Source organism: Ruegeria sp. BC5 (assembly GCF_056539205.1).
The window spans coordinates 1-56,182 of record NZ_JBQFUN010000008.1 but is presented as its reverse complement, the minus strand read 5'-3'; the positions used below and the strand labels follow the sequence as shown (position 1 = coordinate 56,182).

53 protein-coding genes, 1 other RNA gene and 1 riboswitch (1 of these 55 cut by a window edge) are annotated in these 56,182 nt (G+C 57.7%); of the genes, 36 read left to right on the top strand and 18 right to left on the bottom strand.

What is annotated here, in order from left to right; translation table 11 throughout:
- A protein-coding gene (locus ACR0LY_RS16435) for a hypothetical protein (RefSeq protein ID WP_170350999.1) crosses the window boundary here: on the top strand, positions 1-165 show its 3' portion. It extends 426 nt beyond the left edge of the window; the window shows 165 of its 591 coding nt (coding positions 427-591); the start codon falls outside the window, past its left edge; the stop codon is at positions 163-165.
- Here ACR0LY_RS16435 and recR read toward each other — a convergent pair.
- The 3 genes from recR to ACR0LY_RS16420 form a co-directional block, all read right to left on the bottom strand.
- Complete coding sequence (gene recR, locus ACR0LY_RS16430) at positions 131-724, bottom strand: recombination mediator RecR (protein WP_170350998.1); 594 nt, start codon at positions 722-724, stop codon at positions 131-133. The two genes, ACR0LY_RS16435 and recR, sit on opposite strands and share 35 nt — an antisense overlap.
- 64 nt (positions 725-788) lie before the next feature.
- Entirely contained in the window at positions 789-1,133 is a 345-nt protein-coding gene (locus tag ACR0LY_RS16425) for a YbaB/EbfC family nucleoid-associated protein (RefSeq protein WP_170350997.1), read from the bottom strand.
- A gap of 165 nt (positions 1,134-1,298) precedes the next feature.
- Positions 1,299-3,059: a DNA polymerase III subunit gamma/tau gene (locus ACR0LY_RS16420; RefSeq protein ID WP_170350996.1), complete on the bottom strand. Its 1,761-nt coding sequence runs from the start codon at positions 3,057-3,059 to the stop codon at positions 1,299-1,301.
- A gap of 133 nt (positions 3,060-3,192) precedes the next feature.
- Between ACR0LY_RS16420 and ACR0LY_RS16415 the strand changes: the two genes are divergently transcribed.
- Positions 3,193-3,687 carry a protein-tyrosine phosphatase family protein gene (locus tag ACR0LY_RS16415; RefSeq protein ID WP_170350995.1) on the top strand — a complete coding sequence of 165 codons (495 nt, stop codon included), beginning with the start codon at positions 3,193-3,195 and terminating at the stop codon, positions 3,685-3,687.
- Position 3,688: 1 nt separating this feature from the next.
- Here ACR0LY_RS16415 and ACR0LY_RS16410 read toward each other — a convergent pair whose 3' ends face one another.
- Positions 3,689-4,096: a hypothetical protein gene (locus tag ACR0LY_RS16410; protein ID WP_170350994.1), complete on the bottom strand. Its 408-nt coding sequence runs from the start codon at positions 4,094-4,096 to the stop codon at positions 3,689-3,691.
- Between the two features lie 83 nt (positions 4,097-4,179).
- Positions 4,180-4,400, bottom strand: a riboswitch (cobalamin riboswitch).
- 135 nt (positions 4,401-4,535) lie between these two features.
- On the opposite strand from ACR0LY_RS16410, the gene ACR0LY_RS16405 reads away from it, so the two are divergent.
- On the top strand, positions 4,536-5,393 hold the full coding sequence (locus ACR0LY_RS16405) for an alpha/beta hydrolase family protein (RefSeq protein WP_170350993.1): 858 nt from the start codon (positions 4,536-4,538) through the stop codon (positions 5,391-5,393).
- Positions 5,394-5,425: 32 nt separating this feature from the next.
- Here the strand turns inward: ACR0LY_RS16405 and ffs are convergent.
- An RNA gene (gene ffs / locus ACR0LY_RS16400) (signal recognition particle sRNA small type) lies at positions 5,426-5,524 on the bottom strand.
- Positions 5,525-5,563: 39 nt separating this feature from the next.
- Positions 5,564-7,444 (bottom strand): bifunctional 2',3'-cyclic-nucleotide 2'-phosphodiesterase/3'-nucleotidase, encoded by a 1,881-nt coding sequence (locus ACR0LY_RS16395; protein WP_254440250.1) that lies wholly within the window; start codon positions 7,442-7,444, stop codon positions 5,564-5,566.
- Between the two features lie 189 nt (positions 7,445-7,633).
- Here ACR0LY_RS16395 and nudC point away from each other — a divergent pair, with 189 nt between their 5' ends.
- Genes nudC through ACR0LY_RS16380 form a run of 3 tightly spaced genes read left to right on the top strand, consistent with a single transcriptional unit; the run spans position 7,634 to position 9,600 of the window.
- A complete protein-coding gene (gene nudC / locus ACR0LY_RS16390) occupies positions 7,634-8,614 on the top strand; it encodes an NAD(+) diphosphatase (protein WP_170350992.1) in 981 nt (326 codons plus the stop codon).
- Positions 8,615-8,654: 40 nt separating this feature from the next.
- A complete protein-coding gene (locus ACR0LY_RS16385; RefSeq protein WP_170350991.1) occupies positions 8,655-9,122 on the top strand; it encodes an SRPBCC family protein in 468 nt (155 codons plus the stop codon).
- Between the two features lie 10 nt (positions 9,123-9,132).
- Positions 9,133-9,600: a GNAT family N-acetyltransferase gene (locus ACR0LY_RS16380; RefSeq protein ID WP_217360548.1), complete on the top strand. Its 468-nt coding sequence runs from the start codon at positions 9,133-9,135 to the stop codon at positions 9,598-9,600.
- A gap of 10 nt (positions 9,601-9,610) precedes the next feature.
- Here the strand turns inward: ACR0LY_RS16380 and ACR0LY_RS16375 are convergent, their stop codons facing one another.
- Positions 9,611-10,444, bottom strand: coding sequence for a prephenate dehydratase (locus ACR0LY_RS16375; RefSeq protein ID WP_170350990.1), 834 nt, complete (start codon positions 10,442-10,444; stop codon positions 9,611-9,613).
- 119 nt (positions 10,445-10,563) lie between these two features.
- On the opposite strand from ACR0LY_RS16375, the gene ACR0LY_RS16370 reads away from it, so the two are divergent.
- The 5 genes from ACR0LY_RS16370 (at position 10,564) to ACR0LY_RS16350 (ending at position 16,924) form a co-directional block, all read left to right on the top strand.
- A complete protein-coding gene (locus ACR0LY_RS16370) occupies positions 10,564-11,073 on the top strand; it encodes a c-type cytochrome (protein WP_170351131.1) in 510 nt (169 codons plus the stop codon).
- Positions 11,074-11,309: 236 nt separating this feature from the next.
- Entirely contained in the window at positions 11,310-13,148 is a 1,839-nt protein-coding gene (locus ACR0LY_RS16365; protein WP_438826486.1) for an extracellular solute-binding protein, read from the top strand.
- A 9-nt stretch (positions 13,149-13,157) separates the two neighbouring features.
- A complete protein-coding gene (locus ACR0LY_RS16360) occupies positions 13,158-14,243 on the top strand; it encodes a microcin C ABC transporter permease YejB (RefSeq protein WP_170350988.1) in 1,086 nt (361 codons plus the stop codon).
- On the top strand, positions 14,244-15,350 hold the full coding sequence (locus ACR0LY_RS16355; protein ID WP_480567239.1) for an ABC transporter permease: 1,107 nt from the start codon (positions 14,244-14,246) through the stop codon (positions 15,348-15,350). It abuts the gene before it with no gap.
- Positions 15,347-16,924, top strand: a complete 1,578-nt coding sequence (locus ACR0LY_RS16350) for an ABC transporter ATP-binding protein (protein WP_170350986.1) — start codon at positions 15,347-15,349, stop codon at positions 16,922-16,924. The genes ACR0LY_RS16355 and ACR0LY_RS16350 overlap by 4 nt, the downstream gene beginning before the upstream one ends.
- A gap of 28 nt (positions 16,925-16,952) precedes the next feature.
- Here the strand turns inward: ACR0LY_RS16350 and ACR0LY_RS16345 are convergent, their stop codons facing one another.
- The 3 genes from ACR0LY_RS16345 to hemN form a co-directional block, all read right to left on the bottom strand.
- The gene (locus ACR0LY_RS16345; protein ID WP_170350985.1) at positions 16,953-17,432 is read right to left on the bottom strand and encodes a DUF995 domain-containing protein; all 480 of its coding nucleotides are present in this window, start codon (positions 17,430-17,432) and stop codon (positions 16,953-16,955) included.
- Between the two features lie 96 nt (positions 17,433-17,528).
- Positions 17,529-19,460 carry an elongation factor G gene (locus ACR0LY_RS16340; RefSeq protein WP_170350984.1) on the bottom strand — a complete coding sequence of 644 codons (1,932 nt, stop codon included), beginning with the start codon at positions 19,458-19,460 and terminating at the stop codon, positions 17,529-17,531.
- A 175-nt stretch (positions 19,461-19,635) separates the two neighbouring features.
- Positions 19,636-20,991 (bottom strand): oxygen-independent coproporphyrinogen III oxidase, encoded by a 1,356-nt coding sequence (gene hemN / locus ACR0LY_RS16335; RefSeq protein WP_170350983.1) that lies wholly within the window; start codon positions 20,989-20,991, stop codon positions 19,636-19,638.
- Between the two features lie 61 nt (positions 20,992-21,052).
- Between hemN and fnrL the strand changes: the two genes are divergently transcribed.
- Entirely contained in the window at positions 21,053-21,796 is a 744-nt protein-coding gene (gene fnrL, locus ACR0LY_RS16330; RefSeq protein ID WP_170350982.1) for a transcriptional regulator FnrL, read from the top strand.
- A gap of 74 nt (positions 21,797-21,870) precedes the next feature.
- A complete protein-coding gene (locus ACR0LY_RS16325; RefSeq protein WP_170350981.1) occupies positions 21,871-22,122 on the top strand; it encodes a GlsB/YeaQ/YmgE family stress response membrane protein in 252 nt (83 codons plus the stop codon).
- A gap of 38 nt (positions 22,123-22,160) precedes the next feature.
- Here ACR0LY_RS16325 and ACR0LY_RS16320 read toward each other — a convergent pair whose 3' ends face one another.
- Positions 22,161-23,000 (bottom strand): universal stress protein, encoded by an 840-nt coding sequence (locus ACR0LY_RS16320; RefSeq protein ID WP_170350980.1) that lies wholly within the window; start codon positions 22,998-23,000, stop codon positions 22,161-22,163.
- A gap of 195 nt (positions 23,001-23,195) precedes the next feature.
- On the opposite strand from ACR0LY_RS16320, the gene ccoN reads away from it, so the two are divergent.
- From ccoN to ccoP, 4 genes are read left to right on the top strand one after another with little or no spacing between them, the layout of a single operon-like run.
- A complete protein-coding gene (gene ccoN / locus ACR0LY_RS16315; RefSeq protein WP_170350979.1) occupies positions 23,196-24,803 on the top strand; it encodes a cytochrome-c oxidase, cbb3-type subunit I in 1,608 nt (535 codons plus the stop codon).
- A 14-nt stretch (positions 24,804-24,817) separates the two neighbouring features.
- Positions 24,818-25,546 carry a cytochrome-c oxidase, cbb3-type subunit II gene (gene ccoO, locus ACR0LY_RS16310; RefSeq protein ID WP_170350978.1) on the top strand — a complete coding sequence of 243 codons (729 nt, stop codon included), beginning with the start codon at positions 24,818-24,820 and terminating at the stop codon, positions 25,544-25,546.
- Between the two features lie 12 nt (positions 25,547-25,558).
- Positions 25,559-25,744, top strand: coding sequence for a cbb3-type cytochrome c oxidase subunit 3 (locus ACR0LY_RS16305; protein ID WP_170350977.1), 186 nt, complete (start codon positions 25,559-25,561; stop codon positions 25,742-25,744).
- Positions 25,741-26,604, top strand: a complete 864-nt coding sequence (gene ccoP / locus ACR0LY_RS16300; RefSeq protein ID WP_170350976.1) for a cytochrome-c oxidase, cbb3-type subunit III — start codon at positions 25,741-25,743, stop codon at positions 26,602-26,604. Before ACR0LY_RS16305 ends, ccoP begins: the two co-directional genes overlap by 4 nt.
- Positions 26,605-26,740: 136 nt before the next feature.
- Here ccoP and ACR0LY_RS16295 read toward each other — a convergent pair whose 3' ends face one another.
- Positions 26,741-26,878: a hypothetical protein gene (locus ACR0LY_RS16295; RefSeq protein WP_170350975.1), complete on the bottom strand. Its 138-nt coding sequence runs from the start codon at positions 26,876-26,878 to the stop codon at positions 26,741-26,743.
- Between the two features lie 100 nt (positions 26,879-26,978).
- On the opposite strand from ACR0LY_RS16295, the gene ACR0LY_RS16290 reads away from it, so the two are divergent.
- The 7 genes from ACR0LY_RS16290 to nusG all read left to right on the top strand — a co-directional run bounded on the left by ACR0LY_RS16290 (position 26,979) and on the right by nusG (position 33,202).
- Positions 26,979-27,854, top strand: a complete 876-nt coding sequence (locus ACR0LY_RS16290) for a LysR family transcriptional regulator (RefSeq protein ID WP_170350974.1) — start codon at positions 26,979-26,981, stop codon at positions 27,852-27,854.
- A 101-nt stretch (positions 27,855-27,955) separates the two neighbouring features.
- Positions 27,956-29,383: a cytochrome c oxidase accessory protein CcoG gene (ccoG, locus tag ACR0LY_RS16285; RefSeq protein WP_170350973.1), complete on the top strand. Its 1,428-nt coding sequence runs from the start codon at positions 27,956-27,958 to the stop codon at positions 29,381-29,383.
- 1 nt (position 29,384) lies between these two features.
- A complete protein-coding gene (locus tag ACR0LY_RS16280; RefSeq protein WP_170350972.1) occupies positions 29,385-29,843 on the top strand; it encodes a FixH family protein in 459 nt (152 codons plus the stop codon).
- Between the two features lie 4 nt (positions 29,844-29,847).
- On the top strand, positions 29,848-32,025 hold the full coding sequence (locus ACR0LY_RS16275; RefSeq protein ID WP_170350971.1) for a cation-translocating P-type ATPase: 2,178 nt from the start codon (positions 29,848-29,850) through the stop codon (positions 32,023-32,025).
- A gap of 5 nt (positions 32,026-32,030) precedes the next feature.
- Positions 32,031-32,189 carry a cbb3-type cytochrome oxidase assembly protein CcoS gene (gene ccoS, locus ACR0LY_RS16270; RefSeq protein ID WP_170350970.1) on the top strand — a complete coding sequence of 53 codons (159 nt, stop codon included), beginning with the start codon at positions 32,031-32,033 and terminating at the stop codon, positions 32,187-32,189.
- 82 nt (positions 32,190-32,271) lie between these two features.
- Positions 32,272-32,469: a preprotein translocase subunit SecE gene (gene secE / locus ACR0LY_RS16265; RefSeq protein ID WP_170350969.1), complete on the top strand. Its 198-nt coding sequence runs from the start codon at positions 32,272-32,274 to the stop codon at positions 32,467-32,469.
- A gap of 199 nt (positions 32,470-32,668) precedes the next feature.
- Entirely contained in the window at positions 32,669-33,202 is a 534-nt protein-coding gene (gene nusG / locus ACR0LY_RS16260; RefSeq protein ID WP_010440977.1) for a transcription termination/antitermination protein NusG, read from the top strand.
- A 123-nt stretch (positions 33,203-33,325) separates the two neighbouring features.
- On the opposite strand, the gene ACR0LY_RS16255 is transcribed toward nusG, so the two are convergent.
- The 3 genes from ACR0LY_RS16255 to ACR0LY_RS16245 all read right to left on the bottom strand — a co-directional run bounded on the left by ACR0LY_RS16255 (position 33,326) and on the right by ACR0LY_RS16245 (position 36,065).
- Positions 33,326-34,090, bottom strand: a complete 765-nt coding sequence (locus ACR0LY_RS16255) for a hypothetical protein (protein ID WP_170350968.1) — start codon at positions 34,088-34,090, stop codon at positions 33,326-33,328.
- A complete protein-coding gene (locus ACR0LY_RS16250) occupies positions 34,087-34,938 on the bottom strand; it encodes a hypothetical protein (protein ID WP_170350967.1) in 852 nt (283 codons plus the stop codon). The genes ACR0LY_RS16255 and ACR0LY_RS16250 overlap by 4 nt, the downstream gene beginning before the upstream one ends.
- A gap of 230 nt (positions 34,939-35,168) precedes the next feature.
- Entirely contained in the window at positions 35,169-36,065 is an 897-nt protein-coding gene (locus tag ACR0LY_RS16245; protein WP_170350966.1) for a sulfotransferase domain-containing protein, read from the bottom strand.
- Positions 36,066-36,378: 313 nt separating this feature from the next.
- Here ACR0LY_RS16245 and rplK point away from each other — a divergent pair, with 313 nt between their 5' ends.
- Positions 36,379-36,828, top strand: a complete 450-nt coding sequence (rplK, locus tag ACR0LY_RS16240; protein ID WP_037314971.1) for a 50S ribosomal protein L11 — start codon at positions 36,379-36,381, stop codon at positions 36,826-36,828.
- Position 36,829: 1 nt separating this feature from the next.
- Complete coding sequence (gene rplA, locus ACR0LY_RS16235) at positions 36,830-37,528, top strand: 50S ribosomal protein L1 (RefSeq protein ID WP_170350965.1); 699 nt, start codon at positions 36,830-36,832, stop codon at positions 37,526-37,528.
- A 76-nt stretch (positions 37,529-37,604) separates the two neighbouring features.
- Here the strand turns inward: rplA and ACR0LY_RS16230 are convergent, their stop codons facing one another.
- Together ACR0LY_RS16230 and ACR0LY_RS16225 are read right to left on the bottom strand one after the other, a co-directional pair.
- On the bottom strand, positions 37,605-38,645 hold the full coding sequence (locus tag ACR0LY_RS16230) for a Hint domain-containing protein (RefSeq protein WP_170350964.1): 1,041 nt from the start codon (positions 38,643-38,645) through the stop codon (positions 37,605-37,607).
- Between the two features lie 167 nt (positions 38,646-38,812).
- On the bottom strand, positions 38,813-39,775 hold the full coding sequence (locus ACR0LY_RS16225; protein WP_170350963.1) for a phosphotransferase: 963 nt from the start codon (positions 39,773-39,775) through the stop codon (positions 38,813-38,815).
- Between the two features lie 417 nt (positions 39,776-40,192).
- Between ACR0LY_RS16225 and rplJ the strand changes: the two genes are divergently transcribed.
- The 6 genes from rplJ (at position 40,193) to ACR0LY_RS16195 (ending at position 51,850) form a co-directional block, all read left to right on the top strand.
- Positions 40,193-40,711: a 50S ribosomal protein L10 gene (gene rplJ / locus ACR0LY_RS16220; RefSeq protein ID WP_010441181.1), complete on the top strand. Its 519-nt coding sequence runs from the start codon at positions 40,193-40,195 to the stop codon at positions 40,709-40,711.
- A 79-nt stretch (positions 40,712-40,790) separates the two neighbouring features.
- Positions 40,791-41,165, top strand: coding sequence for a 50S ribosomal protein L7/L12 (gene rplL / locus ACR0LY_RS16215; protein WP_170350962.1), 375 nt, complete (start codon positions 40,791-40,793; stop codon positions 41,163-41,165).
- A gap of 250 nt (positions 41,166-41,415) precedes the next feature.
- A complete protein-coding gene (gene rpoB, locus ACR0LY_RS16210) occupies positions 41,416-45,552 on the top strand; it encodes a DNA-directed RNA polymerase subunit beta (protein WP_170350961.1) in 4,137 nt (1,378 codons plus the stop codon).
- A 52-nt stretch (positions 45,553-45,604) separates the two neighbouring features.
- Positions 45,605-49,846, top strand: a complete 4,242-nt coding sequence (gene rpoC, locus ACR0LY_RS16205; RefSeq protein ID WP_170350960.1) for a DNA-directed RNA polymerase subunit beta' — start codon at positions 45,605-45,607, stop codon at positions 49,844-49,846.
- Between the two features lie 230 nt (positions 49,847-50,076).
- Positions 50,077-50,856, top strand: a complete 780-nt coding sequence (locus ACR0LY_RS16200) for a hypothetical protein (RefSeq protein WP_170350959.1) — start codon at positions 50,077-50,079, stop codon at positions 50,854-50,856.
- A 124-nt stretch (positions 50,857-50,980) separates the two neighbouring features.
- The gene (locus tag ACR0LY_RS16195) at positions 50,981-51,850 is read left to right on the top strand and encodes a DMT family transporter (protein ID WP_170350958.1); all 870 of its coding nucleotides are present in this window, start codon (positions 50,981-50,983) and stop codon (positions 51,848-51,850) included.
- Here the strand turns inward: ACR0LY_RS16195 and ACR0LY_RS16190 are convergent.
- Positions 51,829-52,641, bottom strand: coding sequence for a putative rhamnosyl transferase (locus ACR0LY_RS16190; RefSeq protein WP_170350957.1), 813 nt, complete (start codon positions 52,639-52,641; stop codon positions 51,829-51,831). The genes ACR0LY_RS16195 and ACR0LY_RS16190 overlap by 22 nt on opposite strands.
- Positions 52,642-53,037: 396 nt before the next feature.
- Between ACR0LY_RS16190 and rpsL the strand changes: the two genes are divergently transcribed.
- From rpsL to ACR0LY_RS16170, 4 genes are all read left to right on the top strand, one after another.
- Positions 53,038-53,409 (top strand): 30S ribosomal protein S12, encoded by a 372-nt coding sequence (rpsL, locus tag ACR0LY_RS16185; protein WP_005621086.1) that lies wholly within the window; start codon positions 53,038-53,040, stop codon positions 53,407-53,409.
- Positions 53,410-53,424: 15 nt separating this feature from the next.
- Complete coding sequence (rpsG, locus tag ACR0LY_RS16180; RefSeq protein ID WP_058283017.1) at positions 53,425-53,895, top strand: 30S ribosomal protein S7; 471 nt, start codon at positions 53,425-53,427, stop codon at positions 53,893-53,895.
- An 18-nt stretch (positions 53,896-53,913) separates the two neighbouring features.
- The gene (gene fusA, locus ACR0LY_RS16175; protein WP_170350956.1) at positions 53,914-56,031 is read left to right on the top strand and encodes an elongation factor G; all 2,118 of its coding nucleotides are present in this window, start codon (positions 53,914-53,916) and stop codon (positions 56,029-56,031) included.
- A 60-nt stretch (positions 56,032-56,091) separates the two neighbouring features.
- A partial coding sequence (locus ACR0LY_RS16170) for a GTP-binding protein (protein WP_215675807.1) occupies positions 56,092-56,182 on the top strand: 91 nt, incomplete at its 3' end.

The window sequence follows — 56,182 nt, the reverse complement described above, 5'->3', positions numbered from 1 at the left end:
TATCGGAGCATGTCATTTTACCAACTGCCGAACAACGTCGCGGTCAATGTTCTGCCGTATGAATGGTTGGTGCAATGCAATATCACCAGAAATAAGCTTGAGCACTTGTCAAACGGAACACCTGACAAGATCAAAGCTCTTTCCGCGCCCTCAACGCAGCCGTGATCGTCCCGTCATCCAGATAATCCAGCTCTCCGCCAATCGGCACGCCTTGCGCCAGCGAGGTCAGGCGGACCTGTCCTTCCAACTGATCGGCAATATAATGCGCGGTAGTCTGACCGTCGACGGTGGCGTTCAGGGCGAGGATGATCTCGGTGATCCCTTCGGCTGTCACGCGGTCCTTGAGGCGAGGAATGCGAAGTTCGTCCGGGCCGACCCCGTCCAGCGCCGACAATGTGCCGCCCAGAACGTGATAGCGGCCTTTGAAGACCCCGGCGCGTTCCATTGCCCACAGGTCGGCCACGTCTTCGACCACGCATAGCTCTCCGGTCGCGCGGTCCTCGCTGTCGCAGATGTCACAGATATCGGTGGTGCCGACGTTGCCGCAGTTCAGGCATTCGCGGGCGGTGATGGCAACCTGCTGCATGGCGTCCGACAGGGGTGTCAGCAGCAGGGCGCGCTTGCGGATCAGATGCAACACCGCGCGGCGGGCCGAGCGGGGGCCGAGGCCCGGCAGCTTGGCCATCAGATCAATCAGGTTGTCGATATCGCTGTTCGAACTCACCGAGGGTGCTCCTGCAAAGGGGCCGGGCAGGGGCGCCCGGCCGATGATCCGTCAGGAGGGGGTATCAGAACGGCAGCTTGATGTCTGCGGGCAGGCCCATGCTTTCGGTCAGCTTCGCCATTTCGGCCTGTGCGCGTTCAGTCGCTTTGGTTTGTGCGTCCTTGATGGCGGCCAGGATCAGGTCCTCGACCACTTCCTTGTCGTCGCCGTTAAAGATCGATGGGTCGATGTCCAGACCTTTCAGCTCACCTTTTGCGGTGGCGGTGGCCTTCACCAGTCCTGCACCGGATTCGCCAACGACCATCATGTTGTTCAGCTCTTCCTGCATGTCGGTCATCTTGGCCTGCAAGTCCTGCGCGGATTTCATCATCTTGGCCATGTCGCCCAGACCGCCGAGTCCTTTGAGCATCGGTATTCTCCTGTGTATCGCTTTGTCGCCTAAATACGGGCGGTACCCGTGTGGCACAAGGGGGTGGGGTTGCTCCCGCCCGTCGTCAAGGTCTTTGAAAGACCTTTCCTCCCGTTGGGCCCGTGGCGGGTGCGGGAGGATTTCGGGGGTGTGTGTTGAAGTGGCTCAGTCTTCCTCGAACGGGTCCCATTCGTCTTCGACCTCGGGCAGGGCTTCGGTTTCGACCTTGGCTGCGCGTTGCTCTGGCGTTTCGATGCTTTTGATCCGCGCCTTCGGGAACTGGGCCAGAACCGCCTGCACCAGCGGGTGTTCGCGGGCTTCTGCCTTCAATGCTTCCTCAGCCGCGTTTTCCTTTTCATAGATCGTCTCGCCACCGCCTTCGTTGACGACAGTGACGGCCCAGCGGTTACCGGTCCATCGCTGCAGGGCGGTTCCCAGACGTTGCGCCAACTGGGCCGAGGCACGCTGGGTCGGTTGGAATTCGATACGCCCGGGTTGATAGGCTGCAAGCCGCAAAGACCGCTTGACCTCATCCAGAAGCACGCCGTCCCGGTTTGCGCGGATCAGTTCGACCACATGATCGAAGGTCGGATAACGTGCCAGGGCGGCCTGTACATCCTGCGCCAACGCCGCGCTGGGAGCGCCGCTGCCCCCACCATGGGCGGGAGCTGAATAAGAAGATGACACCGGCACTTGCGTCTGAACCGCGGCATGCGATGGCGCCGGTATCCCGCCACCGGGTCCGCCATTTGGCGGTGGGGGCGTGTCTTGCAGACGTTTGATCAACTCTTCCGGGCTGGGCAGGTCTGCCACATGGGTCAGCCGGATCACTGCCATTTCAGCTGCCATCATGGCATTTGGGGCCGCCGAGACCTCTTCGAGCGCTTTAAGCAACATCTGCCACATCCGGGTCAGGACGCGCATCGGCAGGGCCTTGGCCATTTGTTGACCACGCGCGCGCTCGTCCGGCGAAACGGTGGGATCATTGGCTGCGTCTGGCGTGATTTTAACCACAGAGACCCAATGGGTGATCTCGGCCAGATCGCGTAGCACGGCCAGCGGATCGGCTCCTTCGGCATATTGCCCACCCAACTCGGTCAGTGCGCCTGCAGCGTCCCCGCGCAGGATCATGTCCATCAGGTCCAGTACCCGACCGCGATCAGCCAGGCCCAGCATCGCGCGGACCTGATCGGCGCTGGTTTCACCAGCACCGTGCGAGATCGCCTGATCCAGCAGCGAGGTCGCGTCCCGCGCCGAACCCTCGGCTGCACGGGTGATCAGCGCCAGCGCGTCATCCGCGATCTGAGCGTTTTCCGCCGCCGCAATCTTGCCGAGCAGGCTGATCATGTCCTCGGGTTCGATCCGACGCAGGTCGAACCGTTGGCAGCGCGACAGAACCGTCACTGGCACTTTACGAATCTCGGTGGTGGCGAAGATGAACTTCACATGCTCGGGCGGTTCTTCAAGCGTCTTGAGCAGCGCGTTGAACGCGCTGGTCGACAGCATGTGGACCTCGTCGATGATATAGATTTTGTAGCGCGCGCTGGCGGCGCGATAGCGGACACTGTCGATGATCTCGCGGATATCGTTCACACCGGTGCGGCTGGCGGCATCCATCTCCATCACGTCAACGTGGCGGCCTTCCATAATGGCCACGCAATGTTCGCATTGGCCACAGGGCTCGGTCGTTGGTTTGCCGTCACCATCGGGGCCGATGCAGTTCATGCCCTTGGCGATGATCCGTGCCGTGGTGGTTTTGCCGGTGCCGCGAATGCCGGTCATGATGAAAGCCTGCGCGATCCGGTCGGCCTCGAACGCATTTTTCAGCGTACGTACCATTGCATCCTGACCGACGAGATCGGCAAAAGTTTCCGGGCGGTATTTTCGGGCAAGAACCTGATAGGCGGGGCTGGGCGTGTCGTTCATATCTGCTCTGTCGGATTCGGGTTCCGATGCAGCGTAGAGACCCCTGCCGCCCGCGTCCACAGCAGGCTTGGGTGAATTTCGGTTTGCAGCACAATTTGCACGCCTTAGAAGCGAGTATCAGGGAGGGCCCGTAGTGAGCCAGTTCGCACTTCATTCAGTTCAGATTGGAAACGGCACCGTTGCCTTGTCGCCCCTTCCGGGGCGCGGTGGCGGGTATACGCGGGACTTGGGAACGATCCGCGACTGGCAGCCGGATCTTGTGATCTCGATGACCACCGAGGTCGAAATACTGCAAGAGGGCGCAAGTGGGCTTGGCGAAGACCTGCACGCACTCAATATCAAATGGGTGCATCTGCCGGTTGCGGATTTCGGTACGCCGCCTCCTGAGGTTGACGCGGCGTGGGGCAGTGTCAGCCCTGCGGCGACTGATATCCTGTCCCGCGGGGGGCGGGTGCTGGTGCATTGCCGGGGCGGCTGTGGCCGGTCCGGGATGATCGTGCTGCGCCTTATGGTCGAGCATGGCGAAGACCCCGAGACAGCGTTGACCCGTTTGCGTGCGGTGCGGTCCTGCGCCGTCGAGACCGACGGCCAGATGAAATGGGCAGCCCTTGGGCGGACGCGCGACTAGATCAGAGCGCCACCTGTCGTTCTGCCTGTGCCACCGGGTTGGGCGGGATCGCTGTGACCTCAAGCATGGCGCAGGGTGGGGTGGTTAGCATGCCTGCGGGGCGCATGGTCACATCCGGGCCGAACATCATATCTGCGAAAACATCCAGCGACTCGAGGGGCGCATCCTCGCTTGTTCCACAAAAGACCCGGATCAGGTCTTTTTGAGCGCGAAACCGTGCGCTGCATCCTTGCGTGCAATAGGCCAGCTCAGAGCTGCCGTCGAACTCAAAATCAGGCGTCGTCGCCGGAACGGCAGCATCCATCGCCTGCACGATCGCGCGCGCCATCTGTGCCAGCGCCGGACAGGTTTTTCCTGTGCGTTGGCAAACGGTTGCGGTAAATTGGTGTGTCTTTGTCTTCCAGATCATATTGCGCCCTCCGCGCGTGGAACGGGGGTGTGGATCAGGTGTGACAGCGTGCTGACGACCTGCCCGGACACCCCGCCCGAGTTTCGGTTTCTTGTTCGATGGCAGGTCTCCTGACTTGCGGGTCGTTGCGTTGCCGACCTTCCCAGCCTTGCGGCCAGTGGTGTTTCGGCATTGCTCACCGCTTACAGTTGCGGGGGCAGTCGCGGCCTTGGTTCGTTCCGGTATTCCGGGCAGAACCGCACCGTGTTCCCTTTTCATCCCGCCCCGGAGACCGGGGACGAGAACCATCATCCAATCGCTAGCGGGTAGGGGTGACCTGAGTCAAGCCGCCTTTTGGTGGGGCAAAGTGGACGCGTGGTCATGCGGAAACAGGATTGACTTAGGGTGGCAAAAGATGCCGTTTGGGGTGGTGAACTAATCGGTTCAGATTGAGGGCGCCATGCTGGATACCGCACAAGCTGTTTTAACCGAGGATTTTCAGTTTCCTTCTGGTTCGACCCAACTGTCGGCTCGGCTGTACCTGCCGGTAGCCGAACCTGGGATCGCAGTGGTGATCCACAGCGCCACCGGAGTGCCGCGCGACTATTATCAGCACTTCGCACGCTGGTTGGCTGCGGAACATGGCATTGCCTGTCTGACCTATGATTACAGCGATTTCGGTCATTCGCAGAGCAGGCCATTGAAGTCAGCTCAGGCCACGATGGCGGATTGGGCGCTGATCGACATGCCTGCGGCTCGGGCCGAGATGCGCAGGCGATACCCCGACGCGCAGCACTGGAGCATCGGCCATTCCGTCGGCGGTATGCTGGGGCCGATTCAGCCCGATATTGATCAGATCGACCGCATGATCTGCGTCTGCGCCGGGCCGGTGACTGTGTCGGACCATCCCTGGCCTTATCGGGCGTTGGCTTTGCTGTTTTGGTACGGACACGCGCCCCTGGCCGTAAAAGCGCTGGGTTACCTGCCGGGCAAGGCACTGGGATTCGGATCGAACCTGCCTGCCAGCGTCTATTGGCAGTGGCGCCGCTGGTGCACTGGGCCGCGCAACTACCTGCCCGAAATCGGCGTGTCCTTGCCCGAGGCCCGCTGGGCACAGTCAGACACACCAGTGGATCTGTTCAGCTTTGAGGATGACGATCTGGTGCCAAAGAACGCGGTCTGGCGGCTGGCTGATCTGTACGGGCCCAACGCACGCCGCCATTTGTTGTCTCCGGCCGAGTTCGGACTGTCCGAGGTTGGCCATATCGGTGCCTTTGCCCGGCGCAATTCGGCTGTCTGGCCACGGTTGATTGCCTAGGCCTGTTCGCAACAATTCCATGTCGGGAGCTTAAGTGAGAGGTTGGACATCGACCCAAGCGGGGCTCGTTGTGGCTGCTTCCTTCCGGACCTGACCAGGTTGGCGAGGCGCTCGCCCGCGCCAACCTCTCGGGGTCTGATATAGGCAACGGGCGCAGGAAACACAACCCGTCAGAGCGTCAAACGGATCAGCAAAAAGCCCTCATCGTCTTCTCCGACGACGTGAGGGTCATATTCTTCAAGCTCGGCAATGTGGGTTTGTGCCTTCGGACCAGTTCTTAACAGCGCAGTCGCGCCCTGCATCGGGGCAAAGCCAAAAGGATAGGGCGCATATTGCAAGGGATCTTGCGGCAGTGCGCCGGACAGATAGTCCTGCAAGACGCGCTGAACAGGAAGGTTCGGCAGCGCGATGGGCTCGGCCTGATCAACAAAGGGAAAGTGACCCCCGCCATTGGCACGGTAATTGTTCAGTGCGACGACGAACCGTTGATCGGCGGCCATCGGTTGGCCGTCAAAGCGAATGTTGCGAATGCGCCGGTTGACGGGGTCGATCAAGTGACCGCCAGCGTCGAACCGAGCCGGTTGAGAGAGATCAAATTGATAAGTAAGCCCCTGTATAGTATCAAAATTATGCCCCGCCCTGTTGATGTCGACCAATGTGGTCTGATGTCCCGGCGTAATCTGGTTGAACACGCCTGCAGACATCTCAAGCCAGTCGCTGATCTGCTCTCCGGTGACAACTACCGCCTGCAGCTCATTGGGAAACGCATACATGTCGTTGACATGGCGCAGGCATATCTGGCCGGGCGGGACGTCGGTGAAAAACCGGGGGCCGGCACGCCCCCCGAACTTTGAAGGCGCGATTGCGGACAGAACAGGAAAATCCGCAAATGACGTGTCCTGCAGATAGGGCCGCAGGGCTGCTGCCTGGGCCGCGGCGGTCAGAACCAAACCTCTGTCCGGGGCGCAAAAACTGAAATAGCTGTGCAAATGCTGATCGGTCTGGCCAACAGGTTGCGCCGTGCGCCGCCGGGTTTCCGAATGGCCCCGGGCGAAAAGGCGCGCCAAAACAGGGTCTTCCTGGGTAGGCTTGGGTGAGCCGTCGGGTTTGGTTGGGCATATCGAACGCAGACTGACGCGATGATCCTGAACGGTCCAATGGCCATTTCCCGCCCTGTCCAATGTCAGGTCGATCACCCCCAGAAATGACCCGGACGCACCGGGCATGACCACCGGCTTTCCGTGAACCAGACCCCGATTTGCATCGACGTGCTCAATCCCGTCATGTGCGTTTCCGGGCAGTGTCAGATGTGAATGCCCGGCAATCAGCGCATCAATTCCTTCGATGCCGGCCAGCGGGATGACGGCATTTTCCAAACCCGTTTCCGGTTCGGCCGACCCTATCCCTGTATGCGCCAACGCAAGGATCAAATCGCAACCCTGCGCTTTCAGATTCGTCACTTTTTGTGCGGCGCAGGTCAGGATATCTTCGATGACGACCTTGCCTTGTAGCAGGTGTGCTTCCCATTTGGCTGTCTGCGGTGGCAGGACTGAGAACGCACCAATTTTCAGCGTAACATGTTGACCATCAAATTTTATTTCTCGATTCAAAATCGCATGATCTTGCCAGCAGGAGGGGGCGTCTTGTCGGTGTGCATTGCTGCAAATCACCGGGCACGCAGCATCTGCAATCACACGGTCCAGCGTTTCCAGCCCAAAGCCGAAATCATGATTTCCGAGGCCGATTGCGTCATAACCCAGCTCGGAAAATGCTTGCATCAGGATGTGCGGTGCATTTTCGGATTGAACCGCCCATTCCCCCAGTGGCGTGCCTTGCAGTGAATCTCCGTTGTCGCACAGAACCACCAGAGCACCCTGCGCTTCGGCCTCGGACTTGGCTGCGCGGATCAGGCTGGCGGTGCGGGTAAATCCGATTGAGGGGTCGGGGGTGTCCGAATAATAATCGAAGCCGCATAGATTCATATGCAGATCGGATGTTGCCAGAACCCGTATCTTCAGTGGTGCGCGGGACGGGAGAAGGGGATGTGTCAAATTTCTACTTCTGGCGGTTATATGTTAATCATTTTCTCCAAAAAGTATAGTAAATGCAACTTGCATAGCGTGCTTTTCGTCAATTGACGGCTTCAAGTTTTCGGGTGGTGCGAATTGGCATTGCAACATTGGCATTGCAACAAAAGGGCAGCCGTGGCAGCCCTGTGCCGACGACCCAAGGGAAATCCTATGAAACACGCGGAACTGGTGACATTTGGCAGCTCGGGCCTTGATCGCGCGGCGCATATTCGAGGGAATGCAGACCATTTGGCGCAGGTGCGCGCGCATCCGCAAGCGACCTGCCTGTTGCTGTGGCGTGGCAAGCCGCTGGTTCAGGGGGAAGCACTGGACCGCCTGGGGTTGATTCCCATGACCCACGGACTGGTACAAAACGGCCCGGGCGGTAGTATTGAAGAACCTGTATTTCTGGGACTTTCAGACGGTGATCCGGTTTTTGCGCTGGATATCTCGGGCTGGTCCCCCGAGGGGCTGGACATGTCGCAGGTCGGTGCCTTTATCGACCCGTCGGAACAGCAGCACCCGGACCTGCCAACAGCCCATGTCTTTGCTGAGTTGCGCCGGATCATGACCCGACTGTCTGCCCGCGATGCGGAATTGGCTGCGGCCGCCAAGGCCGTTATTGGCTGGCACGAAACGCATCGGTTCTGTGCCCGTTGTGGCGCACCCAGCGAAGTATCCCAAGCTGGATGGCAGCGCAGTTGCGCCGAATGCGGTGGGCAGCATTTTCCGCGCACCGATCCGGTGGTCATTATGCTGATCACCCATGGGGATTCGGTTTTGATGGGGCGATCACCGGGCTGGCCCGAAGGGATGTATTCCCTGCTGGCTGGATTTGTCGAACCCGGAGAAACGCTTGAGGCAGCGGTTCGACGTGAGGTGATGGAAGAGGCAGGCGTGCCGGTTGGCCCGGTCAGCTATCTATCCAGCCAACCCTGGCCATTCCCGGCCTCGCTGATGTTTGGTTGCGCGGGTGAGGCGTTGTCGCGCGAGATCACCATTGATCCGGTGGAAATCGAAGATGCAATGTGGGTCAGCAAGCCCGAGATGATGCAGGCCTTTGCCGGGGAACACCCGGTCCTGCTGCCAGCTCGCAAGGGGGCCATTGCGCATTTCCTGCTGCAAAACTGGCTTGCGGATACGCTGGACTGACAAAATACTAGGCCAATAGACAAGAGACCCACGAACCATCATGCAGTTTACAGCACGCGAAGATATCGAAGCCCCGATCAATGCGGTGTTCGAAATGGTCGCTGACTTTGAGCGGTTCGAACGCATGGCCATGCGCCGGGGGATCGAAGTAAGGCGCATGTCGGGTCATATGGGTGTTGTGCCCGGTACGCAGTGGGAAACCGAGTTCAACCTGCGTGGCAAGCCCCGCCATGTTGCGATTGAGATGGCTGAATGCGACCCGCCTGCCTTGATGCGGTTTCAGGCAGCAAGCAAGGGCATGAACGGGACAACAACTGTCGAGTTTCTGGCCTTGTCGCAGCGCCGCACCCGCTTGAGTGTCGAGATGGCGCTGGCGGCGAAAACTCTGCCGGCCCGGTTGTTACTGCAGTCACTGAGACTGGGCCAATCGCGGTTCCGACGACAATTCCAACTGCGGCTCAGCGAGTTCGCGCGCGAGATGGAAGAACGCCATCTGCACGGTTCCTGACAGGAGGCAAATGGACAATCTGATCATCCGACAGGCCGGTTTGGACGACGTCCAAGGCATTTCAGACGTGTTGCATGAAATCACTGCTGCCGGAAAACGCACAAGACCGAGTGACCCGGGCTTTGTACTAACGAACTATGTCGGGCACCCGGATCAGTTGACATGTGTCTTGGCACTCAGCGAAACCCGAATTTTGGGGTTCCAGTCCATGAAACGGGCGGTCGCAGCCAATCCTTACGGAGTACAAGTCGGCTGGGGAATCATCGGTACCCACATTCGACCCTCGGCCGCGCGTTGCGGGGTGGGGCGGGCCTTGTTTCAGGCGACATTGAAGGTTGCCAAAGAGCAGGGCATTCCCGCCATCGACGCCACCATTGCGGCAAGTAACGCCGAAGGTTTGGCCTATTACGCCGCAATGGGGTTTATCGATTACAGATCACACGAAGGGGCTGTGTGCAAAGCCTACACAGTTGGATGAAACTAGGCGCTTACCCGCGCGAATGCGCTGCGGGGTAGACGCCCAGTACTTCGACATTGGTGGTGAAATGCTCCAACTCTTCCATGGCCAGCTGCACGTTGCGGTCTTCGGGGTGCCCGACGATATCGGCATAAAACTGGGTCGCGGTGAATGACCCGTCGACCATATAGCTTTCCAGCTTTGTCATGTTGATACCGTTGGTGGCAAAGCCGCCCATCGCTTTGTACAGCGCAGCCGGAATGTTGCGCACCTGAAACACGAAGCTGGTGATCATGCCATGCGGGCCGCGTCGGGACATGTCCGCCTGCCGCGACATAACCAGGAACCGCGTGGTGTTGTTGTCCTGATCTTCGATGTGACGGGCCAGCACGTTCAGCCCATAGATTTCGCCCGCCAGCTCACTGGCCAGTGCCGCAGAATGCAAATCACCTTGCTCCGAGACCTCACGCGCGGCGCGCGCGTTGTCGGGGCTGACGCGGCCGCGAATGTCATGTTCTTTCAGAAAGCCTGCGCATTGCGGCAGTAGAACCAAATGCGAATGCGCCTCGGTGATATCTTCAAGCGTTGCCCCGGGGACAGCTAGCAGATTGATGTGCACGCGTACGAAGGCCTCATCAATGATGTGCAGCCCACTATGGGGCAGCAGGCGGTGAATATCGGCCACCCGGCCATAGGTGGTGTTTTCGACCGGCAGCATCGCCAGATCAGCTTCGCCTGACCGAACCGATTCGATCACATCTTCGAAAGTACGGCAGGGCAGGGCCTCCATATCGGGGCGTGCATTGCGGCAGGCCTCGTGGCTATAGGCGCCTGGTTCTCCCTGAAATGCGATACGATTGCTCATTTGGTCGATTCCGTGCAACAAGTTCTACAATTGGGCGTTTAGTCGCGGTGTCTATACCTTGCCTCTTGCAAGGGGAAGCCTTAGACACCCCGCAGACAGCTGAAATGGACTCGCGATCAATGTTCGACACGATGACAGTTACCAAGGCCGCCGCAGGCCTGTTTGGCACCTTCCTGGTGCTTCTTCTGGCCAAATGGGGTGCCGAAGTTCTTTACCATGCGGATGGGCATGGCGAGACAGCCTCTTACATTATCGAAACCGAAAGCGCTGGTGAAAGCGCCGACGGTGAAGAAGTGGTCTTCGAAGATATGCTGGCCGCCGCCGATCCGGAAAAAGGCGCCCGTGTCTTCCGTAAATGCACCGCCTGCCACAAGCTGGAGGACGGCGCAAACGGTACCGGCCCCTACTTGTACGGTGTCGTAGATCGCCCGGTTGCATCAGCCAACGGCTTCACCGGCTATTCAGCCTCGATGCAGGCCCATGGCGGCAATTGGACTCCCGAAGCGCTGGATGCGTTCCTCGAGCGCCCAAGTGCTTACATCTCGGGTACTTCGATGAGCTTTGCCGGTCTGAAGAAACCGCAAGAGCGCGCCGATCTGATCGCGTATCTGCAGACCATCGGCAACTGATCCTTTGATCAAAGCATGATTTTCAAAGCCGCTGCCTCGCGCAGCGGCTTTTTTTTGCCTAAGAAAAACTTCACAAAGTGTTCACGCATTCTAAACTTGAAACTGACAGTGCTGGTCATTTAGCTGGCGCGAACAAGATAAAAGACACAACGACCCAGAGGATGAGCCAAATGATATCCAATCGACTTACTGCACAGGCGCGCTCGGTGGATATTAAGGGTTGGTCGCACGCTTTGATGTTCGGGTTGATTGTGGTCATGCTGACCTCGGCGCAGCTTTTTGCGGAAGAAAAGATAATCAAAAGCCACGGATTCTCGGAATTCGGCGATCTGAAATACCCCGAAGGTTTCGCTCATTTCGACTATGTGAACCCCGACGCTCCGCGCGGGGGAGAGCTATCTTATGCGGCGCAGGGCACGTTTTCTAGCTTGAACCCGTTTACGCGGAAAGGGCGCGCAGGCGCGCGGTCTGCTGACCAATATGAAACCCTGCTGATTCCATCCTATGATGAGCCCGCAGCCTATTACGGGTTGCTGGCCGAAAGCTTGGAATACCCGGAAAGTCAGGATTGGGTTATTTTCAACATGCGGCCCGAGGCCCGGTTTTCCGATGGCAGCCCCGTGACCGCCGAGGATGTTGTGTTTTCCCACAATCTGCTGCTGGATCAGGGGCTGAAGTCTTATGCAGATGCGGTGCGCAAGCGTATCCCACGCGCCGAAGCACTGGATGAACATAGGGTCAAATTCTATTTCGCACCGGATATCTCGCGCCGGGCACTGATCTCGCAGGTGGGCGGAACGCCGGTGTTTTCTAAAGCCTGGTTCGAAGCAGACCCGGAAAACCGGCGTCTGGATGAACCGCGTTTGGTTCAGGGGGTTGGATCGGCCCCCTATGTTCTGGACAGCTATGACATCAACCGGCGCATCATTTACAAGCGCAACCCCGATTATTGGGGCGATCACGTCAACGTAAACGTGGGTCGCAACAACTATGACACCATCAGGATCGAGTATTTCAGTGACTCGATTGCCGCGATGGAGGGATTCAAGGCAGGTACGTTCACGTTGCGGCAGGAAAACAACTCGAAAAGCTGGGCGACCGCCTATGATTTTCCGGCCATTGCGAACGGCTGGGTCATTCGGGACGAGTTGGCGAATGGAAACGTGCCATCTGCGTCGGGCTTCATCATGAATCTTGATCGCCCACAGTTGCAGGATCCGCGTGTTCGCGAAGCCATCCAGCTTGGTTATAATTTCGAATGGACCAACGAAAGCCTGCAGTACGGGTTGTTCCAACAGCGCAGTTCGTTCTGGGAAGGCACGCACCTTGAGGCGACTGGCCTGCCCGAAGGGCGTGAATTGGAGGTGCTGCAAAGCCTCGGCGATGCGTTGGACCCGGACGTTCTGACCGAGGAACCGGTCAGCGCCCATGAATCGCGCCCGGCGCGTCAGAACGACCGTCGCAACCTGCGCGCGGCGATGAAGCTGTTGGACGAGGCCGGTTGGTTGGTTGGTGATGACGGCATTCGCCGGAACGACAAGGGCGAAGTGTTGTCGATCGAGTTTTTGTCGGACCAGCCGACGCTGGACCGCATTGTTCAGCCCTTTGTCGACAACCTGCGGGCAATGGGTATCGACGCGCTGTATAACCGGGTGGACAATGCCCAGTTCACGCTGCGCCGCCGGGATCGGGATTTTGACATGATCGTCGGCGGGTATCCGAAATCACTGCAGCCTTCGACTGGCCTGTATCAGCAATTCGGGACCGAGGCGGCCTCGTATTCCGTATTCAATCCGTCGGGTGCGCATGGTCCCGATATTGAACCATTGATCGACAACATCGTTGCCGCCACCGAAAGCGAGGAGCTTTTCGCCAATGTCCGCGCGTTGGACCGTGTTCTGAGGGCCAAGCGGATCATGGTTCCGACATGGTATCTGGGCAAATATTGGGTAGCGTATTGGGACATGTACGAATACCCGGAAAACCTGCCACCCTATGCGTTGGGCGTGGAAGACCTGTGGTGGATCAACGCCGAGAAAGAAGCCGAGTTGAAATCCTCGGGCGCGTTGAGGTAATCCGCCCCCATGGGAGCATATATTCTAAGACGCCTGTTGCTGGTCATCCCCACATTGCTTGGGATCATGATCGTCAATTTCACGCTGGTTCAGTTTGTCCCCGGTGGTCCGATTGAACAGATGATCGCCCAGATGCAAGGGGGCGGTGACGTGTTCGAAGGCATCGCAGGCGGCGGCAGCGATATCGAGCAGCAAACCAGCAGCGTGAATGACCGCTATATCGGCGCGCGCGGATTGCCGCCCGAATTTATCGAAGAGTTGGAAAAGGAATTTGGATTCGACAAACCTCCGGTCGAACGGTTCCTTGACATGTTGGGCAACTACATGACGTTGGACTTCGGCGAGAGTTATTTTCGCTCGATCAGCGTGATTGATCTAGTGCTGGAAAAAATGCCCGTTTCAATCTCGCTGGGCCTGTGGTCCACATTGATTGCCTATCTGGTGTCGATCCCGCTGGGTATTCGCAAGGCGGTCAAGGATGGTTCAAAGTTCGATACCTGGACCAGTGGCACCATCATTGTGGCCTATGCCATTCCCGGCTTCCTGTTTGCGATCCTGCTGCTGGTGCTGTTTGCCGGTGGGTCCTACTGGCAAATCTTCCCGCTGCGGGGGCTGACATCTGACAATTGGGACAGCCTCAGCCTGATTGGCAAGATCGCGGACTATTTCTGGCACATCACACTGCCGGTCATTGCCCTGACGATTTCTGCCTTTGCGACGCTGACGCTGCTGACCAAGAACTCGTTTCTGGATGAGATCAAAAAGCAATATGTCATGACCGCTCGCGCAAAAGGTTTGAGCGAGGGCAGGGTGCTGTATGGCCACGTGTTCCGCAATGCCATGCTGATCGTGATCGCAGGCTTTCCGGCGGTGTTCATTGGCGTCTTCTTCGGAAGCTCGATCATTATCGAGACGATCTTCTCACTCGATGGTCTGGGCCGTCTGGGGTTCGAGGCAGCAGTCGCACGCGACTACCCGGTGATCTTTGGCACGCTGTTCATCTTTGGCCTGATGGGTCTTGTCGTCGGTATCGTCAGCGATCTGATGTATGTGCTGGTTGACCCGCGCATCGATTTCGAAAAGCGGGAGGGGTAAATGGCGCTTTCCCCCCTCAATCAGCGCCGGTGGCGTAATTTCCGGCGCAATGGCCGGGCTTTTTGGTCGCTGATCATCTTCTTGGTACTGTTCGGTATCTCGCTGTTTGCCGAGTTCATCGCGAACGACAAGCCGATCCTGGTGAAATACCGGGGTGAGTTTTACACGCCGATCTTCAATTTTTACCCGGAAACTGAATTCGGCGGGGATTTCCAAACCGAAGCAATCTATCGCGATCCCGAGGTGCAGTGTCTGATCGACAGCGGCGGGCTTGAGGAGTGTTTCGACGATCCAGAAGGGATCATTGACGAAATCAAAGACGGGACCTTTCAGGCCGAGGGGTTTGAACGCGGTTGGGCGATCTGGCCGCTGATTCCATATTCCTTCAACACCAGTGTGGATCGTCCGGGGGCCGCACCGCTGCCGCCCAATGGGCAGAACCTGTTGGGAACCGATGACACCAAGCGCGATGTGTTGGCTCGGGTCATCTATGGCTTCCGCTTGTCGATCCTGTTCACATTGATGGTCACAGGGGCCGCCAGCCTGATTGGCATTTTCGCCGGTGCAATTCAGGGCTTTTTCGGCGGCTGGTTGGATTTGGTCTTTCAGCGCATCATCGAGATCTGGTCGGCCACCCCTTCGCTGTACGTGATCATCATCATGTTCGCCATTCTGGGTCGAAGTTTCTGGCTGCTGGTGGCGTTGATGATCCTGTTCAGTTGGACCGGATTAGTCGGCGTTGTCCGGGCCGAATTCCTGCGCGCGCGCAATCTGGAATATGTCCGCGCGGCACGGGCGTTGGGCGTGGGCAACATGACGATCATGTTCCGCCACATGCTGCCCAACGCGATGGTTGCGACGCTGACATTCATGCCCTTCATCGTCACTGGCACCATTGGCGGATTGGCCTCGCTGGATTTCTTGGGCTTTGGCTTGCCGTCTTCGGCGCCGTCGCTAGGGGAATTGACCTTGCAGGCGAAACAGAACCTGCAGGCACCTTGGCTGGCCTTCACTGCGTTCTTCACCTTTGCCATCATGTTGTCGCTGCTGGTCTTCATCTTTGAAGGCGTTCGCGATGCGTTTGACCCCAGAAAGACCTTCTCATGAGCCTTTTGGATGTGAAAAATCTCAAGGTCTCGTTCAAGCAGGACGGGCAGGTGAGCGCGGCGGTCAAAGGTGTTTCGTTCACCGTGGACCGGGGGGAAACCGTCGCACTTGTGGGGGAATCCGGATCAGGCAAGTCGGTTACGGCATTGTCCACCGTGTCGTTGCTGGGGGACAGTGCTATCGTCGAAGGTTCGGTCACCTATGACGGTGATGAGATGATCGGCGCCTCGCAAGACAAGCTGATGGACGTGCGCGGCAATGATATCAGCTTTATTTTTCAAGAGCCGATGACCTCGTTGAACCCGCTGCACACAATCCAAAAGCAGATGGCAGAATCGCTGGCCCTGCACCAGGGTCTGAGCGGAGATGCGGCACGCACACGTATTGTCGAACTGCTGACCAAGGTGGGGATTCGTGATCCGCAGGATCGGTTGGACAGCTATCCACACCAGTTGTCCGGCGGGCAGCGGCAGCGGGTCATGATCGCAATGGCGCTGGCCAACAAGCCCGACATTCTGATCGCGGATGAACCGACAACTGCCCTGGACGTGACCATTCAGGCTCAGATTCTGGAGTTGTTGGCCGAGCTGCAAAAGTCAGAGAATATGGGGATGCTGTTCATCACCCATGATCTGGGAATTGTGCGGCGCATCGCCGACCGGGTTTGCGTGATGAAGGATGGTGAGATCGTCGAGACCGGCGCCACTGCCGAGATCTTCAACAACCCGCAGCACCCCTATACGCAGAAACTGCTGGGGGCCGAGCCCTCGGGTCATCCCGACCCCGTCGCCCCCGAGGCCGAAGAGGTCGCCCGTACCGATCACCTGAAGGTCTGGTTCCCGATCCAGCGCGGGTTTTTGAAACGGACCGTGGGCCATGTGAAGGCAGTGAACGACGCCACGCTTAGCGTGCGCGCGGGCGAGACGGTAGGCATTGTCGGTGAAAGCGGGTCTGGTAAGACGACGCTGGCGCTGGCGATCATGCGCCTGATTGCGTCCGAAGGCGCCATCACTTTCCGCGAACAGGACGTGCGCCGCTGGTCCACGCGAGAGTTGCGGCGGTTGCGCAAAGACATGCAGATCGTGTTCCAGGACCCGTTTGGCAGCCTTAGCCCGCGGATGACCTGCATGCAGATCATTGCCGAGGGCTTGGCGATCCATAAGGTCGACCCCCACCGTGCCCCGCGCGAATTGGTGGCCGAGGTGATGACCGAAGTGGGGTTGGACCCGGCGGCAATGGACCGATACCCGCATGAATTCTCGGGCGGACAGCGTCAGCGTATCGCGATAGCGCGCGCCATGGTGTTGCGGCCCAAGCTACTGGTACTGGACGAACCGACCAGCGCGCTGGACATGACGGTGCAGGTGCAGATCGTTGATCTTTTGCGCAATCTTCAGCGGAAATACGGGCTGGCCTATCTGTTCATCAGCCACGACCTGAAGGTGGTCCGGGCGATGTCTCACAAGGTGATTGTCATGCGGAACGGAGATGTCATCGAAATGGGTGCGGCTGAAGATTTGTTCGAAAATGCTCAGACAGATTATACCCGTGAACTGATTGCGGCAGCGGGGTAGGGTGAGTTCCTACCCGCGCGGCAAAGGGTTATAGACCCAGATCTTTCTTCAATTTGTTGAACTTTCTCTGGTGCGGGTTGCCTCTGACTTGCGATCGGATACTGTGGCGATACCAGTTTGACTTCTCAGGGATAAACCTCTCCCAGATTGTTCCGTCCGGGGCTGTCACAAACTCCCAACATTCTTCGAAACGTTTGTATTGCCTCGCCCCGTTTTCGAACCAGTACCAGTCAGTCTCGTTACACAGTTTACCTCTGTTTGTGACGTACCATCGCCCAATGCCAACGGCGCCTTCTTTTTGCCCTATCCCCTGTAAGGTGCCGTTAGGAGCCCAATAGAACGACCCTCCAAGTCTCCAATTTGTTGTCTTGCCGGAATAGAGCTGAGCTATCGTTTGTGGGTCAGTGCGTTTTGCGCCTTTGGGTTTCCCCTTGGCAAGGCTTTCCCCGGCAGCCAGAAAAATGGCCGCGACTACAAATGTCGTCAGGACGGTTGTTGAATACGCCATAACTGCGGCTCCTCTTTAAATAACAAACCTGAAATGCGGGGCGGCCCTCCTGCGTATTCTCTGACCGGGGTGCCGGTCAGAGGTTTTTTGAGAATTTCACTGTGCGTTGGCGGCCTCGCGCGCTGCACTTTTCGGAAGTGGTCCGCGCAGCTCTTCATAGTGATCAAAGTTCAGCTTGACCCAACCGGTGCCACGTGTGGCACTGGCGAGGGTTCGGTGCAACTCGTCCTCGGCCACGGCGGGCAATTGGGCGTTGAAGATCTCCCAGCCTGAGGCGTTGGGATTACCTTCAAAGCCCAGAACCTGGCCTTGCAGCGAACTTATGGTCGGAACCAGATCGCCTACAAAATCCGACGGCAGGTGGATTTCGGCACTCAGGATCGGCTGCAGGACCACTGGTTTGGCCTGTGGCAGGGCTTCACGCACAGCATTCTTGCCTGCGGTACGGAAGGCATAGTCCGAGCTGTCCACGTTGTGGTGCTTGCCATCGCTAAGCGTGACTTTCACATCCACCACTGGAAAGCCCTCGGGCCCCTGCACCAACGCATCCTTGGCGCCGTGTTCGACCGATGGAATATAGTTCTTGGGCACCGCGCCCCCCTTTACGATTTCCTCGAACTGGAACCCCGAACCCCGCGGCATTGGCGCAACCGAGATTACTACGTCTGCGAACTGTCCAGCCCCACCAGATTGTTTGCGGTGGCGGTGACGGTGTTCGACGGGTGCGCGAATGGTTTCGCGATAAGCGGTCTCGACCGCGTCGGCAGTAATCTCGATCCCGAAATCCTCATCTAGTTTGGCGGTGACACGACGCATGTGTTGCGGACCTTGTGAACCCAGAATTGCATGACCGCTAAGTTCGTCCTGTTCCAAATGCAGGCCGGGGTCGATCTCGACCAGACGGGTTAGTGCGTTAGACAGGCGCACGTCGTCTCGCTCATGGGTGGGCGACACGATCTGACGATGCGCTGCCGGGTGGGAGCCGGCCCATTCGGGCAGAGGGGTCGCCGAAGAACTGTCATAGAGATTGCCGGGATTTAGGTGATCGGATTTCACGGCGAGCCCAATTTGCCCAGCTGGTAGCTCGGCAATCTGTGTCTTGGCGTCCAGCGTAGTCAGGTTGCCGACGGTTTCGCCGCCCAGATTCTCATGCGCTTTCACACCTGCGCCCAGCCCGCGCAGAACGACGATCTTGCCGATATGTTTTTTTACATCCGCGAAGCCAGCGATCGCGCGGGCGTTTTCTGCCGCTTCGTCTCGCCCGGCGGCTATGTCAAACTCCGGGGCCTCGTGCCGCAGGGCTTTCATCAAACGAGTCAGCCCGTTTCCATGGCTGGCCGCGCCCAAACAGGCGGGTATCAGCTGGTGGTTCTGCAGCACTTGTGCGGCCAGATCGTAAACCTCGGCGCTGGGCGGTTGCTTGTCTTCGATCAGTTGCTCAAGCAAGTTGTCGTCGAAATCTGACAAGGTTTCCAACAATTCCGTGCGGGCCTCCTGTTCGCGGTCCTCGACCGATTGCGGCAATTCGATCAGGGCTGAGGGCTGGCCTTCCTGATATTTCCAGGCCCGCTCCGAGATCAGATCAACCGCACCGACGATCGTGTCGCCCTCGCGGATCGGCACCTGACGCAGAGCGATGTGGTGGGTGCAATAGGTCTGCAACGCCGCAATGATGTCGCGAATCCGGCCATTGGGGTTGTCCATACGGTTGATGAACAGGAAGCAGGGAATGCCAGCCTCTTCGACCAGTCGCAGATATGGGGCGCACAGAACGGCAGCCAGTGGGTCGGGTGGCACGACCACCACGGCGGCGTCCGAGATTGCCATGGCAGGGCCGACATAGGCCAGATTATCGCCGCCGCCATCGACATCAATGGCGCACCAGGGTTCGTCTAAATAAGAAAAACCGTGCAAATGCACGGTTCCAGATACGTCGAATGTGGTGGACCGGCCATCGAGGCGGCTGATGGCCTCGACCAGAGTGCTTTTGCCCGATTGGCTGGGGCCGAGGACGGTGAAAACGCGCATGGGTGCTGTCCCTCTTTCAAATTGCAGATCGGCTGCACGAAAGGGATAGCCTTACGCAAATGCGTTGGCGCGAACTGTCTGGTATTGGGCCTGCCTCGGGTGCGGGCGGGTTCCGCCCGCCCTGCAAGTGTGGAAAAAACCGACCCGCCGCGTCAAGCCCTGACCTGCCTTGATGTCAGATTGCCGAACTGTGGCCGGCCAAGCTCAGGTCATAGGCGTCAAAGCTGCGGGCAATCATGCGGGTCAGCGGCCGGGCCTCGGGCGGGATGAACAAGCCATCTTCGGTGATCCGCAGCAGGCCGTCAAAGGCTGTATTGGCAGCCTGATACATAGCCTGCAACTCTGGCCCGGTGATGTCGTGATTGCCCAGAACCTCGGCTGTATTGATCTGGAAATCGCACATCAGCGCTTCGATCAGCCGGGCGCGCAGAACGTCCTGCCCTTTGAACAAGTGCCCGCGTGAGGTCGAGAACCGCCCTTCGCGAATCGCCTTGGTATGGGCAGATGTTGCGGGCGCATTCTGGGCATAGCCTTGCGGAAAGCGCGAGATAGAGCTGGCACCAACCCCGATCAGAACCTCGGCCTGATCGTCGGTATAGCCCTGGAAGTTCCGCTTTAACCGCCCGGCCTTCAGCGCATGGGTCAGGCCGTCATCCTGCGTGGCGAAATGGTCAATGCCGATCTCGGCATAGTCATCCCACATGAACAGGCGGCGGGCGGTGTCGAACAGATCAAGACGTTCTTCGGGGGTCGGCAGGGCATCTGAGGGGATCAGTTGCTGCCGCTTGGCCATCCATGGCACATGGGCATAACCGTATAGCGCGACACGATCCGGGCTGAGCGACAGAAGTTTCTGCACGCTTTCCGTCATCCGCAATTTGGTCTGGTGCGGCAGGCCATACAGGATATCCGCATTCAGGCTGCTGATCCCACGGGCGCGGATCATGTCCACGGCTTTGCGTGTGACGTCATAGCTTTGGATACGCCCGATGGTCTTCTGAATTTCGTCGTCGAAATCCTGCACCCCGATTGAGGCGCGGTTCATCCCGGCCTCGGCCAATGCGTCCAGACGGGCCTCATCAATCTCGTTCGGGTCGATCTCGACCGAGAACTCGGCATTCGGGCCCAGCGGTACGACATCCAGAATCCGCGCGGCCAGATCCCGCATCAGATCGGGGTTCAATAGGGTTGGCGTGCCGCCACCCCAATGCAGGCGCGACAGGGTAATGCCCTCAGGCAGGCGTTCAGCCAGCAGGTCAAGCTCGGCTTTCAGAACGTCCACATAGGCAATCACCGGGTTGTCGGTTTGGGTGCCTTGCGTGCGGCAGGCGCAGAACCAGCACAGCCTGCGGCAGAACGGGACATGGATGTACAACGACACCTCGCTGCCCGGCTTCAGGCCGGAAATCCAGTCGGAATAAAGGCTTGACCCCACGTCATTGCTGAAGTGGGGGGCGGTGGGATAGCTTGTATAACGCGGGACTTTCGCGTCAAATAGTCCAAGCTTGGCCAATTGTGGTTTCACTATCATGGCGATAGCTTTAAGGGACGGACCGTCTAGATGCTTTGACCGAGATCAAGTGGAAACGTGCATGACACCGATACTCAAATTCGACCATACAAACTGCGGAGATTGCCCCATCCGGCATCGTGCAGTATGCGCCCACTGTGATGCGAACGAGCTGGTAGAGCTTGAAGGCATCAAATACTATCGCAGTTTTGAGGCGGGTCAGACGATCATCTGGTCGGGGGATCAGATGAATTTTGTGGGCTCGGTCGTGTCAGGCATCGCCTCGCTGACCCAGACAATGGAAGATGGTCGCACCCAGATGGTCGGCCTTTTGCTGCCCAGTGATTTCGTCGGGCGGCCAGGCCGCGATTCTGCGCCATACGATGTGCTGGCAACAACCGATCTGGTCATGTGTTGTTTTCGCAAGAAGCCGTTCGAAGACTTGATGAGCAATACCCCGCATATTGCACACCGGCTGTTGCAAATGACGCTGGACGAGCTGGACGCCGCGCGCGAGTGGATGTTGGTGCTGGGGCGCAAGACTGCGCGAGAAAAGATTGCCAGCCTGCTGTCGATTATCGCCCGGCGCGATGCGTCGATCAATCAAAAGGGAAACACGGGGCCGATCGTGTTTGACCTTCCGCTAACCCGCGAGGCGATGGCGGACTACCTTGGGCTGACGCTGGAAACAGTCAGTCGGCAGATCTCGGCCCTGAAAAAGGATCAGGTCATCACGTTGGAAGGCAAACGCCACGTGACGATTCCGGATATGGGCCGCCTGATGGAAGAGGCAGGCGACGACTCGGATGGAGGTTTTCTGGTCTGACACGCTTGCAGCGTGACTGGATCGGCTGGCCATGTTTAACTGGGGTCATTTGAAGCAGACCTCAGGAGTAAGTCATGGGATTCAGTAGCATTCTGGCGATGCTGTTCATCGGCGCGATCGCCGGGTGGCTGTCGGGCAAGATCATGGAAGGCCGCGGCTTTGGCCTGATGGGCAATATCATCGTCGGCATCGTCGGCGCGTTTCTGGCCGGTCTGATCTTTCCCGCGCTGGGCTTTGCTGTGGGCGGTGGTGTCTTTTCATCTATTTTCTTCGCCACCATCGGCGCGATCATCCTACTGTTCCTGATCGGATTGGTGAAAAAGTAAAAACCGCCCCCGCAGGCGGTTTTCTGTAACGGTCTATATTAGTGCGCCAGGAACACCGGTACTGTGGCTTGTTCCAACATGTTCCGTGTCGCGCCGCCCAAAATGGCTTCGCGGAACCGCGAGTGCCCATAGGCCCCCATCACGATCATGTCCGCCTCGGTATCTGCGGCGTGGCGGTTCAGGATATCGGATACCCGCGTCATGGTCTTGCTCAGCACGTCGATTTCGCATTTCACGCCATGGCGGGCCAGCATCTGCGACAGCATCCCACCAGGGTCCGAGCGGTCGGGGCCGTGGCGCGGCGGATCAATCACGACGATGCGCACCAGATCGGCTTGCGTCAGAAACGGCAGGGCGCGGCGGATGGCTCGCATGGCCTCGACGCTCTCGTTCCAGCCGATCAGGATGTTGCCCGGTCGTGCGAACGGGGTTGCATCGTCAGGAACGACTAGAACAGGCGCGTGACCTTCGAACATGGCAGCTTCGACAATGGGTTCGGCCTCGGCGTCGCGGTCAGGTCCGTAAGGTTGCGGGAGAATGACAAGATCGGAAAACCGCGCGCGGTGCGCCACGTGGCGCCCGATATCCGAGATCTGAGCAACACCGCTTTCGGCGGACCAGCGAATTCCAGTCTTGCCCAGATAGTCTTTGGCATAGGCCAGTACCTCTTCGGCTTCGGCATTCGCGCGGCTCAGTGTTTCCTGAAGTATCAGGGCGTTTGCGCCGGCGTAGTAATATCCCGTCTGGCTGCGGTCGACGCCCAGACACAAAGCCTCGGCATGCGCGTCTTGCGAAGCAGTCAGAGCGGCCATCTGGGCCAGAGGCGCGTCACTGTGGTTCGTGTCTGTCATCACCGTGAGAAGAGATTTGTATGCCATTTTGACCTCTTGTCTTTCAGGCTCATGTACCTGCGGCCCTATGGCCCAGTTGTCAGTTTACGATTGTCACAGAAATCAGTGTATTGTCTTGACACAGATCAAAGTAATTCTGGCCGCCGTTCGACAAAACGGCAACCAGTCAAAAGGGTCCTGCGATATACAAGAATCACGTGGGGCATGGCAAAGGGACGCAATATGTCAAATTACATCAAGCTGATCGTGCTTGGTCTGGTTGTGGTGTTCACTGCGATCGGGTCCAACTATGCACGCGATTTGGCGTATCAGGTGCATTCGATTCTGGTGATGCTGATCGCCGGTGGTTTGTTCATCTGGACGCTTAGAAACACTGACGAGCCAGATATTCTTGTAGACCGTTCGGGTGAATACATGGATGGCGTCATCCGCTATGGCGTGATCGCAACTGCCTTTTGGGGCGTGGTCGGGTTCCTTGCAGGGACTTTCATCGCGTTTCAGCTGGCCTTTCCGGCGCTGAACTTCGAATGGGCGCAGGGCTATCTGAACTTTGGTCGTTTGCGTCCGCTGCACACATCGGCGGTGATCTTTGCCTTTGGCGGTAACGCCTTGATCGCAACCTCGTTCTATGTGGTACAGCGCACCAGCGCCGCGCGCCTTTGGGGCGGCAATCTGGCGTGGTTCGTGTTCTGGGGCTATCAGCTGTTCATTGTACTGGCAGCGACCGGTTACGTACTGGGTGGTACTCAGTCCAAAGAATATGCCGAGCCTGAATGGTATGTTGACCTTTGGCTGACCGTCGTATGGGTTGCTTATCTGGCCGTTTTCCTTGGAACGATCGTCAGGCGGAAAGAACCCCACATTTACGTGGCGAACTGGTTCTATCTGGCGTTCATCGTGACTGTCGCCATGCTGCATCTGGTCAACAACATGACCATCCCGGTCAGCATCTGGGGTTCGAAATCGGTTATCGTCTGGTCTGGTGTGCAGGATGCCATGATCCAGTGGTGGTACGGCCACAATGCTGTGGGCTTCTTCCTGACCGCGGGTTTCCTGGGAATGATGTATTACTTCATCCCGAAACAGGCCGAGCGTCCGGTATTCAGCTATAAGCTGTCGATCATCCACTTCTGGGCTCTGATCTTCCTGTATATCTGGGCCGGTCCGCACCACCTGCATTATACCGCGTTGCCTGACTGGGCTTCGACGCTGGGCATGGTGTTCTCAATCGTGCTGTGGATGCCGTCATGGGGTGGAATGATCAACGGTCTGATGACCCTGTCGGGTGCATGGGACAAGCTGCGCACTGATCCGGTTATTCGGATGATGGTGATCTCGGTCGGCTTCTATGGAATGTCCACCTTTGAAGGCCCGATGATGTCGATCCGTGCAGTGAACTCGCTGTCGCACTACACCGACTGGACCATCGGTCACGTGCATTCGGGCGCGCTGGGCTGGAACGGCATGATCACTTTTGGTGCGCTGTACTTCTTGGTGCCTGTCCTGTGGAAGCGTGAGCGTCTGTATTCGCTGCAGATGGTCAGCTGGCACTTCTGGCTCGCTACCATCGGCATCGTGCTTTACGCCGCGTCGATGTGGGTCACCGGCATCATGGAAGGTCTGATGTGGCGCGAAGTGGATGCCAACGGCTTCCTGGTGAACTCGTTCGCCGACACCGTGGCTGCCAAGTTCCCGATGTATGTGGTGCGTGCTTTGGGTGGCGTGATGTTCGTCGCTGGCTCGCTGATCATGTGCTACAACCTGTGGATGACTGTACGGAAAGCGCCGGCCAAAGAGGCCAGCCTGTCCGTCGCGGTCCCGGCTGAATAAGGAGGGCCGGAGCAATGGCAATTCTCGACAAACATAAGATCCTCGAGACCAACGCGACCCTCCTGCTGATCTTCAGCTTTCTGGTCGTTACCATCGGTGGCATCGTACAAATCACCCCGCTGTTCTATCTTGAGAACACCATCGAGAAGGTAGAGGGCATGCGCCCATACACCCCCCTCGAATTGGCCGGGCGTGACATCTACATCCGCGAAGGGTGCTATGTCTGCCACAGTCAGATGATCCGCCCGATGCGGGACGAAGTTGAACGCTATGGTCACTACTCGCTGGCGGCTGAATCGATGTATGATCACCCATTCCAGTGGGGCTCCAAGCGTACCGGGCCAGATATCGCTCGTGTCGGTGGCCGTTATTCGGACCAGTGGCAGGTGGACCACCTGCGTGATCCGCAATCGGTGGTGCCTGAATCGGTGATGCCGAAATATGGCTTCCTCGAGCATCGGAAGATCGACGGTAAGTATATCGGTGATGTCATGGCTGCCAATTCTGTGGTCGGCACGCCGTACACAGACGAGATGCTCGAGCAGGCACAGGCGGATTTCCGGGCGCAGGCGGATCCGGACAGCGACTATGACGGATTGCTGGAACGCTATGGCGACAAGGTCAATGTCCGCAATTTCGATGGTCAATCTGAGTTGACCGAGATGGATGCGCTCGTTGCTTACCTTCAGATGCTGGGCACGTTGGTTGATTTCTCGACCTTCACCCCGGACGCAAGCCGATAACAGGAGAGTGTGATGGAAGAATATACTCTCTTACGGCAGTTCGCGGATAGCTGGATGTTACTTGTGCTGTTTGCCTTCTTTGTAGGCATCGTGATCTGGGTTTTCCGCCCCGGTGCCAGCAAAGAATACAAGGATACCGCCAACATCCCTTTCCGGCATCAAGATAAACCCGCCGAAGTCAAGGAGGCGAGGAAATGAGCAAAACACCTGAAAAACAGCCGGGTGATCCGAATACCACCGGCCACAGCTGGGACGGAATTGAGGAATTTGACAATCCGATGCCCCGCTGGTGGCTGTGGGTCTTGTACGCAACCATTGTTTGGGGCGTGATCTATACGATCATGTATCCGGCTTGGCCGTTGGTTCGGTCTGCAACGGCTGGTGTCATGGGATGGTCTTCCCGAGCACTTGTGCAGGAAGAGATGATCTCGTTCGAGGAGGCCAATGCGCCGTGGAACACCAAGCTGATTGAAACGCCGCTGGAAGATATCTCGAAAGATGCCGAGTTGCAGCAATACGCTGTGAACGCAGGCGGTGCGGTGTTCCGTACCTGGTGTGCGCAGTGTCACGGCTCGGGCGCGCAGGGTGCGCCGGGTTTCCCGAACTTGCTGGACGATGCCTGGCTGTGGGGAGGGTCGCTCGAGGATATCGAGATGACCGTTGCCTATGGTATTCGCAACGAAGAAAGCGACGATGCGCGCTATTCTGAGATGCCGGCCTTTGGCGAGATTCTGGAACAGGACGAAATCACTCAGGTGGTGCAGTATGTCATGTCGCTGACCAACGCTCAGACTGATGATGCGGCGGCGCAGGCGGGCAAAGTTGTTTTCGAGGACAACTGCGCAGCATGTCATGGCGAAGACGGCACCGGTGATATCACTCAGGGCGCACCGAACCTGACCGATGCAATCTGGCTTTATGGCGGCAGCGAAGAGGCTTTGACCGAAACGGTCACCAACAGCCGCTTTGGCGTGATGCCATCCTGGGAAAACCGTCTGACCGACGCGCAGATTCGCGCGGTCACAGCTTATGTCCACCAATTGGGTGGCGGTCAGTAACGGCAAAAGAATACCTTCGGACGGTTCGCCGCCCGAAGGTTAGGCACCGGCTGTTCCATCTGTTCGCGCGTTTCCTGAACAGCCGGTGCTACAAGTTCAGATTAGTTCTCTGTTTTGATCGGGTCCAGAGGGCCCGTCATTTCGCACGGGAACGTGTGACGCGCGTGGTTCTCTTCCACCAATTGCCCTCGGGGCGGTGTTCGCGGTTTTGCGGTGTCGTTAGCCCATCCGTGTGGGTGGCGACCATGAATGTACGTGCAAGAATCGATAGCATCTGATCTCTCCTTAAGTTGGGTCTGATTGCACTCAGGATTGATGTTTTGCGAGGAATATGCGACTCAATTGCCATTGGGTAATGTAATCTAGGCTTACATATGAATTGGATGACAATGCCACCCCTTGCATCGCTGAAGGCTTTTCATGCCTTTGCAGAAGCAGGAAATGTGGTGCAGGCCGGGGTCCTGTTAAATGTCAGCCACGCTGCCATCAGCCAGCAATTGCGCGCGTTGGAAAAACACCTTGGGGTGACCCTGCTGGACCGCAGCGGTAAGTCCATGACGTTGACGGTCGAGGGTGAAAAGCTGGCCCGCGCCTTACATCTGGGTTTTGGTGCGATCGGGGCAGCCGTAGCGGATCTGACGCATATCGCCGAAGATCGCCCGGTTCATGTATCCTTGACGGCATCTTTTGCCGCGTCCTGGCTGATGCCCCGATTGCCGGCGTTTCAGGCCGAGTATCCTGATATACCCCTGGCACTGGACCCTTCGCCTGACCTTGCCAGTCTGCGTCCGGGTGGTGTGGATGTGGCGATCCGATACGGGGATGGATACTGGCAGGGGGTGAATGCCGAACCTCTGTTGCAAAGTCCGATCGTGATAGTTGCTGCGCCGTCGCTACTGGGAGGCCGGGAAACCATTACGCCGGATGAGCTTAGCCAACTGCCTTGGTTGGAAGAGCTTGGAACTACAGAGGCAACATCGTGGCTGGCCCGCCGCGGGGTTGAACACGGCCCGCGGGCTGGGCGAATCTTGTTGCCCGGCAATCTGGTGCTTGAGGGGCTGCGCGCTGGTCAGGGTGTGACATTCACGGCGCGACATTTTGTCGAAGCTGATATTCAGGCGGGTCGCATCATCGAGTTGTTTCGCGAACCAGGCGCGCGTGGATACCACATTGTGACAGGGGATGCGCCACTGCGCCCGGCTGTCAAAATTTTTGTTAGCTGGCTCAGGCGGCAAGCTGGTATGGTGTGACAAAAGGTGTCTGCGTGATGCGCTTTTGACCCATGTCAAAGTGACTGCTTTTGTGATCTGGAAAAAGACGCCTAAAAGACAGCCACATCTGGAGCCTGCTTGTGAGCGATTCCGACCCTGCCCCCAGCCTTTACGCTGCAAGGGAGCCGATCTTTCCCCGGCGTGTGTCCGGGCCATTTCGAAACCTGAAATGGATCATCCTCGCGGTTACGCTTGGCATCTATTATGTAACGCCCTGGATCAGATGGGACCGCGGCCCCAGCCTGCCGGATCAGGCGGTGCTGCTGGACCTGGCGAACCGGCGTTTTTACTTTTTCTGGATCGAAATCTGGCCGCATGAATTTTATTTCGTGGCAGGCCTGTTGATCATGGCCGGTCTGGGCCTGTTTCTGTTTACCTCAGCGCTGGGGCGCGTGTGGTGCGGCTATGCTTGCCCGCAGACGGTGTGGACGGACCTGTTCATTCTGGTTGAGCGCTGGATCGAAGGCGATCGCAACGCCCGATTGCGACTGCACCGGCAGGAAAAGCTGGATTTCCGCAAGGCGCGCCTGCGTATCACGAAATGGACGGCGTGGTTTCTGATCGGTCTGGCAACCGGCGGGGCCTGGGTGTTCTATTTTGCCGATGCCCCTACGCTGATGCGGGATCTGGTCACTGGAAACGCTCATCCGGTTGCCTATACAACGGTCCTGATCTTAACAGGTACGACGTTCTTTTTCGGCGGTTTCGCCCGCGAGCAGATTTGCATTTATGCTTGCCCGTGGCCGCGTATTCAGGCCGCAATGATGGATGAGGACACTCTGGTCGTCGGGTACCGCGAATGGCGGGGCGAACCGCGCGGCAAGGGTAAGCGTACTACCGATTCCGAGCTGGGCGACTGCATCGACTGCATGGCTTGCGTGAATGTTTGCCCGGTTGGGATCGACATTCGCGACGGGCAGCAGATGGAATGCATCACCTGCGCGCTGTGCATCGACGCTTGCGATGACATGATGGCCAAGATCGGCAAGCCGCGTGGCCTGATCGACTATATGGCGCTGAGCGACGAAGCTCATGAACGTGCAGGCGAGCAACCCATCAACGTCTGGAAACACATCCTGCGTCCGCGGACGATCCTGTATACGGCTTTGTGGGCCCTGGTTGGCCTTGCGCTGTTGTTTGCGCTGTTTATCCGGTCCGATATTGATCTGACCGTGGCGCCCGTGCGCAACCCGACCTTTGTCACTTTGTCCGACGGAACAATCCGCAATACCTATGATGTGCGCCTGCGTAACAAGCATGGCGAGGACCGGGCGTTCCAATTGTCCCTCGCGGGTGATCCGGCCTTGCAGATCCAGATCGAGGGCGTCGAAGGTGAGATTGTCAATGTCACGGCAGATACGGCACAATTAACCCGCGTCTACATCGTTTCTGCGGGCGACACCGGGCCGGCGGCTGCGGATGCAACTTCGGTGCGCATCTGGGTCGAGGATCTGGAAAGCGGTGAACGCGCCTATAAAGACACCACTTTCAACGGACGAGGGAACTAGTATGGCCGAGCGTCAATTTACCGGTAAGCACGCTCTGGCCATTTTCGTCGCCGCGTTTGGTGTGATTATCGCCGTAAACCTCGTACTGGCCTATAGCGCGGTCAAAACCTTTCCGGGGCTTGAGGTCAAAAACTCTTATGTCGCCAGTCAGGAGTTCAACGACCGTCTGAAGGAACATCAGGCGCTGGGTTGGACCATTCGTGCCGAAATGTCTGGCGGCTTATTGATCCTACATATCACCGACAAAACCGGAGCTCCGGTCGAAGTGGCCGAGTTGCAGGCTGTTGTGGGTCGCGCCACCCATGTCGAGGATGATTTCTCGCCCGAATTTATCTTTGACGGTCAGGCCTATGCAACGCCGGTATCGTTGGGCAAAGGCAACTGGAACATACGGCTGGTTGCCAAGGATAGCGCGGGTGCAGAGTTTGCCCAGCGTGTGCCGTTGTACGTAAAAGGGTGATGGGATGACGACGCAGTTCACATCCGGCACTGCGGCCTGCCCCGGTTGTATCGCCAGCCCGGCGGAACCGGCGCGGCCCATCCCACAGGATGCTCAGATTGCGTTATCGTTGCCGGGCATTCATTGCTCGGCTTGTATTGCCACGGTCGAACGGGAACTGAACGCCTATCCGGGGGTCGAGGACGCGCGGGTGAATCTGACACTCAAGCGGGCGATGGTCAAAGCGTCGCCTGATCTGCGTGCAGCCGATCTTATTCCTGTATTGGAACGGGCGGGCTATGAGGCGCACGAGCTGGACCCCGGTTCGTTGTCAGCGACGCAGGCCAATAAGGCTGGTCGCGATCTGTTGATGCGGCTGGCGGTGGCTGGTTTCGCTTCGATGAACGTGATGCTGCTGTCGGTGTCGGTCTGGTCGGGCGCATCGGATGCCACGCGCGATATGTTCCACTGGATTTCCGCGGCCATTGCTCTGCCGGCCATTGCCTTTTCCGCGCAGCCCTTTTTTGCCAACGCCTGGAGCGCCCTGCGGGTCAAACGCCTGAACATGGATGTTCCGATTGTTTTGGCCATCTTGTTGGCGTTGATCACATCGCTTTGGGAAACCGCGCTCAGCGGCAAACACGCTTATTTCGATGCCGCGCTGACGCTGACCTTCTTCCTGCTGGCGGGGCGGTATCTGGATTACCGCACCCGCGATGCTGCCCGATCCGCGGCCGAAGAACTGACCGCACTAGAAGTACCGCGCGCCATCCGCCTGGTCGAGGGTGCCGAAGAAGAAGTGGCCGTGGCCACCCTTGCAGTTGGCGATCTATTCCTTGTCCGGCCCGGTGGGCGTATGCCGGTGGACGGCGAAATTGTGTCGGGGCAGTCAGAGCTTGATCGGTCCCTGTTGACCGGGGAAACCCTGCCTGTTTTTGCGCAAGTGGGTATGGCAGTCAGCGCTGGTGAGGTTAATCTGACTGGCCCCCTGACCATTCGGGCGACAGCGGTGGGTGAGGATACGTCGCTGCACCGTATGGCCGATCTGGTCGCCATCGCTGAATCGGGCCGGTCGCGCTATACCTCGTTGGCGGACAAGGCAGCCAAGCTTTATGCGCCGGGTGTACACATCCTAGCGGCACTCAGCTTTCTCGGTTGGTACATCTATTCCGGCGATATCCGCACCGCGCTGAACATTGCAGCTGCGGTGTTGATCATCACCTGCCCCTGTGCGCTGGGACTGGCGGTGCCTGCGGTGACAACGGCAGCCTCGGGGCGGTTGTTCCGCAAGGGGATGCTGATCAAACATTCCACTGCCCTGGAACGTCTGGCCGAGGTGGATACGGTGGTGTTCGACAAAACCGGTACGCTGACCTCGGGCACGCCCGAACTGATCAACCTGGGCGATCATGCCCGCACTAACCTTGAAGTGGCCTTGGCGCTGTCCGAGGCCTCCTCGCACCCGCTGTCCGTTGCATTGACCACCGCGGCACGCGATGCGGGGGTCAAACCGGCCCGTCTGAAAGATATCACCGAAGTTCCGGGTTACGGCACCGAAGGCACCTATCGAGATCAGCGCGTGCGTCTGGGCCGGGCAGCGTGGACCGGTGCGCAAGAGGGTGATCAGACCGCAGCATGGTTGTCCGTCGCAGGGCAGGCGCCTGTGTGCTTCCAGTATTCGGACAGTCTGCGCCCCGGCGCGGCCGAGGCGGTTCAAGCCTTCCGCGACGCAGGCAAAGAGGTCATCCTGATTTCGGGTGACACAGAAGGCGCGGTTCAGGCGTTGGCTGAAAAGTTGGGGATCGAACACTGGGTCGCGCAGGCTTTGCCGCAAGAAAAAGCCGCCCGTGTGCAGGAGCTGAGCGATCAGGGCCGACATGTTCTAATGGTCGGCGACGGTCTGAACGATACCGCCGCGCTGGCAGCGGCGCATGTGTCGATCTCGCCCGCATCGGCGCTGGACGCGGCGCGGGTGGCCTCGGATATCGTGCTGTTGGGTAATGATCTGGCCCCAATTGCCGATGCCTGTGATACGGCCGTGAAGGCGACCAAACGGATTCGCGAGAACTTTCGTATTGCCACCGTTTACAATATCATCGCTGTGCCGCTGGCGGTGGCCGGTCTGGCCACGCCGTTGATTGCGGCGCTGGCGATGTCGACCTCGTCCATCACCGTGTCCCTGAACGCCCTGCGTCTGAGGTAGCTGCTATGGAAGTTTTGGCCTATCTGATTCCGATTTCCCTGTTTTTGGGCGGGGTTGGACTTGTGGCCTTTGTGTATACCGTCCGCTCGAACCAATATGACGACCCCGAGGGTGACTCTCGGCGCATCCTGAGTGATGAATGGGACGACAAGCCCAAGCCCTGACACATGGCAATCAAGCGCTCTTGAAATTGCCGCAATGCCCGGTTATGTCCGGCTCATCCGCTAGCAGAGAGAACCAAGCCAAATGGCAACTATGAATCCGATCCAGTTCATTCAGCAGGTCCGCGCCGAAGTTGCAAAGGTCGTCTGGCCGACCCGGCGTGAGGTGCTGCTGACCACGGTCATGGTGTTCATCATGGCGGCGCTGACTGCCGTGTTCTTTGCGTTGGTTGATCTGGGCATTCGCGGCGGATTGCAACTGATCCTGGGTGCATTCAGTTAAACCGGTTTGGGCGGGCTGAAACGCCACTGCCCCCTTGCACAGCGCGCAATGTCAGAGTAGTTGACGCGGTACTATTCGGAATGGGCGTGCGGCGATTCGGGCTGCGCGCCGCTTTTTATTCCGGGTGACGTGACAGAATTTCAATGACGGTGCTTGCGGCATTGCCAGCGCACCGAAGGCAAACAAGGACGACAGGTTCATGGCGAAACGGTGGTACTCGGTCAGCGTTCTTTCGAATTTCGAAAAGAAGATCGCAGAGCAGATCCGCACGTCGGTGGCCGAGCAGGGCCTTGAGGACGATATCGACGAAGTTCTGGTGCCCACCGAAGAGGTGATCGAAGTGCGCCGGGGCAAGAAGGTCACGACCGAACGCCGCTTTATGCCCGGTTATGTGCTGGTGCACATGGAAATGTCCGATCAGGGCTATCACCTTGTGAACTCGATCAACCGCGTCACCGGCTTTCTGGGCCCGCAAGGCCGCCCGATGCCGATGCGCGATGCCGAAGTGAACCAGATCCTCAACCGCGTTCAGGAAGGTGAAGAAGCGCCCAAGCTGATGATCACCTTCGAAGTGGGCGAGAAGGTCAAGGTCAACGACGGCCCGTTCGAGGATTTCGACGGTATGGTCGAAGGTGTCGACGACGAAGCTCAGAAGCTGAAGGTTTCGGTCTCGATCTTCGGTCGGGAAACCCCGGTCGAGCTGGACTTCACGCAGGTTACAAAGCAGAGCTGATAGCTACTTCAGCAAGATTTTAGCGCCGCGATGCCACGAGCACTGCGGCGTTTTGTTTTGGCGAACCAGTTGTCAGTTCAGAAGTCCAAGGTGGTTTTCTCAACGACAAGGATCACCTTGCAGTTACGGCGGGCCGGGGATCAGTTCTTGCCGTTGAAGGACCGTCAGAATATCGAGAATGGTCGAAGGGCTGACATCCACCGATCCTTCAAGGAAGACACCAAGCCCACCTTCTCCGATCTCTTTGGGTCCGCCATTGTCATAAACCGGGTCAAGTGACGCGAGTTCTGCCGGTAACTTCGGACACAAAGGGGTATCGTTCAATACAAGATCTACAGCGGCCAGCATCAGTTCCTTTACAGAGTCCAGCGTATCATCATCCAGAAGTTGCTCTCGCTGTTCTTCGGGGGCCGTCAGTGTAAGATCAATGAGTTTGAAATAGGCACAATTGTCACGCAGTTCGACTGTCGCTTCGGTGGACATGTTCGCCAGGATAGCCTTTTTTTGCTCACCCCGTTGAAAATTGCGCTCACTGGTTCGGCTGCATTCAAAGATCGTGATGGTTACATCCCCATCCAGATCAATCGCATCGCCTTGGGCCCCAAAACTCAAGTCATCCAGCCGGACTTGCAGGCCGCAATTGTCGACTATTGCGTTGTCAGCCAGTCGCTCAGGCACAGTCTTCTGTATTTCACGCAGATCAAGAAGCGCGCCCACCCCGATCCGTGTCGGCGCAACAGCGGCGAGGTTCAGATCAAGCGTATAGGGCAGCTCTGTATCACGAACTGGCAATGTTGCGTCGACGACAAAGTCCACTTGTTGCGCGCTTGGTGCCCGGGCGTCCAGAACGGCTGCCATTAAGACCGGGAAAATCAACCAGTGTCTCATTCAGCAAACTCCAATACGCCAAGTTCCTTCAGCCCACCCAGGACTTTGACGATTGTCCCGGCGCTGACATCGGCAGATCCGACAACAGCCGCCCCCATCCCGCCCGGAGCGATTTCGCGGGTGCCTCCTGATTCGTAGACCGGTTCGAGAACAGAGAATTCGTCGGGCAGTGGCGGGCAAACCGGATGGGCTGCCAGAAACTCACCACCCTTTTCCAGAACTGCGTCGTTGATGCGGTTGGTCAAACCAAAGAGGTTGGAAACAGCGCCGATGAACCCGCGCGGGCTGAGGTCGGCGCTTTCAATGCTGAATGTTAGGCATTGGCCTTTCACCTCAGCCTTGGCGACAGCGACCGCGTCCACGGTTGCTCCAAAAAAACGAAAGCCCGGTTCTTCACGCCGGTTGCACCTTGTAAACTGCGCGCGGGCGGAACCTTCGACCTTTACGGTGTCACCTATGGCGGTAACGTCTCGGATCTCAAGGTAAATCTGACGTTTGCAGGTTTCTTCCAAAGGGCCAGTCAGGATTTGAGGGGCTTTTTCCTGTAGCCCACGCAGATCCATGAAGGCCTTCAACCGCAATCGGGTTGGGCTGGATTCTTCTAGACCGCCGTAAACGGTAAAGGGAACCGGAATGTCGCGCAGGGGTACTTCTTTTGTTAGCTTGATTTGAAAGCGACCGGCATAGGTGGCTGGATCAATCCCTGTCGTTACGGACGAATTGGATTTTGTGACCGCGTTGGTTTCGGCATCCAGAGCTTTTTGGTCTTCGGCCTTGCTGCCACAACCCGGCAGCATAGCGACCAGTACACAGATCAGCAGTCCTTTGTTAAGTCGAGATGACCCCATCCCTGACCACCTCATTTGTGTCCAAGTTGCACCAAGATACCCGCCTTCGTTTCTTAAGCAACTCAAGTATTAGGATTAATTGATTTGTTCCGCAAATCTCGACCTTCGCTGAGGCGTTATTGGGCCTCAATCAGGTAATTGGGAACATAGAGGCAATCGTTTGTCTTCTCTGGACCTCCGTCAATGATGGCCCTTTCGTGGGTTTCGACGAGGTGGTGCCAGTGATGCTCTTATTTTCCGAAGGCTAGCCAACTGCTGCATTCCGGCCCGAGCTCCGCCAAGGCTCTAGCCTCATAGCGGGCTTTGTCCTCTTCAGGGAGAATCTCACGCCAACGACCGTTCACGCCGCGGTGGATGAATGTCTCTGCGCCGCCATCCCAAAAAATACCGCCTCCAGGGACGGATTTACTTGCATGTGCTTTCATGTAGTCAAAGGAACAGTGCGTGAGGATCGCATCCCAACGACTTTCGTCAATCTCGATGTCCAGGAAATTTGCGATGCGGCGAATTTCCCCCGGCATGTCGCGTTTGAGCGCTTCGAAATGGATAAGTTGCACGTTGGGCTGATCGCGAATCTCCCACCAGGTTCGAATATTTTCCCAGAAAGGCCACATCGGGTAACCATCATTCTCCAGCCATTCCCTGAAGTATTGAACGGTATCTCGTGTTGGTCGTTCGATCGGTGGGCCTACCCGGCCGGGCGTATCATTCAGAGTTTCATACCAAGTGTCATTCGCGTTCGAATGATGGTTGTGAAAGCTCCATACTACGTCACGCCCATCGCGCCCAATGTATATGTATTTGGCTTGTTCTGAGAAAACGAGCGCATCCACCGGTAAATGCGTTTTCAAGAAGCGTCGGTGCGTTTGCGACGCGACTGCTGGTAACTTGACCTCTTTGGGCGGGACCCGAAGGTCAAGCCACGGCGACATCTCGGCGACGTCGAGGTCTTCAGCGCCGTTGAATATCAGCTGAGCGACGATTTGCTGAACCCAAGTCGTTCCAGACTTTGCATAGGTCGCGATGATGATATCGTCATTACGAAATTCGAAATCGTTCCACATGGAGGAGTCAAAGTGGTGGTTGTGAAACTCCCGTGTTTTCTTCGGCGACCCAAACCCGTTCATTTTCCGATCCCTCCTGCGCCTTGAAAGTGCCAGTCTGCCACAGAACGCCAGTCCGAGGAAGAATTTGTGGCGCTAATCGGTCTTGCAGTTGAGGAGACAGGCAGAGATGAGTACGCGTGTTTCGGGCCCAAAGCAGTGATGCCAAACTGTAACGCCAACCTCTTGCCAACCCCACCAATCCTCTATACATGCCCGCTCTATCGTCTTCGGGCGAGATTCTCTCGTGGGAGGTTGCTGGGATCGCGATCCCGGATCGGACCACGCAACATAATCTGGTCGGGGCGCGCCCTGACTTAGTTGAAAGGAAAACCAAATGGCCAAGAAGCTTGCTGGTACAATGAAACTGCAGGTTCCTGCAGGTCAGGCGAACCCGTCGCCGCCAGTTGGTCCGGCGCTGGGTCAGCGCGGCATCAACATCATGGAATTCTGCAAGGCGTTCAACGCCAAGACCGCAGACATGGAGCAAGGCGCACCTTGCCCGACCGTGATCACCTATTATCAGGACAAGTCCTTCACCATGGACATCAAGACGCCGCCCGCGTCTTATTACCTGAAAAAAGCAGCTGGTCTGAAGCCGGTTGGCAAGCGTAACCGCCCTCGTGGCGCGGAAAACCCTGGTCGTGAGACCGTGGCAACCGTGACTTCGAAGCAGGTTCGTGAAATCGCCGAAGCCAAAATGAAAGATCTGAACGCCAACGACGTCGAAGGCGCAATGCAGATCATCCTGGGCTCGGCCCGCTCTATGGGCATCGAGGTGAAGTAAGATGGCAAAACTCGGTAAACGTACCCGCGCTGCGCGCGAAGCTGTCGCTGGCAAGGAAAACCTGTCGGTCGAAGAAGCTGTTTCCCTGGTCAAAGGCAACGCCACTTCGAAGTTCGACGAGACCATCGAAATCGCTCTGAACCTGGGCGTTGACACCCGTCACGCGGACCAAATGGTTCGTGGCGTTGTCGGCCTGCCGAACGGCACCGGCAAAGCGATGCGCGTTGCTGTGTTCGCACGTGGCCCCAAGGCTGACGAAGCGAAAGAAGCAGGCGCGGACATCATCGGCGCAGAGGACCTGATGGAAACCATTCAGGGCGGCACCATCGAATTCGATCGCTGCATTGCCACCCCGGACATGATGCCGATCGTTGGCCGTCTGGGTAAAGTTCTGGGCCCCCGCAACCTGATGCCGAACCCCAAGGTCGGCACTGTTACCATGGACGTGAAAGCGGCCGTTGAAGCAGCCAAGGGTGGTGAAGTTCAGTTCAAGGCGGAAAAAGGCGGCGTTGTACACGCCGGCGTTGGCAAAGCGTCGTTCGACGAAGCCAAGCTGGTCGAAAACGTCCGTGCCTTCATCTCGGCCGTGGCCAAGGCCAAGCCGTCGGGCGCCAAAGGCACCTACATGAAGAAAATCGCGCTGAGCTCGACCATGGGCCCCGGCGTGACTCTGGATGTGGCGGCTGCGGCCGGCGAATAAGCCCCAGCCAAGCGCTTAGAAAAAGAACCCGGGTTGCATATGCGACCCGGGTTTTTCATTTTTGCGGTCCGCGTGATCAGAGGTATGTGCGCAATACGCGGGCTTCATGCGCCCCGATTGTCTTGACGGCCGTGTGCTGGAACGCATTTCCGATCTCTTCAACCGATGGGAAAAGCGCGAGGATTTCCGCCCTTTGCGGGGATGATAGGGAATATTTGGCAGTATCGCCGTAATAGTAGCTTTCCGTCAGCGCGCCGTTTGATCGCACAATGTGGTGCCGGTCGAACATGAAATGCGTATAGGTGATGCGGTCCGTCTCACGGATCGAAACGCCGGGAAGGCCGCACAGGTGCTTGGCGGCCACGAACACTTCGGACGAGCCAAACAGCATGTCGGTTGCGGGTGACTGTATCAGGACCCTGTGCTGTTGCGAGACCACAAGCTCATGCGTGTTTCCGATGGCGCCAGCTTCGATCACGACCGGAGCGAACGCGCCGTGGCCATGAACCTCGGTCGTTCCGATCCACAGGATCGGTTGCAGCCCGCCATCCCGGGTCCAGACGCGCTGACCCTTTTTCAGGGTCTGCACTTCGACGTCACCATCTTCGGTTTCGATCAAGGTTCCTAGGCCAAAGCAGGTAATGAAATCCGTATAGAGCGACGACCCCGCGTTTGAGCCGCTGATTTTGACATAAGAGGTTCCCGGCACCAAGGGGGCCGACGTGCTATAGCCCCAAACGTCCTGCGTGACCCCGTTCTGGGAAAACACGTAGATGTCAATCGCGGGTCCGGTTGGGTTTCCGTTAATGTCCAGAGCCCGCACGGTGATCACGGACTCAGATTCAACCTGTGTGCCATTTGTGACGATGCCACCGCCATCGGTAATTACATGGCCCGTTTCCTGATCGTCGTCGAATACATCCGGGCTGCCGCTGGTGTCGTCCAGCGTGACAGTAGTGCCAAATCCACCCGAATAGGCAAAAATGGTGCCGTCAGGTGTGTCTGAGTTGTTGATAATAGATCCACCGACGACAATGTCATTGGCATCGCCTCCGGCCGGAACAAATGTGGCGATGAGACTGGCACTGTCCTGAGCGAAAAAACTGCGGAGAACCATCTGCGCGATTATTCCTCTTTTGTACTTGTTATGTTGGGCCAAAGGCGACGAAGGCCACGCGAAATTATGCTGAAAGATAAGAAATTGGTTGGGTGGGTGCGTCAACCGGGTTCTTCAAAATACCGCACAAATAATTGTCAACTGGGACGGTTACCGCAACAGTCTCATTATCCTTGAAACACAACTTTCAAACGATTGCCCAACCGCTGTCGTTTGTCTTCCTCAAACGGGCTACAGTCGTGGTTGGGTTGCCACAACGCCAGCCAGTCCTTCAACAACCGGCCCCGGATGCAGTAATCCAGAATTTCCATGTTGATGGGATGTCGATAACGGCGAAAGAACATATCCTTGTTTTTTCTGAGAATACCGCTGCGATCCACATCGGGTCCGGCCCCGTCGCGAAAAATATCTGCCTTTAGAAAGTCGACGATATCGTACACGGCCAGCTTTTCGCGGGATTCAGTAAAATCCAGGCCAATCGTTTTTCCCTGCCCGACAATCAGGTTCTGCCCGTGAAAATCTCCATGCGAAAAGACCCGGATATCCTGAATGCCCTTCAGGCGAGCAGCTTCGGCCAGCATGACGTTTACCATTTTCCGACTTGTGCCCGCGATATCATAGGGCACCGTGGTTGAAAGGTCGCGAATGCCGTCTGTCATCCATTTTGGCCGAAATGCATAGCTCGCCGGGGGGTGGCGGTCGTGAAGATCATTCAGCCACGACCCGGCACGACGAAAGACCTGAGCAACCTGATCTTCGTTCTTGCTGTTATAGATCAGGTCGACCGCGGTTGGCCGGTTGATAAATTCGGTGACAAAGAAGGTTTCAGATGGCGACAGGTAAATCGGGCGGATAACCTGCGATGACGGGTTGTTTTCAAAATGCTGGTAAAGATCAGATAGCAGGCTGAACTCATCCCGCAGCCTTCCGGTGGTGGGAGAGTTGCTGTCGATTTTCAGTGCAAAGCTTTCAATTCCGGTTGTGATTTTCAAGACCAGACGCGAATCCGGAAACGCGTGCGAGCGATAGACGCATTCGACTTTCTTCACAGGCCCGACAGGATTGCGCCGTGAAAACTCGGCCACACACTCTGAAGCGAATGTCTGTTCAGTATCGGAAAGATCCAGCATTCAAATGCGTCGTTCTATGTGGCTTTTCACTGTGCGGATCGAATGGACCTCAGGGCTGGTGTCATGTCAATGCTGTGATGGCTGGCTTTGGGTTTTGCACGACGGATCTGGGCGGTGAAGCAATCCGGTTGGAACGGTCAATTTACCCCTTGGAAACCCCTGCCATCTGGCCTAAATAGAGCTGCGGAATAAAGCGTGCGATTCGTCGTGCGCTTTATTTTGTTTCGTCCAAGACGGTGGGTGGGTCCATTCGGCCCCTTAATTCCCTGCCTGAGACGGGTAAGACCAAAGAATTCTGAGGGTCACGATCCTCGGGCGAGTTTTGGCCAATCCCGTAACAACGGACCTGAACGCCGGGGTTAACCCTTCGGCAAATATGAGCCGGGGTGAGGTATCACCCCTAACTTGGAGAGAACTGTGGATAGAGCCCAGAAAGAGAAAGTGGTCGAGGAACTCGGCCAAATCTTCGAAAGCTCTGGCGTCGTAGTGGTTTCGCACTACGCCGGTCTGACAGTTGCCGAGATGCAGGACCTTCGCGCACGTGCTCGTGACGCGGGTGGTGCCGTGCGTGTTGCCAAGAACAGGCTCGCCAAAATCGCCCTTGAGGGTAAGCCGTGTGAAAGCATGGCCGACCTGCTGACAGGGATGACCGTTCTGACCTATTCCGAGGACCCCGTGGCGGCAGCCAAGGTGGCCGAGGACTTCGCCAAGGATAACAAGAATTTTGAGATTCTTGGTGGTGCAATGGGTGAGAACGCTCTGGACCGCAAAGGCGTCGAAACAGTTTCGAAAATGCCGTCTCGCGAGGAGCTTATTGCTTCGATCGTGGGCTGCATTGGCGCACCTGCTTCGAACATCGCCGGCGCGATTGGCGCACCTGCAAGCAACATCGCAAGCATCCTTTCCACCATCGAAGAGAAGGCGGAAGCTGCGTAAGCGGTTGGCACTGAATGATCTGCGTAGGGTGAACACCCTGACGTTGGAACACACACTGTAAACGGAAAGAGCTGATAAAATGGCTGATCTGAAAGCACTCGCAGAAAGCATCGTGGGTCTGACCCTGCTGGAAGCACAAGAACTGAAAACCATCCTCAAAGACGAATACGGCATCGAGCCCGCAGCTGGCGGCGCCGTAATGGTTGCAGCTGGTGGCGACGCCGGTGGCGCAGCTGAGGAAGAAAAAACCGAATTCGACGTCGTTCTGAAGAACGCCGGCGCTTCGAAAATCAACGTGATCAAAGAAGTTCGCGGCATCACCGGTCTGGGCCTGAAAGAAGCCAAAGAGCTGGTCGAAGCTGGCGGCAAGATCAAAGAAGCTGTGTCGAAAGACGAAGCCGAAGAGATCAAAGGCAAGCTGGAAGCAGCTGGCGCCGAGGTCGAACTGGCCTAAGCCCGTTGTCTGGCGCATCGCTGATGCGCCGCAATATTTGGCTGGGCCCGGAGAAATCCGGGTCCAGCCGAACCTGTCTTAGAAAGGGCCTCATGAACGGGGGCGTTTTCTAAGACGCGGTTTTCGGATCGGGAGGCTGCCTTCGGGACGGTGGCCACGAATTGATCCGGACGTGTCGTCTCGAATGTGCAAGGCGCCGGGGCCCGACGGTGTCTTTGCCCGCTGAGAACATCGAAAGGTGACATCTGACATGGCTCAAACGTTCCTTGGCCAGAAACGTCTTCGGAAATATTACGGCAAAATCCGCGAAGTGCTGGAGATGCCGAACCTCATTGAGGTCCAGAAATCTTCTTATGATCTTTTCCTGCGCTCCGGCGATGCAGAGCAGCCCACTGACGGCGAAGGCATCAAAGGTGTGTTCCAGTCGGTTTTCCCGATCAAGGATTTCAACGAAACCTCCGTTCTGGAGTTCGTGAAATACGATCTGGAAAAACCCAAATACGACGTCGAAGAGTGCATGCAGCGCGACATGACCTACAGCGCGCCGCTGAAGGTCACTCTGCGTCTGATCGTGTTTGATGTCGACGAAGATACCGGCGCCAAGTCGGTAAAAGACATCAAGGAACAGGACGTGTTCATGGGCGATATGCCCCTGATGACGCCGAACGGGACCTTCATCGTGAATGGTACCGAGCGTGTGATCGTGTCCCAGATGCACCGCTCGCCCGGTGTGTTCTTTGACCACGACAAGGGCAAAACCCATTCCTCGGGCAAGCTGCTGTTTGCCTGCCGCATCATCCCGTATCGCGGCAGCTGGCTGGACTTTGAGTTCGACGCCAAGGACATCGTTTTCGCCCGTATCGACCGCCGCCGCAAACTGCCTGTGACAACCCTGCTGTATGCGCTGGGTCTGGATCAAGAAGCGATCATGGACGCGTATTACAACACCGTGTCCTACAAGCTGGACAAGAAAAAGGGCTGGATCGCGCCGTTCTTCCCCGAGCGAGTGCGCGGCACCCGCCCGACCTATGATCTGGTTGACGCCAAATCCGGTGAAGTGATTGCTGAAGCAGGTAAGAAAGTCACTCCGCGCGCGGTCAAGAAGCTGATCGAAGAAGGCGTCGTCACCAACCTGTTGGTTCCTTTTGATCACATCGTCGGCAAGTTCGTCGCCAAGGACATCATCAACGAAGAAAACGGCGCGATCTATGTCGAAGCCGGTGATGAGCTGACCCTGGAATACGACAAGGACGGCGAGCTGATCGGCGGCACAGTGAAAGAGCTGATCGACGCAGGTATCACCGACATCCCGGTTCTGGACATCGACAACGTCAATGTTGGCCCCTACATGCGCAATACCATGGCGCAGGACAAGAACATGGGCCGCGAAAGCGCGCTGATGGACATCTATCGTGTCATGCGCCCGGGCGAGCCGCCCACCGTCGAAGCGGCCTCGGCCCTGTTCGACACGCTGTTCTTCGACAGCGAGCGTTATGACCTGTCCGCCGTTGGCCGTGTGAAGATGAACATGCGTCTGGCTCTCGACGCGCCGGACACCCTGCGCACCCTGCGCCGCGAAGACATTGTGGCCTGCATCAAGGCGCTGGTGGAGCTGCGCGACGGTAAAGGCGACATCGACGACATCGACCACCTCGGCAACCGCCGTGTCCGTTCGGTCGGCGAGTTGATGGAAAACCAGTACCGCGTCGGCTTGCTGCGCATGGAGCGCGCGATCAAAGAGCGTATGTCGTCAGTCGAGATCGACACCGTCATGCCGCAGGACCTGATCAACGCGAAACCGGCTGCTGCTGCTGTCCGCGAATTCTTCGGCTCGTCGCAGCTGTCGCAGTTCATGGACCAGACCAACCCGCTGTCGGAAGTCACCCACAAACGCCGTCTCTCGGCGCTTGGCCCCGGTGGTCTGACGCGCGAACGTGCGGGCTTTGAGGTGCGTGACGTTCACCCGACCCACTATGGTCGGATGTGCCCGATTGAAACGCCGGAAGGTCCGAACATCGGTCTGATCAACTCGCTGGCCACCTTTGCCCGCGTGAACAAGTATGGCTTCATCGAAACACCCTACCGCGTTGTCAAAGACGCCGAGGTGACCGATGAGGTTCACTACATGTCCGCGACCGAGGAAATGCGTCACACCGTGGCGCAGGCGAACGCGACGCTGGATCAGAACGGCAAGTTCATCAACGATCTGGTCTCGACCCGTCAGGCCGGTGACTACACCCTCGCTCCGCGCGAGAATGTGGACCTGATCGACGTGTCGCCGAAACAGTTGGTTTCGGTTGCCGCATCGCTGATCCCGTTCCTTGAAAATGACGACGCCAACCGCGCTCTGATGGGCTCGAACATGCAACGTCAAGCGGTTCCGCTGCTGCGGGCCGAGGCGCCGTTGGTCGGTACCGGGATCGAGGAAAAGGTTGCGATCGACTCGGGCGCTGCGATCCAGGCGAAACGCGCCGGTATCATCGACCAGGTCGATGCCCAGCGTATCGTTATCCGTGCCACCGAAGATCTGGAGCTGGGCGACGCTGGCGTTGACATCTATCGTCTGCGCAAATTCCAGCGATCGAACCAGAACACCTGCATCAACCAGCGTCCGCTGGTGAAAGTGGGCGACACCGTCATGAAAGGCGAGGTTGTTGCCGATGGTCCGTCCACCGATATCGGTGAACTGGCGCTTGGTAAAAACGTGGTCGTCGCGTTCATGCCGTGGAACGGCTACAACTACGAAGACTCGATCCTGATCAGTGAACGTATCGCGCGTGATGACGTCTTTACCTCGGTTCATATCGAGGAATTCGAAGTCGCCGCCCGTGATACAAAGCTGGGCCCGGAAGAGATCACCCGCGACATTCCGAACGTCGGTGAAGAAGCGCTGCGTAACCTCGACGAGGCGGGCATCGTTTACATCGGTGCGGATGTTGAGCCGGGCGATATTCTGGTCGGCAAGATCACTCCGAAGGGCGAAAGCCCGATGACCCCGGAAGAAAAGCTGCTGCGCGCCATCTTTGGTGAAAAAGCATCTGACGTGCGCGACACCTCGCTGCGCGTGAAGCCGGGCGATTACGGTACAGTGGTCGAAGTTCGCGTCTTCAACCGTCACGGCGTCGAGAAGGACGAGCGTGCGCTGCAGATCGAGCGTGAAGAAGTCGAGCGTCTGGCCCGTGACCGGGACGACGAGCTGGCGATCCTGGACCGCAACATCTATGCGCGTCTGCAAGGCCTGATCCTGGGTAAAACCGCTGTCAAAGGCCCGAAAGGCGTCAAGGCAGGCTCGGCAATCACCGAGGATCTGCTGGAAACCCTGACCCGTGGTCAGTGGTGGCAACTGGCGCTGGAAGACGAGAAGGACGCACAGATCGTCGAAGCGCTGAACGAGCAGTACGAAGTGCTCAAGCGTGCTCTGGACGCCCGTTTCGAAGACAAGGTCGAGAAGGTCCGCCGTGGCGACGACCTGCCGCCGGGTGTGATGAAGATGGTCAAAGTCTTTATCGCCGTGAAGCGTAAGCTGCAGCCGGGCGACAAGATGGCCGGTCGTCACGGGAACAAAGGTGTGATCTCCAAGGTTGTCCCGATGGAAGACATGCCGTTCCTGGCCGATGGTACTCCGGTTGACTTCTGTCTGAACCCGCTGGGCGTGCCGTCGCGTATGAACGTTGGTCAGATCCTTGAAACCCACATGGGTTGGGCCGCGCGCGGTCTGGGTCTGAACATCGACGAAGCTCTGGGTGAATACCGCCGTTCCGGCGACCTGACCCCGGTGCGCGAAGCGATGAAGCTGGCCTATGGCGAGAATGTCTATGAAGAAGGCATTGCCAACATGGACGAGGGTCACCTGATCGAGGCGGCGGGCAACGTGACCCGCGGTGTTCCGATCGCGACCCCGGTCTTTGATGGTGCCAAAGAGGCTGACGTCAACGATGCGCTGGTGCGTGCGGGCTTCTCGGAAAGCGGTCAGTCGATCCTGTTCGACGGTCGCACCGGTGAGCAATTCGCACGTCCGGTGACCGTGGGCATCAAGTACCTGCTGAAACTGCACCACCTGGTGGACGACAAGATCCACGCGCGTTCGACCGGGCCGTACAGCCTGGTTACCCAGCAGCCGCTGGGTGGTAAGGCGCAGTTCGGTGGTCAGCGCTTTGGTGAGATGGAAGTCTGGGCTCTGGAAGCTTACGGCGCCGCCTACACCTTGCAGGAGATGCTCACCGTGAAATCGGATGATGTCGCCGGCCGGACCAAGGTCTATGAGTCGATCGTCAAGGGCGAGGATAACTTTGAAGCGGGCGTACCGGAATCGTTCAACGTTCTGGTTAAAGAAGTCCGTGGCCTCGGCCTGAATATGGAACTCCTGGATGCGGAGGTTGAGGAGTAAGGGCCTCGGCTCTTCCTCCCGTCCCCCCTTCCGCAAAATTTGAGGTATCAAAATGAACCAGGAAATCACCAATAACCCGTTCAACCCGCTGACGCCGCCGAAGGTTTTCGACGAGATCAAGGTCTCGCTGGCCAGCCCTGAACGGATCCTGTCTTGGTCCTATGGTGAGATCAAGAAACCCGAAACCATCAACTACCGGACGTTCAAGCCCGAGCGTGACGGTCTGTTCTGCGCACGTATCTTTGGCCCGATCAAAGATTACGAATGTCTGTGCGGCAAATATAAGCGGATGAAGTATCGCGGCGTTGTCTGCGAGAAATGCGGTGTGGAAGTCACCCTGCAGAAAGTCCGCCGCGAGCGTATGGGCCACATCGAACTGGCCGCGCCCGTCGCACATATCTGGTTCCTGAAATCGCTGCCGTCCCGCATCGGTCTGATGCTGGACATGACGCTGCGCGATCTGGAACGCGTTCTGTACTTTGAAAACTATGTCGTCATCGAGCCCGGTCTGACTGACCTGACCTATGGCCAGATGCTGACCGAAGAAGAGTACATGGATGCGCAGGATGCCTATGGCATGGACGCGTTCACCGCCAACATCGGTGCTGAAGCCATTCGTGAGATGCTGGCCCAGATCGATCTGGAAGCCGAAGCCGAGCAGCTGCGCGCTGATCTGGCCGAAGCCACCGGTGAGCTGAAGCCCAAGAAGATCATCAAGCGTCTGAAGGTTGTTGAATCCTTCCTCGAGTCGGGCAACCGGCCCGAGTGGATGGTGATGACCGTGATCCCGGTCATCCCGCCGGAACTGCGTCCGCTGGTTCCGCTGGATGGTGGCCGCTTCGCGACCTCGGATCTGAACGATCTGTATCGCCGAGTCATCAACCGGAACAACCGTCTGAAGCGTCTGATCGAACTGCGTGCACCTGACATCATCGTCCGCAACGAAAAGCGGATGCTGCAGGAATCCGTTGACGCTCTGTTCGACAACGGCCGTCGTGGCCGCGTGATCACCGGCGCCAACAAGCGTCCGCTGAAATCGCTGTCGGACATGCTGAAGGGTAAGCAGGGTCGCTTCCGTCAGAACCTTCTGGGTAAGCGCGTCGACTTCTCGGGCCGTTCGGTCATTGTGACCGGTCCGGAACTCAAGCTGCACCAGTGTGGTCTGCCCAAGAAGATGGCGCTGGAGCTGTTCAAGCCGTTCATCTACTCGCGCCTTGAAGCCAAGGGTCTGTCTTCGACCGTGAAACAGGCAAAAAAACTGGTCGAGAAAGAGCGTCCCGAAGTGTGGGATATCCTCGACGAGGTGATCCGCGAACACCCTGTCATGCTGAACCGTGCGCCGACGCTGCACCGTCTTGGTATTCAGGCGTTCGAGCCGGTCCTGATCGAAGGTAAAGCCATCCAGCTGCACCCGCTGGTCTGTTCGGCCTTTAACGCCGACTTCGACGGTGACCAGATGGCCGTTCACGTTCCGCTGAGCCTTGAGGCACAGCTGGAAGCCCGTGTTCTGATGATGTCGACGAATAACGTTCTGTCGCCTGCAAACGGTGCGCCGATCATCGTTCCGTCGCAGGATATGATCCTGGGTCTGTACTATGTGACCCTGGAACGCGAAGGCATGCCGGGAGAAGGCAAAGTCTTTGGTTCGATCGAAGAAGTCCAGCACGCGCTGGACGCGGGTGAGGTGCATCTGCACTCGAAAATCACCGCGCGGATCACGCAGATCGACGACGAAGGCAACGAAGTTCAGAAGCGTTACGAGACCACTCCGGGCCGTCTGCGTCTGGGTGCCTTGCTGCCGATGAACAACAAAGCGCCGTTCGAACTGGTAAACCGCCTGCTGCGGAAGAAAGAAGTGCAGCAGGTCATCGACACCGTCTATCGCTACTGCGGTCAGAAAGAGTCGGTTATCTTCTGTGACCAGATCATGTCGATGGGCTTCAAAGAAGCGTTCAAGGCGGGCATCTCGTTCGGCAAGGACGACATGGTTATTCCGGATGACAAATGGGGCATCGTTGATGACACCCGCGGTCAGGTGAAGGACTTTGAACAGCAGTACATGGATGGCCTGATCACTCAGGGCGAAAAGTACAACAAGGTTGTCGATGCCTGGTCGAAGTGTAACGACCGCGTGACCGAAGCGATGATGAGCACGATCTCATCCTCGGATCGGGCAGAGGACGGATCCGAGCAGGAACCGAACTCAGTCTATATGATGGCCCACTCCGGTGCGCGTGGCTCGGTCACTCAGATGAAACAGCTGGGCGGTATGCGCGGCCTGATGGCCAAACCGAACGGTGACATCATCGAGACGCCGATCATCTCGAACTTCAAGGAAGGCCTGACCGTTCTTGAATACTTCAACTCGACCCACGGCGCCCGTAAGGGTCTGTCGGATACCGCTCTGAAGACGGCGAACTCAGGTTATCTGACCCGTCGTCTGGTAGACGTGGCGCAGGATTGCATCGTTCGTGAGATCGACTGTGGCACTGAGCGCGCGATCACCGCCGAAGCTGCGGTGAACGACGGTGAGGTTGTTGCCTCGCTGGCCGAACGTGTGCTGGGCCGAGTCTCTGCCGATGACGTTCTGCGTCCGGGTACGGATGAGGTGATCGTGGCCGCTGGTCAGTTGATCGACGAACGTATGGCCGACACCATTGACGAAGCCGGTGTTGCGTCCATGCGCATCCGCTCGCCTCTGACCTGTGAGTCTGAGGAAGGCGTCTGTGCGACCTGCTACGGTCGTGACCTTGCGCGCGGTACCATGGTGAACACAGGTGAGGCTGTCGGCATCATCGCCGCCCAGTCCATCGGTGAGCCCGGTACACAGCTGACGATGCGGACCTTCCACATTGGTGGTGTTGCGCAAGGTGGTCAGCAGTCGTTCCAAGAAGCCAGCCAGGACGGTGTCGTTTCCTTCGAGAACCCGCAGATTCTGGTCAATGCCGCAGGCGAAAGTCTGGTCATGGGCCGGAACATGAAGCTGGTGATCAAGGACGAACACGGCGAAGAGCGTGCCAGCCACAAGCTGGGCTATGGTTCCAAGCTGTTCGTCAAGGATGGCACCAAAGTGGCCCGTGGCGACAAGCTGTTCGAGTGGGATCCCTACACCCTGCCGATCATCGCCGAGAAAGCCGGTACTGCGAAATACGTTGACCTCGTTTCGGGCATCGCTGTCCGCGATGAGACCGACGACGCAACCGGCATGACTCAGAAGATCGTGATCGACTGGCGTGCGGCCCCCAAAGGCAGCGATCTGAAGCCCGAGATCATTCTGGTCGGTGAAGATGGCGAACCGGTCCGCAACGATGCGGGCAACCCGGTTCACTATCCGATGTCGGTGGATGCGATCCTGTCGGTCGAAGATGGCCAGCAGATCGAAGCCGGTGACGTTGTCGCGCGTATCCCGCGCGAAGGTGCCAAGACCAAGGACATCACCGGTGGTCTGCCGCGTGTGGCCGAACTGTTCGAAGCCCGACGTCCGAAAGATCACGCGATCATCGCAGAAGCCGATGGTTACGTGCGCTTTGGCCGCGACTACAAGAACAAGCGCCGCATCAGCATTGAACCGGCGGATGAGTCGATGGAAACGATCGAGTATATGGTTCCCAAGGGCAAACATATCCCGGTCGCGGAAGGTGACTTTATCCAAAAGGGTGAATACCTGATGGATGGTAACCCGGCCCCGCATGACATCCTGTCCATCATGGGTGTCGAAGCGCTGGCGGATTACATGATCGACGAGGTGCAGGACGTCTATCGTCTGCAGGGCGTGAAGATCAACGACAAGCACATCGAGGTCATCGTGCGCCAGATGCTGCAGAAGTGGGAGATCCTGGATTCAGGCGACACCACCCTGTTGAAAGGCGAACATGTCGACAAGCAGGAGTTTGACGCAGCCAACGAGAAGACCCTCTCGCGCGGTGGCCGTCCGGCTCAGGGCGAACCGATCCTCTTGGGGATCACCAAAGCCTCGCTGCAGACGCGTTCGTTCATCTCGGCGGCGTCGTTCCAGGAAACCACCCGCGTGCTGACCGAAGCGTCAGTACAGGGCAAAAAGGACAAGCTGGTTGGCCTGAAAGAGAACGTCATCGTCGGTCGCCTGATCCCTGCCGGTACAGGTGGTGCAACCCAGGCTGTGCGTCAGGTTGCCCAGTCGCGCGACAACGTCGTGATCGAAGCCCGCCGGGAAGAGGCCGAAGCGGCCGCTGCCTTGGCTGCCCCGATTGTCGAAGACGACATGGTTGGAGACGAGCTGGACGTTCTGGTGGAAACCCCGGAAAGCCGCGAGTAAGCGACTACGATAATCCAAAGATCAGGCCCCGCGATTTCGCGGGGCCTTTTTCTTTGGGTGGCCGCCTGTGCCCTTTGCCTGGATTGAAGCGCTGACAACGGCAAGGGATGGGTCGCAGACTGTGCGGCTCGGTTCGGCGCAAATTAATATGAGCAGTTTTATTCTAGAAAAACCCTTTTCATGGTATGGTTTTTTACGTCTCGCGCACAAATCCACCGGAGATTTGAATTATGAGAGCTGTATTGAAATTGTCTCGTGCATTATCGGTTTTGGGGATTGGCCTGCTGGCGGCATGCAGTGACTACGCCTATGTCGGGATGCCGCAGGGGCAGCCGTCTCGGGAAGTAAAAATTCCCGATGGTACCACACGGCTTATTCCAGTTTCCGCTTCGATAGTGGGTCTTGCCTATGACCAGCCGCGGCGGCGGATTTTCCTGCGCAATCTCCCCGGTACACAGTTGCAGGAACTTGATCGAAATGGCCGCGTTCTACGCACCTTTTCGGCGCAGCGCGTACCGGCCGGTTGCGGAGGGGTTACTCCTGACGACTTCCCGATCAAGGAATGCGGGCTCGCTATTCGGGGTGCAGACGGCCATCTTTTCCTGGATCATCCAAACGGTCTGATGATTTCAGAATTGACGCGCGACGGGCAGTTCGTACGCCATATCAGGCTTGCGCAACCGCAAGGACCGATAGGAGGGCTGGCCTTCGACAAAAATACCGGCACCCTTTACGTGTTGTTTATTCGGAATCGTCTGATTGCCGAGATTGATCTGAACGGCACCACCAAAAGGGTCATTCGCCCAACCAACCCCTCGGTTGGTGCGGCATTGCAGATTGAGCGCTTTGGCCTCGGGATCAACGCTGAACGCCGTGAGCTTTACGTTGCACTTCAAAACGGCAACCGGCTTGGGGTTTTAAACATGTCCGGAGGGCTGATCGCGACGCATAACCTAAGTGCTGGGGTGACCGTCGAAGGTATCGGCGGTGGGCGCGTCTTTGGATTTTGATGGCGATTAGATTGTGTCCGGCAAATTGAGACGTAATTTTCCTGTTCGCCTACTAAGTTGCGTTGACAATAAGTCGATCGATTGAGCCAATGCAGCAATCGACTTTCGACCGGATTCTTTAGCCATGTCTCCAAACGTGCAAGGCGCGCTGCTGATGATGGGCAGCATGGCCGCCTTTACCATCAATGATGCTCTGATCAAGGCGGCAGGCGCCGAAATGCCGTTGTTTCAGATGGTAGCAATGCGCGGATTTTTGGCGACGGTTTTGGTGTTTCTGCTGGCGCGTCATCTGGGGGCGTTGCATCTGAATTTCCCGCGTCACGACAAATGGCTGGTGGTGATCCGGTGTCTGGCCGAGCTGTCGGCCACGTTCTTTTTTCTAACCGCGTTGCTGCATATGCCGCTAGCCAACGTGACCGCAGTGCTGCAGGCCCTGCCGCTGACGGTCACGCTGGGCGCAGTACTGTTTTTCCGCGAACAGATCGGGTGGCGACGAGTTCTGGCGATTGTGTTGGGCTTTGCCGGGATGCTGTTGATTGTGCGGCCCGGCCCCGATGGGTTCAGCATATACGCGATCTATGCCTTGATTGCGGTGGCATCGGTCACGGCACGGGATTTGATTACGCGGCGGATGTCGGTGCATGTGCCTTCGCTGGCGGTTACCTTGGCGACGTCCCTGACGATTACCGCGTCAGCGGGGATTGCCACGGTTGCGACGGGGTGGGAACCGGTGCCGGTCGGGGCTGGTTTGATGGTGGCATCGGCAGCGGTGTTCGTACTTGGGGGTTATCTGTTCAGCGTCATGGTTATGCGCGTAGGCGAGGTCGGGTTCGTCGCGCCCTTCCGATACTCCAGCCTGATCTGGGCGCTGGGGCTGGGGTGGCTGATTTTCGGGGAATGGCCGGACACGATTACTATGTTGGGGGCAACGCTGGTCGTTGGGGCAGGGCTGTTCACATTATTCCGCGAACGTCAGACGCAGCCCGCCGAGTGAACTTGACGCACAAAGTTCTGATCTATCGCAAAGCGGGCGATGAATTCACCTTCTTGTTCGGGTGTCAGAGGCAACAGCTCAGTCTTAGTGTCACGCGAATTGCGTGAATCGTTAAACTGGTTGAGCGTGCGAACCCACATCGGCGCGTCAGGATAACTGATGACCGGCATGAAATTCCCGATCCGGTGATGGGCGAAATTCATAATTGTCTGCTCGCAATTTCCACGCACATGCATCGCAAAGCCTATCCCCAACAGGGGGCGCATAACCTGGGCAGCCTGAATGCCATCTGTCCCGAATTCGGCCAGAAAGCCCTTGTTATAGTCGATGGCGACCGTTCGGTTGTTCTCCATCAGACCATTGCTCTCGTCGACGGCAAGGCGCAGACGTTCGACAAAATCCACTGACACGGCATCATCGTCGTCATGGCGGAATTGAACGCAAGGGTCGCTGGGGTCGTTGCGGGCGGCATTCAGAATCTCTTTCATCACCTTGCGATGTCGACCCGGAGCGCGGGCGATGATCTGAACCTGGGGCATGCCGGCGGTTAGATCGCGCAATCGATCCAGAGCGGGTTTGGGAAGGCAATCACCGATCACGATGAGAAACTGAAAATCCTCGTTGGTCTGTTCTCGAATGCAGGGCAGTGTAGTGGTTTCGAACAGGCGAAAGCGTTCTTCTAGGCGGGCGGGGTTGTAAAGGTACCGCCGACGTTCTTCGATCGTTTCATGTTCGACCTGAAAGCCGCCATAGGCAGGATAGGAAAAGCGGCACAGGCCGATGATTTGCATATTTGATCCGTGGGGCAGCGTGTTGCACAGACTATGCCTGCCCGAAAAGGGTGTCGCAACGGCTGCGGTGCTGGAAATTCCGGAAGGGGCCTGATATTCCCGCATAAACAGACCGGTGAGACACCCATACGGGTGCACTGTTGACACTTGCTCCGACTCCCCCTATTACGCGCGCTATCTCGGTACCGGGGGCCGCCCCATAACCGATTTCAGTAATGGACTGGTCAAGGCCTGAACAATTTTGCAGTTCGCGCCCTCTGATAACCAACCGCGACGTTCACCTCGGAATGGGAACGCTCGCGGGTTTTGCGCTTGTGGACGCATAAGTGCAGCAAGTTTAACCGCACGCAACGCGCGTGCATGTCATGTGTGTTGCAAAACGGGGAAGAAACCGGAATGCCAACTATTCAACAGCTGATCCGCAAACCGCGGCAGCCCAAAGTAAAACGCTCGAAGTCCATGCACCTGGAGCAGTGCCCGCAGAAACGCGGCGTCTGCACCCGCGTGTACACCACCACACCTAAAAAGCCTAACTCGGCTATGCGTAAGGTTGCCAAGGTGCGCCTGACCAACGGGTTCGAGGTCATCTCGTACATCCCCGGTGAAAGCCACAACCTGCAGGAACACTCGGTTGTTCTGATCCGTGGCGGCCGTGTAAAAGACCTTCCCGGTGTGCGTTACCACATCCTGCGCGGTGTTCTGGATACTCAGGGCGTCAAAGACCGTAAGCAGCGTCGTTCGAAATACGGCGCGAAGCGTCCCAAGTAAGAAGGAGAGGCTGATATGTCACGTCGTCACGCCGCCGAAAAACGCGAAGTCCTGCCTGACGCCAAATTTGGCGACAAGGTACTGACCAAATTCATGAACAACCTGATGATCGACGGCAAGAAGTCGGTCGCAGAGCGCATCGTCTACAACGCGTTTGATCGCGTTGAAGGCAAGATCAAGCGCGCACCGGTCGAAGTGTTCCACGAAGCGCTCGACAACATCAAACCGTCGGTCGAGGTTCGCTCGCGCCGCGTTGGTGGTGCAACCTACCAGGTTCCGGTCGAAGTACGCCCCGAGCGCCGCGAAGCCCTGGCCATCCGTTGGCTGATCTCGGCTGCACGCGCCCGCAACGAAAACACCATGGAAGAACGCCTTGCCGGTGAACTGCTGGACGCTGTACAGTCCCGCGGTACTGCCGTGAAAAAGCGTGAAGACACCCACAAGATGGCCGAGGCGAACAAAGCCTTCAGCCATTATCGTTGGTAATCCAAGAGGCTTTAACCAATGGCACGCGAATATCCGCTCGAACTGTACCGTAACTTCGGTATCATGGCGCACATCGACGCAGGTAAGACCACCTGCTCGGAGCGTATCCTGTATTACACTGGTAAATCCCACAACATCGGTGAGGTGCACGATGGTGCAGCCACCATGGACTGGATGGAGCAGGAGCAGGAACGCGGCATCACCATCACTTCGGCTGCGACCACCACTTTCTGGGAACGCACCGAGGACGGTCAGACCGCAGAAACGCCTAAGCACCGCCTGAACATCATCGACACTCCCGGCCACGTTGACTTCACCATCGAAGTTGAACGTTCGCTGGCAGTTCTCGACGGTGCCGTCTGCGTTCTGGACGCAAACGCCGGTGTTGAACCCCAGACCGAAACCGTGTGGCGTCAGGCTGACCGCTACAAGGTTCCGCGTATGGTTTTCGTCAACAAGATGGACAAGATCGGCGCTGACTTCTTCAACTGCGTCAACATGATCGAAGACCGCACCGGCGCACGTGCTGTTCCGGTTGGTATTCCGATCGGCGCAGAGTCCGAGCTGGAAGGCCTGATCGACCTGGTCACCATGGAAGAGTGGCTGTGGCAGGGCGAAGATCTGGGCGCAAGCTGGATCAAAGCTCCGATCCGCGACAGCCTGAAAGACATGGCTGACGAATGGCGCGGCAAGATGATCGAAGCGGCCGTCGAAATGGACGACGACGCGATGATGGAATACCTGGAAGGCAATGAGCCCGACGTTCCGACCCTGCGCGCCCTGCTGCGCAAAGGGACACTGGAAATCGCGTTCGTTCCGGTTCTGGGTGGTTCGGCGTTCAAAAATAAAGGCGTTCAGCCGCTGCTCAACGCTGTGATCGACTATCTGCCCAGCCCGCTGGACGTTGTTGATTACATGGGCTTTAAGCCCGGCGACGAGGAAGAAGTTCGTGACATCGCCCGTCGTGCAGACGACGACATGGCCTTTTCGGGCCTGGCGTTCAAAATCATGAACGACCCCTTCGTTGGCTCGCTGACCTTCACTCGGATCTACTCGGGCACCATGAACAAGGGTGACTCGATCCTGAACTCGACCAAAGGTAAGAAAGAGCGCATCGGTCGTATGATGATGATGCACTCGAACAACCGGGAAGAGATCGAAGAAGCGTTTGCAGGCGACATCATCGCGCTGGCGGGTCTGAAAGACACCACTACCGGTGACACCCTGTGTGACGCGAAGGATCCGGTGGTTCTGGAAACCATGACCTTCCCCGATCCGGTGATCGAGATCGCAGTCGAGCCCAAAACCAAGGGCGACCAAGAGAAGATGTCCCAGGGTCTGGCCCGTCTGGCCGCCGAAGACCCGTCCTTCCGTGTGGAAACCGACCTGGAATCTGGTCAGACCATCATGAAGGGCATGGGCGAACTTCACCTGGACATCCTGGTGGACCGTCTGAAGCGCGAATTCAAGGTCGAGGCGAACATTGGTGCGCCGCAGGTGGCCTACCGTGAGACCATCTCGATGCCGGTCGAACACACTTACACCCACAAGAAACAATCGGGTGGTTCGGGTCAGTTCGCCGAAGTCAAGCTGGAGATCCAGCCGACCGAGCCGGGCGAAGGCTATTCGTTCGAAAGCCGCATCGTTGGTGGTGCCGTTCCGAAGGAATACATCCCGGGTGTTGAAAAAGGCATCAATTCGGTCATGGATAGCGGCCCGCTGGCTGGCTTCCCCGTGATCGACTTCAAGGTTGCCCTGCTGGACGGTAAGTTCCACGACGTTGACTCGAGCGTTCTGGCGTTCGAAATCGCATCGCGGATGTGTATGCGTGAAGGCATGCGCAAAGCTGGTGCGAAACTGCTGGAACCGATCATGAAGGTCGAAGTGATCACCCCGGAAGAGTACACCGGCGGTATCATCGGCGACCTGACCTCGCGTCGGGGCCAGGTGTCTGGACAAGAGCCGCGCGGCAACGCGATCGCAATCGATGCGTTTGTTCCGCTGGCCAACATGTTCGGCTACATCAACACTCTGCGTTCGATGTCGTCGGGTCGTGCCCAGTTCACCATGCAGTTCGACCACTACGATCCTGTTCCGCAGAACATCTCGGACGAGATTCAGGCGAAATACGCATAAGCAAAGATTTGAGGGAGCGCGGCTAACGCGCTCCCTTCATTACCGAAAAAGGAGGCCATCATGGCAAAGGAAAAGTTTGAGCGTACAAAACCGCACGTCAACATCGGCACGATTGGGCACGTTGACCACGGTAAAACCACGCTGACCGCAG

Bases quoted from the DNA above. Each gene is read 5' to 3' on its own strand.
- ACR0LY_RS16425 (WP_170350997.1), bottom strand. From the start codon at position 1,133: ATGCTCAAAGGACTCGGCGGTCTGGGCGACATGGCCAAGATGATGAAA.
- ACR0LY_RS16420 (WP_170350996.1), bottom strand. From the start codon at position 3,059: ATGAACGACACGCCCAGCCCCGCCTATCAGGTTCTTGCCCGAAAATAC.
- ACR0LY_RS16410 (WP_170350994.1), bottom strand. From the start codon at position 4,096: ATGATCTGGAAGACAAAGACACACCAATTTACCGCAACCGTTTGCCAA.
- ACR0LY_RS16405 (WP_170350993.1), top strand. From the start codon at position 4,536: ATGCTGGATACCGCACAAGCTGTTTTAACCGAGGATTTTCAGTTTCCT.
- nudC (WP_170350992.1), top strand. From the start codon at position 7,634: ATGAAACACGCGGAACTGGTGACATTTGGCAGCTCGGGCCTTGATCGC.
- ACR0LY_RS16385 (WP_170350991.1), top strand. From the start codon at position 8,655: ATGCAGTTTACAGCACGCGAAGATATCGAAGCCCCGATCAATGCGGTG.
- ACR0LY_RS16380 (WP_217360548.1), top strand. From the start codon at position 9,133: ATGGACAATCTGATCATCCGACAGGCCGGTTTGGACGACGTCCAAGGC.
- ACR0LY_RS16375 (WP_170350990.1), bottom strand. From the start codon at position 10,444: ATGAGCAATCGTATCGCATTTCAGGGAGAACCAGGCGCCTATAGCCAC.
- ACR0LY_RS16370 (WP_170351131.1), top strand. From the start codon at position 10,564: ATGTTCGACACGATGACAGTTACCAAGGCCGCCGCAGGCCTGTTTGGC.
- ACR0LY_RS16365 (WP_438826486.1), top strand. From the start codon at position 11,310: ATGTTCGGGTTGATTGTGGTCATGCTGACCTCGGCGCAGCTTTTTGCG.
- ACR0LY_RS16360 (WP_170350988.1), top strand. From the start codon at position 13,158: ATGGGAGCATATATTCTAAGACGCCTGTTGCTGGTCATCCCCACATTG.
- ACR0LY_RS16355 (WP_480567239.1), top strand. From the start codon at position 14,244: ATGGCGCTTTCCCCCCTCAATCAGCGCCGGTGGCGTAATTTCCGGCGC.
- ACR0LY_RS16350 (WP_170350986.1), top strand. From the start codon at position 15,347: ATGAGCCTTTTGGATGTGAAAAATCTCAAGGTCTCGTTCAAGCAGGAC.
- ACR0LY_RS16345 (WP_170350985.1), bottom strand. From the start codon at position 17,432: ATGGCGTATTCAACAACCGTCCTGACGACATTTGTAGTCGCGGCCATT.
- ACR0LY_RS16340 (WP_170350984.1), bottom strand. From the start codon at position 19,460: ATGCGCGTTTTCACCGTCCTCGGCCCCAGCCAATCGGGCAAAAGCACT.
- hemN (WP_170350983.1), bottom strand. From the start codon at position 20,991: ATGATAGTGAAACCACAATTGGCCAAGCTTGGACTATTTGACGCGAAA.
- fnrL (WP_170350982.1), top strand. From the start codon at position 21,053: ATGACACCGATACTCAAATTCGACCATACAAACTGCGGAGATTGCCCC.
- ACR0LY_RS16325 (WP_170350981.1), top strand. From the start codon at position 21,871: ATGGGATTCAGTAGCATTCTGGCGATGCTGTTCATCGGCGCGATCGCC.
- ACR0LY_RS16320 (WP_170350980.1), bottom strand. From the start codon at position 23,000: ATGGCATACAAATCTCTTCTCACGGTGATGACAGACACGAACCACAGT.
- ccoN (WP_170350979.1), top strand. From the start codon at position 23,196: ATGTCAAATTACATCAAGCTGATCGTGCTTGGTCTGGTTGTGGTGTTC.
- ccoO (WP_170350978.1), top strand. From the start codon at position 24,818: ATGGCAATTCTCGACAAACATAAGATCCTCGAGACCAACGCGACCCTC.
- ACR0LY_RS16305 (WP_170350977.1), top strand. From the start codon at position 25,559: ATGGAAGAATATACTCTCTTACGGCAGTTCGCGGATAGCTGGATGTTA.
- ccoP (WP_170350976.1), top strand. From the start codon at position 25,741: ATGAGCAAAACACCTGAAAAACAGCCGGGTGATCCGAATACCACCGGC.
- ACR0LY_RS16295 (WP_170350975.1), bottom strand. From the start codon at position 26,878: ATGCTATCGATTCTTGCACGTACATTCATGGTCGCCACCCACACGGAT.
- ACR0LY_RS16290 (WP_170350974.1), top strand. From the start codon at position 26,979: ATGAATTGGATGACAATGCCACCCCTTGCATCGCTGAAGGCTTTTCAT.
- ACR0LY_RS16280 (WP_170350972.1), top strand. From the start codon at position 29,385: ATGGCCGAGCGTCAATTTACCGGTAAGCACGCTCTGGCCATTTTCGTC.
- ACR0LY_RS16275 (WP_170350971.1), top strand. From the start codon at position 29,848: ATGACGACGCAGTTCACATCCGGCACTGCGGCCTGCCCCGGTTGTATC.
- ccoS (WP_170350970.1), top strand. From the start codon at position 32,031: ATGGAAGTTTTGGCCTATCTGATTCCGATTTCCCTGTTTTTGGGCGGG.
- secE (WP_170350969.1), top strand. From the start codon at position 32,272: ATGGCAACTATGAATCCGATCCAGTTCATTCAGCAGGTCCGCGCCGAA.
- nusG (WP_010440977.1), top strand. From the start codon at position 32,669: ATGGCGAAACGGTGGTACTCGGTCAGCGTTCTTTCGAATTTCGAAAAG.
- ACR0LY_RS16255 (WP_170350968.1), bottom strand. From the start codon at position 34,090: ATGAGACACTGGTTGATTTTCCCGGTCTTAATGGCAGCCGTTCTGGAC.
- ACR0LY_RS16250 (WP_170350967.1), bottom strand. From the start codon at position 34,938: ATGGGGTCATCTCGACTTAACAAAGGACTGCTGATCTGTGTACTGGTC.
- ACR0LY_RS16245 (WP_170350966.1), bottom strand. From the start codon at position 36,065: ATGAACGGGTTTGGGTCGCCGAAGAAAACACGGGAGTTTCACAACCAC.
- rplK (WP_037314971.1), top strand. From the start codon at position 36,379: ATGGCCAAGAAGCTTGCTGGTACAATGAAACTGCAGGTTCCTGCAGGT.
- rplA (WP_170350965.1), top strand. From the start codon at position 36,830: ATGGCAAAACTCGGTAAACGTACCCGCGCTGCGCGCGAAGCTGTCGCT.
- ACR0LY_RS16230 (WP_170350964.1), bottom strand. From the start codon at position 38,645: ATGGTTCTCCGCAGTTTTTTCGCTCAGGACAGTGCCAGTCTCATCGCC.
- ACR0LY_RS16225 (WP_170350963.1), bottom strand. From the start codon at position 39,775: ATGCTGGATCTTTCCGATACTGAACAGACATTCGCTTCAGAGTGTGTG.
- rplL (WP_170350962.1), top strand. From the start codon at position 40,791: ATGGCTGATCTGAAAGCACTCGCAGAAAGCATCGTGGGTCTGACCCTG.
- rpoB (WP_170350961.1), top strand. From the start codon at position 41,416: ATGGCTCAAACGTTCCTTGGCCAGAAACGTCTTCGGAAATATTACGGC.
- rpoC (WP_170350960.1), top strand. From the start codon at position 45,605: ATGAACCAGGAAATCACCAATAACCCGTTCAACCCGCTGACGCCGCCG.
- ACR0LY_RS16200 (WP_170350959.1), top strand. From the start codon at position 50,077: ATGAGAGCTGTATTGAAATTGTCTCGTGCATTATCGGTTTTGGGGATT.
- ACR0LY_RS16195 (WP_170350958.1), top strand. From the start codon at position 50,981: ATGTCTCCAAACGTGCAAGGCGCGCTGCTGATGATGGGCAGCATGGCC.
- ACR0LY_RS16190 (WP_170350957.1), bottom strand. From the start codon at position 52,641: ATGCAAATCATCGGCCTGTGCCGCTTTTCCTATCCTGCCTATGGCGGC.
- rpsL (WP_005621086.1), top strand. From the start codon at position 53,038: ATGCCAACTATTCAACAGCTGATCCGCAAACCGCGGCAGCCCAAAGTA.
- rpsG (WP_058283017.1), top strand. From the start codon at position 53,425: ATGTCACGTCGTCACGCCGCCGAAAAACGCGAAGTCCTGCCTGACGCC.
- fusA (WP_170350956.1), top strand. From the start codon at position 53,914: ATGGCACGCGAATATCCGCTCGAACTGTACCGTAACTTCGGTATCATG.